This window comes from Streptomyces sp. NPDC015139, from assembly GCF_043079785.1.
In the GTDB taxonomy this organism is placed as follows: Bacteria; Actinomycetota; Actinomycetes; order Streptomycetales; family Streptomycetaceae; genus Streptomyces; species Streptomyces albidocamelliae.
The window spans coordinates 1-57,107 of the sequence record NZ_JBIBUW010000002.1 but is presented as its reverse complement, the minus strand read 5'-3'; the positions used below and the strand labels follow the sequence as shown (position 1 = coordinate 57,107).

Annotated in this window: 48 protein-coding genes, 1 tRNA gene and 1 riboswitch (1 of these 50 running past the window's edge); of the genes, 30 read left to right on the top strand and 19 right to left on the bottom strand. The window is 71.9% G+C overall.

The window, feature by feature from the left end; genetic code table 11:
• Nucleotides 1-98, top strand: the final stretch of a protein-coding gene (locus tag ACF08B_RS04730; RefSeq protein WP_392316081.1) for a hypothetical protein. 373 nt of this gene lie to the left of the window's left edge; only the last 98 of its 471 coding nucleotides appear in the window; its start codon lies beyond the left edge, outside the window; it ends in the stop codon at nucleotides 96-98.
• 7 nt (nucleotides 99-105) lie between these two features.
• On the opposite strand, the gene ACF08B_RS04725 is transcribed toward ACF08B_RS04730, so the two are convergent.
• On the bottom strand, nucleotides 106-561 hold the full coding sequence (locus ACF08B_RS04725; protein ID WP_392316677.1) for a GNAT family N-acetyltransferase: 456 nt from the start codon (nucleotides 559-561) through the stop codon (nucleotides 106-108).
• 309 nt (nucleotides 562-870) lie between these two features.
• Between ACF08B_RS04725 and ACF08B_RS04720 the strand changes: the two genes are divergently transcribed.
• Nucleotides 871-1,638, top strand: coding sequence for a response regulator transcription factor (locus ACF08B_RS04720; protein ID WP_093475506.1), 768 nt, complete (start codon nucleotides 871-873; stop codon nucleotides 1,636-1,638).
• On the opposite strand, the gene tamR is transcribed toward ACF08B_RS04720, so the two are convergent.
• Nucleotides 1,597-2,094 (bottom strand): MarR family transcriptional regulator TamR, encoded by a 498-nt coding sequence (gene tamR, locus ACF08B_RS04715; protein ID WP_073888558.1) that lies wholly within the window; start codon nucleotides 2,092-2,094, stop codon nucleotides 1,597-1,599. The two genes, ACF08B_RS04720 and tamR, sit on opposite strands and share 42 nt — an antisense overlap.
• Nucleotides 2,095-2,192: 98 nt before the next feature.
• Between tamR and ACF08B_RS04710 the strand changes: the two genes are divergently transcribed.
• Together ACF08B_RS04710 and ACF08B_RS04705 are read left to right on the top strand one after the other, a co-directional pair.
• On the top strand, nucleotides 2,193-3,023 hold the full coding sequence (locus tag ACF08B_RS04710; RefSeq protein ID WP_392316676.1) for a trans-aconitate 2-methyltransferase: 831 nt from the start codon (nucleotides 2,193-2,195) through the stop codon (nucleotides 3,021-3,023).
• A 2-nt stretch (nucleotides 3,024-3,025) separates the two neighbouring features.
• On the top strand, nucleotides 3,026-3,385 hold the full coding sequence (locus tag ACF08B_RS04705) for a VOC family protein (RefSeq protein WP_392316080.1): 360 nt from the start codon (nucleotides 3,026-3,028) through the stop codon (nucleotides 3,383-3,385).
• 160 nt (nucleotides 3,386-3,545) lie between these two features.
• Here ACF08B_RS04705 and ACF08B_RS04700 read toward each other — a convergent pair whose 3' ends face one another.
• The gene (locus tag ACF08B_RS04700) at nucleotides 3,546-4,223 is read right to left on the bottom strand and encodes a TetR family transcriptional regulator (protein ID WP_392316079.1); all 678 of its coding nucleotides are present in this window, start codon (nucleotides 4,221-4,223) and stop codon (nucleotides 3,546-3,548) included.
• Nucleotides 4,220-5,227, bottom strand: a complete 1,008-nt coding sequence (locus ACF08B_RS04695) for an acyl-CoA desaturase (protein ID WP_392316078.1) — start codon at nucleotides 5,225-5,227, stop codon at nucleotides 4,220-4,222. Before ACF08B_RS04695 ends, ACF08B_RS04700 begins: the two co-directional genes overlap by 4 nt.
• Before the next feature lie 311 nt (nucleotides 5,228-5,538).
• On the opposite strand from ACF08B_RS04695, the gene ppc reads away from it, so the two are divergent.
• Nucleotides 5,539-8,271, top strand: a complete 2,733-nt coding sequence (ppc, locus tag ACF08B_RS04690; RefSeq protein WP_392316077.1) for a phosphoenolpyruvate carboxylase — start codon at nucleotides 5,539-5,541, stop codon at nucleotides 8,269-8,271.
• 65 nt (nucleotides 8,272-8,336) lie between these two features.
• On the opposite strand, the gene ACF08B_RS04685 is transcribed toward ppc, so the two are convergent.
• The 7 genes from ACF08B_RS04685 to ACF08B_RS04655 all read right to left on the bottom strand — a co-directional run bounded on the left by ACF08B_RS04685 (nucleotide 8,337) and on the right by ACF08B_RS04655 (nucleotide 14,098).
• Nucleotides 8,337-8,849: a hypothetical protein gene (locus ACF08B_RS04685; RefSeq protein ID WP_392316675.1), complete on the bottom strand. Its 513-nt coding sequence runs from the start codon at nucleotides 8,847-8,849 to the stop codon at nucleotides 8,337-8,339.
• A gap of 90 nt (nucleotides 8,850-8,939) precedes the next feature.
• Nucleotides 8,940-9,542, bottom strand: a complete 603-nt coding sequence (pth, locus tag ACF08B_RS04680) for an aminoacyl-tRNA hydrolase (RefSeq protein ID WP_392316076.1) — start codon at nucleotides 9,540-9,542, stop codon at nucleotides 8,940-8,942.
• An 84-nt stretch (nucleotides 9,543-9,626) separates the two neighbouring features.
• A complete protein-coding gene (locus ACF08B_RS04675; RefSeq protein WP_392316075.1) occupies nucleotides 9,627-10,226 on the bottom strand; it encodes a 50S ribosomal protein L25/general stress protein Ctc in 600 nt (199 codons plus the stop codon).
• A 219-nt stretch (nucleotides 10,227-10,445) separates the two neighbouring features.
• Nucleotides 10,446-11,426, bottom strand: a complete 981-nt coding sequence (locus ACF08B_RS04670) for a ribose-phosphate diphosphokinase (protein WP_392316074.1) — start codon at nucleotides 11,424-11,426, stop codon at nucleotides 10,446-10,448.
• A 151-nt stretch (nucleotides 11,427-11,577) separates the two neighbouring features.
• Entirely contained in the window at nucleotides 11,578-13,026 is a 1,449-nt protein-coding gene (glmU, locus tag ACF08B_RS04665) for a bifunctional UDP-N-acetylglucosamine diphosphorylase/glucosamine-1-phosphate N-acetyltransferase GlmU (protein ID WP_392316073.1), read from the bottom strand.
• Between the two features lie 122 nt (nucleotides 13,027-13,148).
• Nucleotides 13,149-13,219: transfer RNA gene (locus tag ACF08B_RS04660), tRNA-Gln, on the bottom strand.
• Nucleotides 13,220-13,225: 6 nt separating this feature from the next.
• A complete protein-coding gene (locus ACF08B_RS04655; RefSeq protein WP_392316072.1) occupies nucleotides 13,226-14,098 on the bottom strand; it encodes a helix-turn-helix domain-containing protein in 873 nt (290 codons plus the stop codon).
• Between the two features lie 166 nt (nucleotides 14,099-14,264).
• Between ACF08B_RS04655 and ACF08B_RS04650 the strand changes: the two genes are divergently transcribed.
• A complete protein-coding gene (locus tag ACF08B_RS04650; RefSeq protein ID WP_392316071.1) occupies nucleotides 14,265-15,575 on the top strand; it encodes a sensor histidine kinase in 1,311 nt (436 codons plus the stop codon).
• A 33-nt stretch (nucleotides 15,576-15,608) separates the two neighbouring features.
• On the opposite strand, the gene ACF08B_RS04645 is transcribed toward ACF08B_RS04650, so the two are convergent.
• A complete protein-coding gene (locus ACF08B_RS04645) occupies nucleotides 15,609-16,100 on the bottom strand; it encodes an SUKH-3 domain-containing protein (RefSeq protein ID WP_392316070.1) in 492 nt (163 codons plus the stop codon).
• Between the two features lie 61 nt (nucleotides 16,101-16,161).
• On the bottom strand, nucleotides 16,162-16,677 hold the full coding sequence (locus ACF08B_RS04640; RefSeq protein ID WP_392316069.1) for a YwqJ-related putative deaminase: 516 nt from the start codon (nucleotides 16,675-16,677) through the stop codon (nucleotides 16,162-16,164).
• 262 nt (nucleotides 16,678-16,939) lie between these two features.
• Between ACF08B_RS04640 and ACF08B_RS04635 the strand changes: the two genes are divergently transcribed.
• The 5 genes from ACF08B_RS04635 (at nucleotide 16,940) to ACF08B_RS04615 (ending at nucleotide 23,516) form a co-directional block, all read left to right on the top strand.
• A complete protein-coding gene (locus ACF08B_RS04635; protein ID WP_392316068.1) occupies nucleotides 16,940-17,950 on the top strand; it encodes an SMI1/KNR4 family protein in 1,011 nt (336 codons plus the stop codon).
• 10 nt (nucleotides 17,951-17,960) lie between these two features.
• Nucleotides 17,961-20,786, top strand: coding sequence for an SUKH-4 family immunity protein (locus ACF08B_RS04630; RefSeq protein ID WP_392316067.1), 2,826 nt, complete (start codon nucleotides 17,961-17,963; stop codon nucleotides 20,784-20,786).
• 64 nt (nucleotides 20,787-20,850) lie between these two features.
• On the top strand, nucleotides 20,851-21,756 hold the full coding sequence (locus ACF08B_RS04625; protein WP_392316066.1) for an RNA polymerase subunit sigma-70: 906 nt from the start codon (nucleotides 20,851-20,853) through the stop codon (nucleotides 21,754-21,756).
• Nucleotides 21,757-21,942: 186 nt separating this feature from the next.
• Nucleotides 21,943-22,500, top strand: coding sequence for a dihydrofolate reductase family protein (locus ACF08B_RS04620; protein ID WP_392316065.1), 558 nt, complete (start codon nucleotides 21,943-21,945; stop codon nucleotides 22,498-22,500).
• Between the two features lie 128 nt (nucleotides 22,501-22,628).
• Nucleotides 22,629-23,516 (top strand): cellulose-binding protein, encoded by an 888-nt coding sequence (locus ACF08B_RS04615; RefSeq protein WP_392316064.1) that lies wholly within the window; start codon nucleotides 22,629-22,631, stop codon nucleotides 23,514-23,516.
• Nucleotides 23,517-23,540: 24 nt separating this feature from the next.
• Here ACF08B_RS04615 and ACF08B_RS04610 read toward each other — a convergent pair whose 3' ends face one another.
• The 3 genes from ACF08B_RS04610 to ACF08B_RS04600 form a co-directional block, all read right to left on the bottom strand.
• A complete protein-coding gene (locus tag ACF08B_RS04610) occupies nucleotides 23,541-25,181 on the bottom strand; it encodes a cation acetate symporter (protein WP_392316063.1) in 1,641 nt (546 codons plus the stop codon).
• Complete coding sequence (locus tag ACF08B_RS04605; protein WP_392316062.1) at nucleotides 25,178-25,579, bottom strand: DUF485 domain-containing protein; 402 nt, start codon at nucleotides 25,577-25,579, stop codon at nucleotides 25,178-25,180. Before ACF08B_RS04605 ends, ACF08B_RS04610 begins: the two co-directional genes overlap by 4 nt.
• 229 nt (nucleotides 25,580-25,808) lie before the next feature.
• Nucleotides 25,809-27,305 carry an MFS transporter gene (locus ACF08B_RS04600; protein WP_392316061.1) on the bottom strand — a complete coding sequence of 499 codons (1,497 nt, stop codon included), beginning with the start codon at nucleotides 27,303-27,305 and terminating at the stop codon, nucleotides 25,809-25,811.
• Between the two features lie 444 nt (nucleotides 27,306-27,749).
• Between ACF08B_RS04600 and ACF08B_RS04595 the strand changes: the two genes are divergently transcribed.
• The 3 genes from ACF08B_RS04595 (at nucleotide 27,750) to mfd (ending at nucleotide 34,919) form a co-directional block, all read left to right on the top strand.
• The gene (locus tag ACF08B_RS04595; RefSeq protein ID WP_392316060.1) at nucleotides 27,750-28,538 is read left to right on the top strand and encodes an ABC transporter ATP-binding protein; all 789 of its coding nucleotides are present in this window, start codon (nucleotides 27,750-27,752) and stop codon (nucleotides 28,536-28,538) included.
• On the top strand, nucleotides 28,535-31,117 hold the full coding sequence (locus tag ACF08B_RS04590; protein ID WP_392316059.1) for an ABC transporter permease: 2,583 nt from the start codon (nucleotides 28,535-28,537) through the stop codon (nucleotides 31,115-31,117). Before ACF08B_RS04595 ends, ACF08B_RS04590 begins: the two co-directional genes overlap by 4 nt.
• A 259-nt stretch (nucleotides 31,118-31,376) precedes the next feature.
• Nucleotides 31,377-34,919 carry a transcription-repair coupling factor gene (gene mfd, locus ACF08B_RS04585; RefSeq protein ID WP_392316058.1) on the top strand — a complete coding sequence of 1,181 codons (3,543 nt, stop codon included), beginning with the start codon at nucleotides 31,377-31,379 and terminating at the stop codon, nucleotides 34,917-34,919.
• 81 nt (nucleotides 34,920-35,000) lie between these two features.
• Here the strand turns inward: mfd and ACF08B_RS04580 are convergent, their stop codons facing one another.
• Complete coding sequence (locus ACF08B_RS04580; protein ID WP_392316057.1) at nucleotides 35,001-35,609, bottom strand: TetR/AcrR family transcriptional regulator; 609 nt, start codon at nucleotides 35,607-35,609, stop codon at nucleotides 35,001-35,003.
• Between the two features lie 115 nt (nucleotides 35,610-35,724).
• Here ACF08B_RS04580 and ACF08B_RS04575 point away from each other — a divergent pair, with 115 nt between their 5' ends.
• Both ACF08B_RS04575 and ACF08B_RS04570 read left to right on the top strand, forming a co-directional pair.
• Nucleotides 35,725-36,669 (top strand): hypothetical protein, encoded by a 945-nt coding sequence (locus ACF08B_RS04575; RefSeq protein ID WP_392316056.1) that lies wholly within the window; start codon nucleotides 35,725-35,727, stop codon nucleotides 36,667-36,669.
• Between the two features lie 184 nt (nucleotides 36,670-36,853).
• Nucleotides 36,854-37,570 carry an HNH endonuclease family protein gene (locus tag ACF08B_RS04570; protein WP_392316055.1) on the top strand — a complete coding sequence of 239 codons (717 nt, stop codon included), beginning with the start codon at nucleotides 36,854-36,856 and terminating at the stop codon, nucleotides 37,568-37,570.
• 117 nt (nucleotides 37,571-37,687) lie between these two features.
• Here the strand turns inward: ACF08B_RS04570 and ACF08B_RS04565 are convergent, their stop codons facing one another.
• Both ACF08B_RS04565 and ACF08B_RS04560 read right to left on the bottom strand, forming a co-directional pair.
• Complete coding sequence (locus ACF08B_RS04565) at nucleotides 37,688-38,443, bottom strand: hypothetical protein (protein WP_392316054.1); 756 nt, start codon at nucleotides 38,441-38,443, stop codon at nucleotides 37,688-37,690.
• A gap of 390 nt (nucleotides 38,444-38,833) precedes the next feature.
• Complete coding sequence (locus tag ACF08B_RS04560) at nucleotides 38,834-39,523, bottom strand: hypothetical protein (RefSeq protein WP_392316053.1); 690 nt, start codon at nucleotides 39,521-39,523, stop codon at nucleotides 38,834-38,836.
• 187 nt (nucleotides 39,524-39,710) lie between these two features.
• Here ACF08B_RS04560 and ACF08B_RS04555 point away from each other — a divergent pair, with 187 nt between their 5' ends.
• The 14 genes from ACF08B_RS04555 (at nucleotide 39,711) to ACF08B_RS04490 (ending at nucleotide 56,915) form a co-directional block, all read left to right on the top strand.
• Nucleotides 39,711-42,110, top strand: a complete 2,400-nt coding sequence (locus tag ACF08B_RS04555) for an N-6 DNA methylase (protein WP_392316052.1) — start codon at nucleotides 39,711-39,713, stop codon at nucleotides 42,108-42,110.
• Between the two features lie 311 nt (nucleotides 42,111-42,421).
• Nucleotides 42,422-43,084: a hypothetical protein gene (locus tag ACF08B_RS04550; protein ID WP_392316051.1), complete on the top strand. Its 663-nt coding sequence runs from the start codon at nucleotides 42,422-42,424 to the stop codon at nucleotides 43,082-43,084.
• The gene (locus tag ACF08B_RS04545) at nucleotides 43,081-44,616 is read left to right on the top strand and encodes a protein kinase (protein ID WP_392316050.1); all 1,536 of its coding nucleotides are present in this window, start codon (nucleotides 43,081-43,083) and stop codon (nucleotides 44,614-44,616) included. The genes ACF08B_RS04550 and ACF08B_RS04545 overlap by 4 nt, the downstream gene beginning before the upstream one ends.
• A gap of 142 nt (nucleotides 44,617-44,758) precedes the next feature.
• Nucleotides 44,759-45,586 carry a glycoside hydrolase domain-containing protein gene (locus ACF08B_RS04540; protein WP_392316049.1) on the top strand — a complete coding sequence of 276 codons (828 nt, stop codon included), beginning with the start codon at nucleotides 44,759-44,761 and terminating at the stop codon, nucleotides 45,584-45,586.
• A gap of 144 nt (nucleotides 45,587-45,730) precedes the next feature.
• Nucleotides 45,731-46,381 carry a SurA N-terminal domain-containing protein gene (locus ACF08B_RS04535; RefSeq protein WP_392316048.1) on the top strand — a complete coding sequence of 217 codons (651 nt, stop codon included), beginning with the start codon at nucleotides 45,731-45,733 and terminating at the stop codon, nucleotides 46,379-46,381.
• 146 nt (nucleotides 46,382-46,527) lie between these two features.
• Complete coding sequence (locus tag ACF08B_RS04530; protein ID WP_392316047.1) at nucleotides 46,528-47,562, top strand: nucleoside triphosphate pyrophosphohydrolase; 1,035 nt, start codon at nucleotides 46,528-46,530, stop codon at nucleotides 47,560-47,562.
• A 92-nt stretch (nucleotides 47,563-47,654) separates the two neighbouring features.
• On the top strand, nucleotides 47,655-48,977 hold the full coding sequence (locus ACF08B_RS04525; protein ID WP_392316046.1) for a cytochrome P450: 1,323 nt from the start codon (nucleotides 47,655-47,657) through the stop codon (nucleotides 48,975-48,977).
• Between the two features lie 157 nt (nucleotides 48,978-49,134).
• Complete coding sequence (locus ACF08B_RS04520; protein WP_392316045.1) at nucleotides 49,135-50,202, top strand: transglycosylase family protein; 1,068 nt, start codon at nucleotides 49,135-49,137, stop codon at nucleotides 50,200-50,202.
• 183 nt (nucleotides 50,203-50,385) lie between these two features.
• Nucleotides 50,386-50,558, top strand: a riboswitch (cyclic di-AMP (ydaO/yuaA leader).
• Between the two features lie 4 nt (nucleotides 50,559-50,562).
• Nucleotides 50,563-51,252 (top strand): transglycosylase family protein, encoded by a 690-nt coding sequence (locus ACF08B_RS04515; protein WP_392316044.1) that lies wholly within the window; start codon nucleotides 50,563-50,565, stop codon nucleotides 51,250-51,252.
• 364 nt (nucleotides 51,253-51,616) lie between these two features.
• Nucleotides 51,617-52,924 carry a phosphopyruvate hydratase gene (gene eno / locus ACF08B_RS04510; protein ID WP_392316043.1) on the top strand — a complete coding sequence of 436 codons (1,308 nt, stop codon included), beginning with the start codon at nucleotides 51,617-51,619 and terminating at the stop codon, nucleotides 52,922-52,924.
• 103 nt (nucleotides 52,925-53,027) lie between these two features.
• Nucleotides 53,028-53,504 carry a septum formation initiator family protein gene (locus tag ACF08B_RS04505; protein WP_392316042.1) on the top strand — a complete coding sequence of 159 codons (477 nt, stop codon included), beginning with the start codon at nucleotides 53,028-53,030 and terminating at the stop codon, nucleotides 53,502-53,504.
• Nucleotides 53,505-53,549: 45 nt separating this feature from the next.
• Nucleotides 53,550-54,149: a DUF501 domain-containing protein gene (locus ACF08B_RS04500; RefSeq protein ID WP_093697255.1), complete on the top strand. Its 600-nt coding sequence runs from the start codon at nucleotides 53,550-53,552 to the stop codon at nucleotides 54,147-54,149.
• The gene (locus tag ACF08B_RS04495; protein ID WP_392316041.1) at nucleotides 54,146-55,087 is read left to right on the top strand and encodes an exopolyphosphatase; all 942 of its coding nucleotides are present in this window, start codon (nucleotides 54,146-54,148) and stop codon (nucleotides 55,085-55,087) included. The genes ACF08B_RS04500 and ACF08B_RS04495 overlap by 4 nt, the downstream gene beginning before the upstream one ends.
• A 445-nt stretch (nucleotides 55,088-55,532) precedes the next feature.
• A complete protein-coding gene (locus tag ACF08B_RS04490; RefSeq protein WP_392316040.1) occupies nucleotides 55,533-56,915 on the top strand; it encodes an NAD(P)/FAD-dependent oxidoreductase in 1,383 nt (460 codons plus the stop codon).
• Nucleotides 56,916-57,107 lie beyond the last annotated feature (192 nt).

Genomic DNA, 57,107 nt, shown 5'->3' with positions numbered 1-57,107 from the left:
CGCAGCCACCGCCGCCGGTGGGACCGTCCGGGAGGAGGATCCCGCCGCGGCCGCCCTACCCGCCCCCGCCCCCCGCGCCGCCCGCTCCGCAGGGGTGAGCCACCGTCAGGTCAGGCGCTTCGTGAGGATGTACTCCGTGATGCCCGGCGGGTAGTCGGGGATCGTGCCCACCACCTCGTAGCCCTGCTTGCGGTAGAACTCCGGGGCCTGGAAGCTCCAGGTCTCCAGGCGGGCCGCCGTGCACGTGCGCTCGGTGCGGGCGATGCGCTCGGCCTCGGCGAGGAGACGGGAGCCGAGGCCCGTGCCGCGGTGGCGGTCGTCCACCCACAGGTAGGTGACGTGCAGCCAGGTCGTCCAGGTGTGGCCGACCAGCCCGCCCGCCAGTTCCCCGGAGTCGTCCAGCGCCCACACATGGAGCGGGACCTCGCGTTCGCCGGGCGTGCCGCGCAGCGCCGCCAGCACCGGGGACGCCGCCGTGTTGGTGTCCCACAACCGCGAGCGGAGCAGATCACGTCGTCCTTTGTCGACTTCCGCCTCAATACGAAACATGCGGCACACCATAAACGCGTCGGACGGCCAGTTCTGCAAATCCGCTTCCGCTGTCCGCCCGCATCCGTACTCTGAGGAACAGCACCGGTGGGGGCCGGTGCTGATCAGGGGGCGAGACAGGCGGGTACGACGCCCGCGGTGGGGGTAGCAGTTTCCGCGACGGCGGCGGCCGTGCGGTGGGCGTCCTTCCGCTGGGTGTCGTACCCGTGCGAGTCGTCGTTTCCCGAGCCTTTGCCGGCCCTTTCGGACCGGCCGATCGCCGGGCCCTGTCCGGACCTTGGGTATCCCCTGCTCCACGCGGAGCCTGGGGAAGGGGGTTTCGTGGTTCGTATCCGAGTCCTGGTCGTGGACGACCATCGCATCTTCGCGGAGTCGCTCGCCGCCGCACTGGCCGCCGAGCCCGACGTCGACGTCTCCGCCGCCGGCAGCGGTCCGGCCGCGCTGCGCTGCCTGGAACGCGCGGCCGGCGAGGGACGCCGCTTCGACGTGCTCCTGGTCGACGCCGACCTCGGCGGCAACCTGCCCGGCGCCCGCCCGGCCGTGCCCGTGCAGGACGGCGACGAGGAAGGCCTGGTCGACGGCATCTCGCTGGTCGCCGGCGTCCGCTCGGCCCAGCCCGCCGTACGGCTCGTCGTCCTCGCCGAGAAGGACGACCCGCGCCGCGCCGCCCTCGCCCTGCAGGCGGGCGCCTCCGGCTGGGTCGCCAAGGACTGCTCGCTGTCCCGGCTGCTGACGGTGATCCGCGGCGTGCTGCGCGACGAGACCCATCTGCCGCCCGCACTGCTCACCGGCGTGCTCAGGGAACTGACGGCCGCGCGCAAGCACCGCACCGAGAGCGAACGCCTGGTGCAGTCCCTGACCCCGCGCGAGCGGGAGGTGCTGCGCTGCATGGTCGCCGGGCTCGGCCGCAAGGCGGTCGCCGAGCGGCTGTTCCTCTCCCCGCACACCGTGCGCACCCACATGCAGAACGTCCTCGGCAAGCTGGGCGTCCACTCCACCCTCGCCGCCGTGGCGCTCGCCCGGCGGGCCGGGGTCGGCCCGGCGGACCTAGCCGGGGATGTTGTCGAACGGGGCGGTCAACTGGCGTAGCAGGCCCGCCAGTTCACCGCGCTGGGCGCGGGACAGCTCGGCGAGGATCGCCCGCTCCTGGTCCAGCAGGCCTGCCAGCGCCTGGTCCGCGCGGTCCCGGCCGGTCTCGGTCAGCCGGACCAGCACACCGCGCCGGTCGCTCGGGTCCGGCAGCCGCTCCACGAGGCCCTTCTTCGCCAGCCGGTCGATCCGGTTGGTCATCGTGCCCGACGTGACCAGGGTCTGCGTCAGCAGCTGCCCGGGGGAGAGCTGGTACGGCGTGCCCGCGCGCCGCAGCGCGGTCAGTACGTCGAACTCCCAGGGCTCCAGCTGGTGCTCGGCGAAGGCGAGCCGGCGCGCGCGGTCCAGATGCCGGGCGAGTCGGCTCACCCGGCTGAGTACTTCCAGCGGCTCCACGTCGAGGTCCGGACGCTCCCGGCGCCACGCTGCGACCAGCCGATCGACCTCGTCCTCCATGGAGATCAGTGTAGTGGTTGTGTCGACATGAAGTCTCTTGAAGTCGAGTCTCTTGACATCGAGATAAAACGCCGGGGACAGTGGAAGACATGACGAACATGACGCATCCCACCTGGGACCCCGCCCAGTACCTCCGGCACGCCGGACACCGGGCCCGTCCCTTCGCCGACCTCCTCGCCGCCGTCCCCGCCCTCCCGGCGGAACGGGAACCGTCCGCGGGCCCACCGCGCATCGCCGACCTCGGCTGCGGCCCCGGCAACGTCACCGTCCGGCTCACCGAACGCTGGCCCACCGCCCACGTCACCGGCTACGACAACTCGCCCGACATGCTCGACCGCGCCCACACCGAGCACGAGGGCCCCACGGCCGGCGGCGGCCGCCTCGACTTCGCCCACGCCGACGCCCGCACCTGGACGCCCCCGGAGCAGTACGACCTGATCGTCTCCAACGCGGTGCTCCAGTGGGTGCCCGGCCACGCCGACCGGTTCGCCGACTGGGTCGCCGCCCTTCGCCCCGGCGGCACCTTCGCCTTCCAGGTCCCCGACAACATCGACGCCCCGTTGCACGCCCTGATGCGCGAGCTCGCCGCCACCCCCCGCTGGAAGGCCCGCCTCGCCGAGGTCCTGCGCCACACCGACTCCGTCCACACCCCCGGCACCTACCTCGACCGCCTGGCCCGCCTGGGCTGCGCGACCGACGTGTGGCAGACGACGTACTTCCACGTCCTGGCGGGCGAGGACCCCGTCCTCGACTGGGTCAAGGGCACCGGCCTGCGGCCCGCCCTGACCGCCCTGGCCGACGACCCCGAGGCACGCGACGCGTTCGTCACCGAGTACCGGGACCTGCTCCGCGCGGCGTACCCGAGCGCCCCCTACGGCACCGTCCTGCCGTTCCGCCGGCTGTTCGCCGTGGCCGTCAAGGGAGCCTGAGCATGCTCGCCGCCGTCGACCACGTCCAGCTCGCGGCACCGCCCGGCTCGGAGGACCTGCTGCGGGCGTACTACGGGGACGTCCTCGGCATGACGGAGATCCCCAAACCGCCGGTGCTCGCGGCGCGCGGCGGCTGCTGGTTCCGGGCCGGCGCCGTGGAGCTGCACCTGGGCGTCGAGGACGGCTTCCGGCCCGCGACGAAGGCGCACCCCGGGCTGCGGGTCACGGACATCGAGGCGTACGCGGACCGGCTCACGGCTTGCGGCGCCCCGGTGAGCTGGGACGACAACCTCCCCGGGCACCGGCGGTTCTTCTCGCGGGACCCCGTCGGCAACCGACTGGAATTCCTCCAGCCCCGCTGACCTGTGGCCCGGCCGGCTCGCGACCCAGCGGACTCGTGGGCCGGTCGGCGCACAGCCTCGATGGCTCGCGGCCCAGCGGACTCGCCGCCCGGCCGGCGCGCGGCCCCGCCGACAAACAGCCCCGCCGACGGCCGGCCCGGCTACGGCCGGTCCCGCCGGCTCACGCCTTGCGGTGGCCTATCAGCCGCGGCTTCTGCTCCAGCCCGTCGAGCCCGTGCCACGCCAGGTTCACCAGATGCGCCGCCACCTCCGCCTTCTTCGGGCGGCGCACGTCCAGCCACCACTGGCCGGTCAGCGCGACCATGCCGACCAGCGCCTGGGCGTAGAGCGGGGCCAGCTTCGAATCGAAGCCGCGGGACTTGAACTCGCGCCCGAGAATGTCCTCCACCTGCGTGGCGATGTCGGAGATCAGCGAGGCGAACGACCCCGTCGACTGCGGGATGGGGGAGTCACGGACCAGGATCCGGAAGCCGTCCGTGTACTCCTCGATGTAGTCCAGCAACGCGAACGCGGCCTGCTCGCACAGCTCGCGGGGATGCCCCGCCGTCAGCGAGCCGGTCACCATGTCCAGCAGCCGCCGCATCTCACGGTCGACCACCACCGCGTACAGGCCCTCCTTGCCGCCGAAGTGCTCGTACACCACCGGCTTCGACACCCCGGCCTTCGCCGCGATCTCCTCCACCGAGGTGCCCTCGAAACCCTTCGCCGCGAAGAGCGTGCGACCGATCTCCAGCAGCTGCTGGCGGCGCTCCGCACCGGTCATACGGGTCCGGCGAGTCCGCCGCTGCTTGTCATTGCCGGAATTGCTGCTGGAATCGGTCGCCACGGCTTCCATCATGCCGCCTCGGCCGCCTCCTTCCGGCGCCCGGAGCCGTCTTCCCCGATGTTGCGACGCGAATCGATACGCGAGCGTGACGGCCAGCGCACGTCGTACGCCCAGCCGAGACGCTCGAAGATCCGGATGAACCGCGCCGACGAATCGATCTGCCCGCGCATCACCCCGTGCCGGGCCGACGTCGGGTCCGCGTGGTGCAGGTTGTGCCAGGACTCCCCGCACGACAGCACCGCCAGCCACCACACGTTGCCCGAACGGTCACGCGACTTGAACGGCCGCTTGCCCACCGCGTGACAGATCGAGTTGATCGACCACGTCACATGGTGCAGCAGGGCCACCCGCACGAGTGAACCCCAGAAGAACCCGGTGAACGCGCCCCACCAGGACATCGTCACCAGACCACCGATCAGCGGCGGCAGCGCCAGCGACACGACCGTCCACAGCACGAACTGGCGGGAGATCGCCCGGATCGCCCCGTCCTTGATCAGATCCGGGGCGTACTTGTCCTGCGGCGTCTGCTCCTCGTCGAACATCCAGCCGATGTGCGCCCACCACAGGCCCTTCATCAACGCCGGCAGCGTCTCCCCGAACCGCCACGGCGAATGCGGGTCGCCCTCGGCGTCGGAGAACTTGTGGTGTCTGCGATGGTCGGCCACCCAGCGCACCAGGGGGCCTTCGACGGCCATCGACCCCATGATCGCCAACGCGATCCTGAGCGGCCGCTTGGCCTTGAACGAACCGTGCGTGAAGTACCGGTGGAAACCGATCGTGATGCCGTGGCACCCCAGGAAGTAGAAGAAGACCAGCAGGCCCAGATCGAGCCAGCTCACCCCCCAGCCCCAGGCCAGCGGCACGGCCGCCACGAGTGCCACGAACGGCACGACGATGAACAGGAGCAGCGTGATCTGTTCGATCGAACGCTTCTGCTCGCCGCCCAGGGTGGCGGAGGAGGTGGAGGTGTCGTTGGCCTCACGGGCTTCGTCGATCACATCGGAACTTGAGGTCATGCGCGTCCCCTGTGGGGTCGAGGGTCGGGGGATGAGGCGGAAGCCGGGCCGCCGGGACCGGGCGGGACTCGACGGTACTTCCCTACGGCTCCGTAACCTACGGCGTCGTAAGTATGGCAGCGTGTCGTACGGCGGCAAGAGCCCCACGGCCTGCGCCTCCGCACGGCCACCTATCCTTGGTCTCGGTCGGACAGCGCGGTCCGCTGAAGTTTCTTCCCGGACGCTCCGGCCCGTAAGCGGCGCCCGCCGCCGCGTGGCTGACGCTCGGGTTCCCTCCCAGACGAGCTTCAACACTGCAAGGAGCCGCACCTGTGAGCAGTGCCGACGACCAGACCACCACGGCCGGCAGCGAGCTGCGCGCCGACATCCGCCGCCTGGGCGACCTCCTGGGCGAGACCCTCGTCCGGCAGGAAGGCCCCGAGCTCCTCGAACTGGTCGAGAAGGTCCGCCGCCTCACCCGCGAGGACGGCGAGGCCGCCGCCGAGCTGCTGCGCGGCACCGAACTGGAGACCGCGGCCAAGCTGGTCCGCGCCTTCTCCACCTACTTCCACCTCGCCAACATCACCGAGCAGGTGCACCGAGGCCGCGAACTGCGCGCCCGGCGCGCCGTCGAGGGCGGCCTCCTCGCCCGCACCGCCGACCGGCTCAAGGACGCCGACCCCGAACACCTCGCGCAGACCGTCCAGCACCTGAACGTCCGCCCCGTGTTCACCGCACACCCCACCGAGGCCGCGCGCCGGTCGGTCCTCAACAAGCTCCGGCGCATCGCAGCCCTCCTGGACACCCCCGTCCTCGACTCCGACCGCCGCCGCCAGGACGTCCGCCTCGCCGAGAACATCGACCTCGTCTGGCAGACCGACGAGCTGCGCGTCGTACGGCCGGAACCCGCCGACGAGGCCCGCAACGCCATCTACTACCTCGACGAACTCCACGCCGACGCCGTCGGCGACGTCCTCGAGGACCTCACCGCCGAACTCGAACGCGTCGGCGTCAAGCTCCCCGACGACACCCGGCCGCTCACCTTCGGCACCTGGATCGGCGGCGACCGCGACGGCAACCCCAACGTCACCCCCCAGGTCACCTGGGACGTCCTCATCCTCCAGCACGAACACGGCATCAACGACGCCCTGGAGATGGTCGACGAACTGCGCGGCCTGCTCTCCAACTCCATCCGCTACGCCGGCGCCACCGAGGAACTCCTCACCTCCCTGCACACCGACCTCGAACAACTGCCCGAGATCAGCCCCCGCTACAAGCGACTCAACGCCGAGGAGCCCTACCGGCTCAAGGCCACCTGCATCCGGCAGAAGCTCGAGAACACCAAGCAGCGCCTCGCCAACGGCACCCCCCACACCGAAGGCCGCGACTACCTCGGCACCGGCGAACTCCTCAGCGACCTGCGGATCATCCAGACCTCCCTGCGCGAGCACCGCGGCGGCCTCTTCGCGGACGGCCGCCTCGGCCGCACCATCCGCACCCTCGCCGCCTTCGGCCTCCAGCTCGCCACCATGGACGTCCGCGAACACGCCGACGCCCACCACCACGCCCTCGGCCAGCTCTTCGACCGCCTCGGCGAGGAATCCTGGCGCTACGCCGACATGCCCCGCGACTACCGGGCCCGGCTCCTCGCCAAGGAACTGCGCTCCCGGCGCCCCCTCGGCCCCACCCCGGCACCCGTCGACGCCGCCGGCGCCAAGACCCTCGGCGTCTTCGAGACCGTCAAGAAGGCCCTCAGCGTCTTCGGCCCCGAAGTCATCGAGTCCTACATCATCAGCATGTGCCAGGGCGCCGACGACGTCTTCGCCGCCGCCGTCCTCGCCCGCGAGGCCGGCCTCCTCGACCTCCACGCCGGCTGGGCGAAGATCGGCATCGTCCCCCTCCTCGAGACCACCGACGAGCTCAAGGCCGCCGACACCATCCTCGAGGACATGCTCTCCGACCCGTCCTACCGGCGCCTGGTCGCGCTGCGCGGCGACGTCCAGGAGGTCATGCTCGGCTACTCCGACTCCTCCAAGTTCGGCGGCATCACCACCAGCCAGTGGGAGATCCACCGCGCCCAGCGCCGGCTGCGCGACGTCGCCCACCGCTACGGCGTACGCCTGCGCCTCTTCCACGGCCGCGGCGGCACCGTCGGCCGCGGCGGCGGCCCCTCCCACGACGCCATCCTCGCCCAGCCCTGGGGCACCCTGGAGGGCGAGATCAAGGTCACCGAACAGGGCGAGGTCATCTCCGACAAGTACCTCATCCCCTCCCTCGCCCGGGAGAACCTGGAACTGACCGTCGCCGCCACCCTGCAGGCCTCCGCCCTGCACACCGCGCCCCGCCAGTCCGACGAGGCCCTCGCCCGCTGGGACGCCGCCATGGACGTCGTCTCCGACGCCGCCCACGCCGCCTACCGCCGCCTGGTCGAGGACCCCGACCTGCCGACGTACTTCCTCGCCTCCACGCCCGTCGACCAGCTCGCCGAGCTGCACCTGGGCTCGCGGCCCTCCCGCCGCCCCGGCTCGGGCGTCTCGCTCGACGGTCTGCGCGCCATCCCGTGGGTGTTCGGCTGGACCCAGTCCCGGCAGATCGTGCCCGGCTGGTTCGGCGTCGGCTCCGGCCTCAAGGCGCTGCGGGAAACCGGGCTGGACACCGTGCTCGGCGAGATGCACGAACAGTGGCACTTCTTCCGGAACTTCATCTCCAACGTCGAGATGACCCTCGCGAAGACCGACCTGCGCATCGCGCAGCACTACGTCGACACCCTCGTCCCCGACGAGCTCAAGCACGTCTTCGACACCATCCGCGCCGAACACGAGCTGACCGTCCGCGAGGTCCTGCGCATCACCGGCGAGACCCGCCTCCTCGACGCCCAGCCCGACCTCAGGCAGACCTTCACCGTCCGCGACGCCTACCTCGACCCGATCTCCTACCTCCAGGTCGCCCTGCTCAAGCGCCAGCGCGACGAGGCCGCGGCGGGCGCCGACCCCGACCCGCTGCTCTCCCGCGCCCTGCTCCTCACCGTCAACGGCGTGGCCGCCGGCCTGCGCAACACCGGCTGACACCCGCCCCCGCACACGACGGTGCCCCCGAGGTCCACGACCCCGGGGGCACCCTCACCTCCACGTCACCGCACGGCCACGAAGGCCACCGTCAGCAGACCCGCACCCGACAACGCCAGCCCCCACGCCACCCGCGTCAGCCGCAGACCCCCCGCGACCACCACCGAGGCCAGCAGCAACGCCCCGCCGAGCGGCACCCAGGCGTACAGAATCCCCGCCGGACCCGAACGCAGCGCGTCCGCCGTACCCGGCTTCAGCACCACGTCGTACGTCCGCCCCTTGCGCACCGCCACCGACTGCGCGATCACCACCCGCGCCCGCGCCCGCGCACCCTCCGACACCGGCCGGAACGGCCCGGAACAGCCGTCACCCGCACAGGACGTCACCTCGACCGTGCCGCGCTCACGCCCCTTGGTCAGCATCACGTGCTGCGCGGTCCCCCAGGAACCCCACACCCCGGCGAACAGGATCAGCGCGGCGACCGCACCCGTCGCCGCGACCCGCCCGAACCGCAACGCGGACACGGACGCCCGGCGGGCGCGGGCGTTACTGGCTGAGGCAGGCATGGCCGGGATCATTGGCCATACCCGCACGGCCGGTCAACTCCGCCGGGAGGCAAGGACGGACAAGTCCGCAGTTGTACGGCACACCGGCCGGCACCCGCGCAGTCAGGAGTTGTACGCGCCCTGCGCCCGCTCCAGCCCCTCCGCCAGCAGACACTCCACCGCGTCCGCCGCACGGTCCACGAACCAGTCCAGCTCCTTGCGCTCCGCCGACGAGAAGTCCTTCAGCACGAAGTCCGCCACCTGCATACGCCCCGGCGGCCGCCCGATCCCGCACCGCACCCGGTGGTAGTCCGGACCCATCGCCTTCGTCATCGACTTCAGACCGTTGTGCCCGTTGTCCCCGCCGCCCAGCTTCAGCCGCAGCGTGCCGTAGTCGATGTCCAGCTCGTCATGGACCGCCACCACGTTCGCCTGCGGCACCTTGTAGAAGTCCCGCAGCGCGTTCACCGGACCACCGGACAGGTTCATGTACGACATCGGCTTCGCCAGCACCACCCGGCGGCTCGCCGGACCCGCCGGACCGATCCGCCCTTCCAGCACCTGCGCCTGCGCCTTGCCCGCACGCTTGAACTTCCCGCCGATCCGCTCCGCGAGCAGGTCGGCCACCATGAAACCGACGTTGTGCCGGTTCATGGCGTACTCCGGACCGGGGTTACCGAGCCCGACGATGAGCCAGGGGCCACTGGCGGGGGTGGTCACGTCCATGCCTCCTTGATACGCGCCAGCCGCCGCTCCCCGCGAGGGAAGCGGCGGCTGAACAGCAAACTACCGTCGACCGTCGGCCGGCGATCAGGCCTCGGCGACCTCTTCGCCCTCGGCAGCCGCCTCCTCGCCCTCGGTCTCCTCGACCTGGGCCTGCAGCACCTGGAGGACGACCGCGTCCTCGTCGACGGCCAGGGTCACACCGCTGGGCAGCGTGATGTCCTTGGCGTGGACGGAGGCACCGGCCTCCAGGCCCTCGACGGAGACCGTGACGGCCTCGGGGATGTGGGTGGCCTCGGCGTCGACCGGCAGGGCGACCAGGACGTGCTCGAGCAGGTTGCCACCGGGGGCCAGCTCGCCCTCGGCGTGCACCGGGACCTCGACCGTGACCTTCTCGCCGCGCTTGACCAGCAGCAGGTCGACGTGCTCCAGGAAGCCCTTCAGCGGGTCGCGCTGCACGGACTTCGGGATCGCCAGCTCGTTGCTCTTGCCGTCGATGTCCAGGGAGATCAGGACGTTCGGGGTACGCAGCGCGAGCAGCAGCTCGTGGCCCGGGAGGGTCAGGTGCAGCGGGTCGGAACCGTGGCCGTACAGGACACCCGGGACCTTGTTCTCACGGCGGATGCGGCGCGCGGCACCCTTGCCGAACTCGGTGCGGGTCTCGGCGGCGAGCTTGACCTCGGACATGTGGATCACTCCTCGTAGAACTCGGATGCGGACGTGGTCACCCGGCCACGAACGGCCTGCTACGAAGAGCGCGTCGATAACGGACCGCCGCATCCCGTCCATGACGGAAAACGGCCTCCCTCGCCGAGCAACTCCAGCAGTTTACCCGGCGGGGGAGGCCGCACCAAAAGGATCTTCAGCCGGACCGGCCGGCCGACGCGCAGAAGGTCTGCAGAAACCTCACTGCTCGTCGAAGAGGCTGGTCACCGAGCCGTCCTCGAACACCTCACGCACCGCACTCGCGATCGTCGGAGCGATCGACAGCACCGTGATCTTGTCCAGATCCCGGCCCAGCTCCGCCGGCGTCGGCAGCGTGTTCGTGAACACGAACTCACTCACCCGCGAGTTCTTCAGCCGGTCCGCCGCCGGACCCGACAGCACACCGTGCGTCGCCGTCACGATGACATCCTCCGCACCGTGCGCGAACAGCGCGTCCGCGGCCGCACAGATCGTCCCACCCGTGTCGATCATGTCGTCGACGAGGACGCACACCCGGCCCTTGACCTCACCCACGACCTCGTGGACGGTCACCTGGTTCGCCACATCCTTGTCACGCCGCTTGTGCACGATCGCCAGCGGCGCGCCGAGCCGGTCGCACCACCGGTCCGCCACCCGCACACGCCCCGCGTCCGGCGACACGACCGTCAGCTTCTCCCGGTCCACCTTCCGCCCCACGTAGTCCGCCAGCAGCGGCAGCGCGAACAGGTGGTCCACCGGACCGTCGAAGAAGCCCTGGATCTGATCCGTGTGCAGATCCACCGTGAGAATCCGGTCCGCACCCGCGGTCTTCATCAGATCCGCGATCAGACGCGCCGAGATCGGTTCACGACCACGGTGCTTCTTGTCCTGCCGCGCGTAACCGTAGAACGGCACGATCACCGTGATGGAACGAGCCGACGCACGCTTCAACGCGTCGATCATGATCAACTGCTCCATGATCCACTTGTTGATCGGAGCCGTGTGGCTCTGGATCAGAAAGCAGTCCGCACCACGCGCCGACTCCTGATACCGCACATAGATCTCACCGTTGGCGAAGTCGAAGGCCTTCGTCGGGACAACCCCGACACCCAGCTGCTGGGCGACCTCCTCGGCAAGCTCGGGGTGGGCGCGGCCGGAGAAGAACATCATCTTCTTCTCGCCGGTCGTCTTGATCCCGGTCACAGCACTGTCTCCTCAGAGGTTGTCTCAACCAGCCGACCGCCGACCTCTCGGCTGGGCGCGAGAGGCCGAATCAGCTGGTAAGGGTGCGGGGGTGCACTCGTGCGGATGTGCACTTATCACGGTACGCCGTGTTTGACGCAACCGTTTCCGGTCAGTCCTCGTCACCGCCCTGCCGGGACACCGCCTCGGCCGCCTTCGCCGCCGCGCTCCCCGGACGCTTCCGAGCCACCCAGCCCTCGATATTCCGCTGCTGACCACGGGCCACGGCCAGCGAACCCGGCGGCACATCCTTCGTGATCACCGAACCGGCAGCGGTGTACGCGCCGTCCCCGACCGTGACAGGAGCCACAAACATGTTGTCCGAACCCGTCCGGCAGTGCGACCCGATCGTGGTGTGGTGCTTGTCCTGACCGTCATAGTTCACGAACACACTCGCCGCACCGATGTTCGTGTGCTCACCGATCGTCGCGTCCCCCACGTACGACAGATGCGGAACCTTCGTCCCCTCGCCGATCCGCGCGTTCTTCGTCTCGACGTACGTACCGATCTTGCCCTTCGCGCCCAGACGCGTACCCGGACGCAGATACGCGTACGGCCCCACGCTCGCCCCCGCGCCCACCACGGCACCCTCGGACACCGTGTTGTCCACCCGCGCCCCCGCGCCCACCTTCGTGTCCTTCAGCCGGCTGTTCGGACCGACCTCCGCACCCTCGGCCACATGCGTCGACCCGGTCAGCAGCGTGTTCGGATGCACCACGGAGTCCTGCCCGAACGTGACCGTCACATCCAGCCACGTCGACGCCGGATCCACCACCGTCACACCGTCCAGCATCGCCCGGGTCAGCAGCCGGTCGTTCAGGATCCGCCGCGCCTCGGCGAGCTGCACCCGGTTGTTGATCCCCGCGATCTCCCGGTGGTCACCAGCCACCGACGCCCCGACCCGGTGCCCGGCCTCCCGCAGGATCCCCAGCACGTCCGTCAGGTACTCCTCGCCCTGGCTGTTGTTCGTCCGCACCTTCTTCAGCGCGTCCGCCAGCAGCTGCCCGTCGAACGCGAACACACCGCTGTTGATCTCCCGGATCGCCCGCTGCGCGTCGGTCGCGTCCTTGTGCTCCACGATCGCCGTCACGGCACCCGTGGCCTCGTCCCGCACGATCCGGCCGTAACCGGTCGCGTCCGGCACCTCGGCGGTCAGCACGGTCACCGCGTTGCCGTCCGCGTGATGAGTACCGGCGAGCGCCTGCAGCGTCTCCGCGGTGAGCAGCGGGGTGTCACCGCACACGACGACCACGGTCCCGTCGACCGCCCCGCCCAGCTCCTCCAGGCCCATCCGCACCGCATGCCCGGTGCCGTTCTGCGTCGCCTGCACGGCCGTGCGCACGTCCGGGTCGATACCGGTCAGGTGCTCGGTTACCTGCTCGCGGGCGTGGCCCACGACGACGACCAGGGCCTGCGGGTCCAACTCGCGGGAGGCGGCGAGGACATGGCCGACCAGGGATCGGCCGCAGAGCTGATGGAGGACCTTGGGTGTGGCGGACTTCATACGGGTGCCCTCACCCGCTGCGAGAACGACGACGGCTGCCGGGCGGATGGCGCTCACGGGGTTGCCCTTCGGCTCTGGATGGGTGGGGGTGACAGCCGCAGGATACCGGGGCGGGGTTTGGGGGGTACGAGTGCGGGCCCTGACCGGTGTTGCCGGTGAGGACCCGAACTGAGCATGCGCTCCCGGGGGAGGACTCGAACCCCCATGATCAGAACCAAAATCTGACGTCTTGCCCTTAGACGACCCGGGATTACCGCTATGTCCGATTTGGGAGATCGGCCGCGGTGGCAGCCCCTACTATGCCGCACCACCAGCCTTCGATGCGACGATACAGCTCGGCTCCTTGCAGGACGCTGATCACGAGGCATCCCCGGTAGCTCTCGCCCACGTTCTTGCGCACGGTCTTCGGGTTGTGCTTCTTGAGGGTGGTGGGCTGAAATGTGGATGCGTCGACGTCGGCGAGGTTCGCCCAGTGGCGCACGGCTCCGTCGGGGTCACCGGTTTCGTGGATCATGACGCGGAAGCGGAGGCGTTCGCGCCCTACCCCGAGGAGGTCCAGCCAGGCGAGGTAGACCTTGATCACGCCAGGGTCGCTGTTGACGAACTGCACGTTCTCGCGCCGCGCGTATGGCTTGTCCTTGGAGCCCTCCGCCCAGTAGAGGGCCACTCCCGTCACGAAGAGCTCGCGGTCGGTCATGGCGCCGATCTCGTTCGTGGCGGCGGCTTTCGTCGCCCGGCGCTTCTCGTCCCGTACCGCCAGTTCGTGCTCCCAGCGCTTCCTGGCGGCCAGCTTCGCCTGTTTTGTGGGGTCGCGCCTCTCCGGCTTGGGGAGATCCCGCACCCACAACGAGATCGAACTCTTGGAGCACCCCAACTCCGCTTGGATCCGGTCGTAGGTCCAGCCCTGGAGGCGGAGTTCCCGGGCTCGGGCTCGCAGGTCGTCCTTGGCCCTCGGGCGCTTGGTCCACTCCGGCGGGGGTTCGCCCTTCACGAGCCGGTTGAGGACGTCGTTGTTGAAGATCTTCAGTTCGTCCCGGATTTGCCGGAGGCTGTGGCCGGCGCGGCGGAGGGCGACGGCCCGCTCGCGCAGGGCGTCGAGGTCGGCGTATGTGCCGGGTGAATGTGCCATGTGCATACCGTCCGGCCGGAATGCGTCCTTCCGGCGTCGAACGTGAAGGGTTCAGCAGTTCGAGGGATTCCGGTGGGTTTCGAGGTCGTTCGACTACGGAGTGTGGTGTGTGGAGGTAGGTGAAACTCACCGGAAAAGCCGCACCCGTCGCCCGTAGGCTGGACGCATGACCACGACGGGGGAAGAGCATGCCAGGGGCCGGACCGGCCCCTGGTGGTGGGCGAGGTGGCGCAGCGCGGTGCTCGACGGGAGTCTCGCGCTGGTGTCCGCCGTGGAGTGCGGTGCGGAGGGAATCCCGTTCGCCCGGGACGCGGGTGTCCCGCTGTCCGCGGGGATCGTGTTCGGGCTGATCGCCGGTTCGGTGCTGCTGGTGCGGCGGAAGTGGCCGATCGCCGTCGTGCTGGTGGCGATCGCGATCACGCCGGCCCAGATGGGTTTCCTGATGGGCATCGTGGGTCTGTACACGCTGGCGGCGTGCGAGCTGCCGCGGCGGGTCATCGCTGCGCTGGCGGGGATGTCGTTGCTGGGCACGATGATCGTGACGTTCGTGCGGGTGCGGCAGGACATGGCGCGGGGTGATCTGACGCTCGGTGACTGGTTCGTGCCGTTCGCTGCGGTCACGACGTCGCTGGGGCTGACGGCTCCGCCGGTGCTGCTGGGTCTGTACGTGGGGGCGCGGCGCCGGCTGATGGAGAGCCTGCGGGAGCGGGCGGATTCGCTGGAGCGGGAGCTGCAGCTGCTCGCGGAGCGGGCGGAGGAGCGGGCCGAGTGGGCGCGTGGCGAGGAGCGGACGCGGATCGCGCGGGAGATGCATGACGTCGTCGCGCACCGGGTGAGTCTGATGGTGGTGCACGCGGCGGCGTTGCAGGCGGTGGCGCGGAAGGATCCGGAGAAGGCGGTGCGCAACGCGTCGCTGGTGGGGGACATGGGCCGGCAGGCGTTGACCGAGTTGCGGGAGATGCTCGGGGTGCTGCGGGCCGGTGGGGACGAGGGTCGGCGTGTCGCCGTGGTGCCGTCGGTGGCGGTGGGGGAGGCGGCCGTGGTGGTTGCGCGGCTGGTGGAGGCGGAGGGTGCGGCGGAGGGGCCGTGTCTGTCGGAGCTGGAGGAGCTGATCGGGCAGTCGGCGGCCGCGGGGATGGTCGTGGAGCTGTCGGTGGAGGGGGAGGTGCGGTCGTATGCGGCGGAGCTGGAGCAGACGGCGTACCGGGTGGTGCAGGAGGCGTTGACGAACGTCCACAAGCATGCGGCGGGTGCGAAGACGCGGGTGCGGCTGGCGCATCGGGTGGCGGAGCTGGCGATGCAGGTGGAGAACGAGCCGCCGCCGGAGGCCGCTTCGGCGTCGGCGGCGGGGCTGCCGTCGGGTGGGAACGGTCTGGTGGGGATGCGGGAGCGGGTCGTCGGGCTGGGTGGTGTGTTCGTGTCGGGGCCGACGGAGGCGGGGGGGTTCCGGGTGTCGGCGGTGATTCCGGCGGTGTAGTTCCCTCGGGTCGTTCCTCCCGGGGTGCGGGGGTCAGCCGGCGGTGAGGCGGGCGGGTCCGATGCCGGTGACGAGCATGGACAGGGCGTGGTCGATGTCGGGGCCGACGTACCAGTCGCCGGTGTGGTCGAGGGTGTAGACGCGGCCTTCGGCGTCGATGGCGAGGACGGCGGCGGTGTCGGTCTCCTCGCCGAGGGGGCTGAGTTCGGTGCCGAGGGCGCGGCCGAGGTCGCCGAGGGTGCGGGCGTGGTGGAGGCCGTGGAGGGGGTCGAGGTGGAGGGTGGCGGGGGCGATCTGGCGGCCGGGTCCGTTGGGGGTGATGGTGAGGCCGCCGAATTCGGCCCAGGCTTCGACGGCCGCGGGGAAGACGGTGTGCCGGTGTCCTGCGGGTGAGGTGTGTTCGCGGAGGGTGTCGGCCCAGATCTCGGCTTGTTTTATGTCCCAGCGTCCGGGTTGCCAGCCGGCGGCGCGCAGGGCGGCGTCGACGGGTACGGGGAAGCGGGTGGTGGTGCGGTCGGGGTGCATCTGCCCTTCGTTCGTCGTGCCGGCGGGGTGGTGCGGGTGTTGCCTGTGGGGACGGGTGTGGTCAGCCGTCGGTTGCCGTGGGGTCGACGACGCGGACGCCGAAGTGGGCGCTGAGGGCGGTGCAGGCGCGGCAGGGGGTGGCGAAGCTGCCGTGGAGGGGGTCGCCGTCCTCGCGTATGCGGCGGGTGGTGAGTTTGGCGTGTTTGAGGGCTCTGCGGGCTTCGCCGTTGGTCATGGGTTTGCGGGCGGCGCGTCTGCTGCGGGTGGCGTCGGCGGCGGTGAGGTGCCGGGAGATGAGGATGGTTTCGGCGCAGCGGCCGGTGAAGCGGTCGCGTTGGGCGCTGGTGAGGGTGTCGAGGAAGTCCTGGACGAGGGGGTGCAGGGCGGGGGGTTCCTCGCCGCGGGCGGCGGTGCCGGTGAGGGTGGCGCCGCGGACGGAGAGGGCTGCGGCGACGGTGGGCAGGATGCCGTCGCGGCGGTGGCGGAGTGCGGGTGCGGGGGGTGTTTCGGTGCCGCTCCAGTCGATGCGGGGGTCGCCGGCCCGTACGTCGGTGCCTCCGGTCTGCAAGGTGCTCATGCTCGTTCTCCCCTCCCCGGGTGTCCCCCGAAGGACACAGGGTGCCAAATGCCGTGGCTGGTGCGGAAGCTGGGGCGGTGCGACACGCCCGGGGCTGTTCTGGTGGTGACGGTGCGGTGATGGCTGGTCACGGAAGCGGAGGGGTGGTGTCCGCCGGGATGAGGTGGGCCGGTGACCGGGGTTCGTGTACCGCATAGGCTGTCGCCGTCCGCGATCGACACCGCCGTTCAGGCCAGAGAGAACGCCGCAGGGGGCAACCGCCATGACGACAGGTCGGCTCGGGCAGCGAGCCGCGCCGCCGAACGCGGCCTATGCCGGGCAGGTCGTGCATTTCCCGGATCCGGTTCGGGCGGCACGTCACCCGAGAGGGGTACGGGTCGATGAGCGGGGTTACCCGGATCTTTCGCCGTACGCGCGTGTGGCGGCGGAGATCGCGGAGCCTCCGGAGGGTTTCGGGGTCGACGAGTTGCGGCTGACGGACTATGTGTCGGCGAACGCGGCTCTGGCGGCGTCGGGTCACGAGTTGTGGGACACGGTGCCGGATGTGGCGACGCCGCACGGCTGGACGTGGCATCACGTGGCGGGCTCGCGGCGGCTGGAGCTGGTTCCGGTGGAGGTGAAGGCGTTGCTGCGGCACCACGGTGGGGTGGCGACGTCGGGGGTGGACCATGCCAAGCGGGGGACGCGGCCGTTGCAGGAGACGCGTCCGGCGCATTTCGGGCTGCCGAAGTCGGGTGTGGCGGTGACGGAGGCGCAGGTGCAGGGGGTCGAGGAGGATCTCGGGTACCGGCTTCCGGGTGCGTACCGTTCGTTCTTGAAGGCGGCGGGTGGTTGTGCGCCGGTGGGTGCGGCGCTCGATGCCGAGCTGGGGTTGCTGCTGGACCAGCCGTTCTTCACAGTGCGGGACGAGGCCGCGGTCAATGACCTGGTGTATGTCAACAAGTGTCTGCGTGACCATCTGACGAAGGATTATCTGGGGGTCACGTTCGTGCAGGGTGGTCTGCTCGCGGTGAAGGTGCGTGGTGAGCGGGCGGGTTCGGTGTGGTTCTGCGCGTACGACGATGTGCGGGACGTGGATCCGTCGTGGTCGCCGGCGGAGCGGGTGGAGCGTCTGCTGCTGCCGTGCGGTGAGGACTTCGATGCCTTCCTGTCGCGGCTGGCGGGGGATCCGCCGGAGTTGGAGACGGTGGCCGATCTGATGGTGGACGGCGGGTTCGCCCGTGTCGTTCCGGTGTCCTCCGGCGCGGCGTCTTCCGGTCCGGTGGGGGAGTGAGCTGCGGGCGATGGTGACCTATGCGCAGGCGCAGGAGCGCGCCGAGGAGTGGATCAACGGGGACGTTCCCGCGTATCAGCATCGTGAGGTGCGGGTGCGGGAGTTCGAGCTCGGTTTCGTGGTGTGGGGTGAGGACCGTGCGGAGGGCCCGCGTTCGGACGCGGGTGGTCAGCGGCTGGTCATCGCCCGGGACAGCGGGGAGGCGACGCTGTGGCCGGCGTTGCCGGTGGGTGAGGTGATCCGCCGGTACGAGGAGGCGTACGGCCGTGCGGACGAGCCGCGGGACGCGGTTCCGGCGGCTGCGGCGGCGCGGGTCGATCTGAATCAGACGTCGTTCCTGCTGACTCCTCCGGAGTGGTTGCAGGAGGCGGCGGACCGGCTGGGTCTCGGAGAGGGGCGTTCGCAGGACGGGCCCGCCGACGGGTCGGGTGCCGGTGCCGGTGGCGGGGTGTCGTCCGGGGGTGCCGGGCTCGCCCAGACGCAGGCCGGGGTGCCGGTGGACGCGCCGGGGGCGTTCCCGGGGGCGCCTGCCGGTCCGGCGGTGCCCGTGTCCGGTGCCGCCGCTCCGGTGGACGTGCCGTCGGGTGCGACGCCGTGGGCGGGTACGGACACGAATGCGGACGGCGGTGAGGAGGACCGGTCGGTTCCGTTGCCGGCGACGGTGTTCGCGCCGCAGGTGAGTGATGCGGAGGCGGACGGTCCGCGGCCGCCGGCGGCCGAGCCCGATGCGAAGACGGCGTTGATGGCGGGTGGCAGTCAGCTGCCGCCGACGGCGGTGGCGCCGGCGCTGGATGCGTCGAACGTGCCGGGCGCGCAGGGTGGTTCGCCCGCGCCGGCAGGTGTGCCGCAGGGCGGTACGCCGCCGCCGGGTGGGCAGCCGTACGGCTATCCGCCCGTGCACGGCACTCCGCCTCCGGCGGGTCCGGGTGTGCCGCAGGGCGGTACGCCTGCGCCTCCGCCGCCGGGTGCGCAGCCGTACGGGTACCCGCAGGGTCCGGGTGCCGCGCAGGACGCGGAGGGGTACGGCTGTCCGCAGCCGCCGGCGGGTCCGGGCGGGCCGGGGCGGCGCCTCGCGCCGAACGCCGGTGACATCGCGGACGCCGCGACGAGCAAGGCGGCGCCGCCGCCGAGGAAGCCGCGGGGCGGCGCGGGTGCGCCGCCTCCTCCGCCGGGTGTTCCGGGCGCGCCGGGCGCGCGTCCGGGGGGTGCGGCGGTGCCGCCCGCTCCGGGTGCGCCCGCGGGTGGGTACGTGCCGACGCAGCTCGTGTCGTCGCTGGGGCCCGACGGGCCCGACGGCGGGGGTGTGCCGGCCGTTCCGGGTGGCTCGCAGGGAGGGCAGGCGCCGGGCGCGTCCACGCCGCCCGCGCCTCCGGGTGTGCCGGGCGGGGGAACTCCTCCGGGCCACGTGCACCATGCGGCCACGATGCTGGCCGATCCCGGTCGGATGGGCCCGGGCGTGCCGCAGCCGCCGGGTGTTCCGGGTGCTCCGGGCGTGCAGGGCGGTCCGGCGGCGCCGGGCATGCCGAACCCGCCTGCCGCTCCGGGTGTGCCGCCCGGCCCCGGGGCGCCGCAGCCTCCGGTGGCTCCGGGTGTCCCCGGTGCGCCGGGCGCTCCGGGTGCTCCCGGTGGTGCGCGTGGTGCCGTGCACCATGCGGAGACGGTGCTGGCGGCGCCTCCCGTGGCGGGCCCGGGCATGCCTCCGCCGCCGCCGGCCGCGGGTTCCGTGCCGCCGCCGGCCCCGGGTGCGGTGCCGCCGCCCGGTGCTCCGGGGGTGCCGCAGCCGATGCCGCCGGGTGCGATGCCGCCGCCGGGCGCGCCGGTGCCGGGGCAGCCTCCGGCGTACGGGTATCCGCAGGCGGGGCAGCCGACGGTGGGTCCCGGCTACCAGGCCGTTCTGCGCTATCGCGCGCACGACGGTTCGGAGCAGCAGCTGATCCGGCGTTCGGCGCCGGGTACGCCGCACCCGGAGTGGCAGATCTTCCACGAGCTGCGGGCGATGAACGTGCCGCCGGACCAGGTGCTGGAGCTGCACACGGAGCTGGAGTCGTGTGCGTTGCCGGGTGCCTACTGTGCGCGGATGATCCGGGAGCAGTGGCCGCAGGCGCGGATCGCGAGCATCGCGCCGTACGGCACGGATCATGCGAGCCGGCAGCAGGGCATGCAGCAGTTGCTGGCGCACCAGGGCGAGTTGCACCAGGTGGCCGACGGTCCGGCGCGTCCCGCGCCGGTGCGGGCGCCGCTGCCGCCGGTGCAGGCGGTGCAGCCGCTTCCGCCGGAGGGCGTCGCGCAGGAGCTGGCGGCGGCGTTCGGTCCGGGGGTCTTCCGGTTCGAGCAGCAGGCGGTGTCGCGGCAGGGTGTGCCGCCGGTCGTGGCGCACACGCTGGTCGTGGCCGGGTTGCCGGTGGACATGGGTCCGTTCTTCTGGGCGCAGGCGCAGCCGGGCCGTCCCGTGCCGACGCTGGCGGAGCTGGCGGCCGAGCGGGGGGTGCAGCCGGCGGCGGACGCGGGGTCGTACCTCGTGATGGGTACGGACTTCGGCAAGGCGATCTGTGTGCAGTACGGCACGGCGAACATCGTGGCCGTGCCGGTGGAGGCGGGGCCGGGCGGTGCTCCGGTGCCGCCGCAGTTCGTGAACAGCGGGCTGCTGGAGTTCGCACGCTGCCTGGCGCTGCTGGGCCGTATGTGGCGTCTGAGGTTCGGACTGAACCAGGAGCAGGCGGGCCGCTGGACGGTCGACTTCCAGGCGCAGCTGGCCTCCTTGGATCCGGCGGCGCTGGGTTCGCCGGAGAGCTGGTGGTCGGTGCTGCTGGAGCAGATGTGGGACGGGCTGCTGTAGCGGCGCCGGCCGGGTGTGAGCCCCTTCGTGCCCTTCACGCGTGCGTGAAGGGCATGATGGGCCGGTGGACTTCGAGCCGTACCGGGGCGAGCTGGTGGCGTACTGCTACCGCATGCTGGGCTCGTTCCACGAGGCCGAGGATCTGACGCAGGAGACGATGCTGCGGGCGTGGAAGGCGCGGGAGAGGTACGACCCCGGGCGCGCGTCCGTGCGGACCTGGCTGTACCGCATCGCGACGCGTGTCTGCCTGAGCGCTCTGGAGGGCCGTGCCCGGCGCCCGCTGCCGTCGGGTCTGGGGGCGCCTTCGGAGGATCCCGGGGCGCCGTTGACGCCGGCGGTGGACGTGCCCTGGCTGGAGCCGTTCCCCGAGGCGCGGTGCGAGGTGGAGGCGCGCGCGGACCTGCGGCTGGCGCTGGTGGCGGCGCTGCAGTCGCTGCCGGCGCGGCAGCGGGCCGTGCTGGTGCTGCGGGAGGTGCTGGAGTTCTCCGCCGCCGAGGTGGCCGGGCAGTTGGGCACGTCCGTGGCGGCCGTCAACAGCGCTTTGCAGCGGGCGCGTGCGGCCCTTGCGCGCGGGGGCGGCATCGATGCGGTGGGCGAGCCGGTCGATCCCGGGACGCAGGCGGTGGTGGGGCGCTATGTACGGGCCTTCGAGGCGGCCGACGTGGCGGGGCTCGTGCGGCTGCTGACCGAGGACGCGGTGCTGGAGATGCCGCCGGTGCCGCTGTGGTACCGGGGGCGGCGGGACTACGGCCGGTTCATGGAGCGGGTGTTCGCGCTGCGCGGGACGGGCTGGCGGGTGGAGCGGGTGGCGGCCAACGGGCAGCCGGCGCTGGCGGCGTACGCGCCGGAGCGCGGGGCCGGCCATCGTCTGCACAGCGTGCAGGTTCTGACGGTGGCGGGCGGCCGGGTCGCGCACAACGTGGTGTTCGCGGACCCGCGCGTGCTGGCCGCGTTCGCGCCGTCCCCGTAGGCGTCCGGCGCCCGCCGGCTCCTGGGGGCCCGCACGCGCGCGGGTGACGCGGGCGTGATCGGCCTGTTCGCCGCGCCCTGGTGCCCGGCCGCCGGAACAGGTTCGTCTTTCCGCGACGGGGAGCGATGAGTCCGGCCGGTGCCGCCGGTATGTACCGGTGAGCCATCGAGTGGAGGGACCGTCGTCATGAGTGTCGTCGTCATCGAGTTCATCACCCTGGACGGGATCGTGTCGGATCCGGACGGGTCCGCGGGTACGGCGTACGGGGGCTGGGCGTTCCGGTACGGGCCGGAGGCGGTCGCCGGGGACAAGTTCCGTCTCGGCGCCGTCCTGGACGAGGGGGTTCTGCTGCTGGGCCGTACCACCTGGGAGCTGTTCGCGCGGCTGTGGCCGGGAGGGGACGACCCGTTCGCGGCGCGGATGAACGCCGTGCCGAAGCTGGTGGTCTCGCGCGGCGCTCCGGACGTGTCCCGGTGGGCCGGTTCGCGGTTGCTGGAGGGCGATCTGCCGGCCGCCGTGCGGGCCGAGCGGCGGGACGTGGTCGTGACCGGGAGCCTGGCCGTCGTGCACGAGCTGATGGCCGCGGATCTGGTCGACGAGTACCGGCTGCTGACGTTCCCGGTGGTGCTCGGGCAGGGCCGGCCGCTGTTCCCGGCCGGAAGTCCGCCGGCCGGTTGGGAGTGTCTGTCGGCCGAACGGGTGGGCGCCGCCGTCCTCACACGCTACGGGCGGGCGGCGGGTTGACGCCGCGGTGCGGCATCACGACCCTCCGGTGACCACGGAGTGTCGCGTTATGAACACTTACGTCCGATCCATCAAGATATGCGCGAAATCATCCCGTCGTGCATGTCCGGTGGAGAGGGGTTTCCCGGATGAGCAGCGCATCGATGCCGCCGCAGGGATTCGTGACGGCCCGGGGGCGCGGCTACCGCCCCGAGCAGGTCGACGCCCGCCTCACGGCGCTGTGGCGTGAGCGGGACGCCGCGTGGGATCGTGCCGCGCGGCTGACCGTGCTCGCCAAGGACATGGAGACAAAGGCCGCGCGGCTGCGGGAGACGGTCTCCGGGCTCGCGCCGCAGGACTACGAGACGCTCGGCGCGAGCGCGCGGCGGTTGTTCCGGCTCGCGCTGGAGGAGGAGCGCGACATCGGGGAGCGCGCCCGGCGTGCGGCCCACGAGTGCGTCGCGCGGGCGGAGGCCGACGCGGAGAAAATGCTCCGCGCGGCGCGCAAGGCGGCCGACACGCTCCGTGCCGAGGCCGACGAGCACGCCCGTCGCCGTCTGCTCACCGCGCGCGCCGAGGCCGACGGGCTGCGCGTCGGCGCCCGGCGCGAGGTGCGGAAGGGACGCGGGGAGGCGCTCGCTGCGGTGCGTGAGGTGCGCCGGCGCACCAGCGGCCTGCTCGACGGGCAGTCCCGGGAGCACACCGGGCACTGGGCCGGGGCCGAGCGCGAGGAGAACGACCGGGCGGCCGGCCTGGAGGCGCGGTACGCCGAGCGGATCAGCCGTGCCGAGGCCGTGCTGTCCGAGGCCGGGCGGGCACTCGCCGACGCCGAGGCGTCCGCGCGGCGCGTCCAGGAGGAGGCACACGCGCGTGCCGCCGGGATCGTCGCCGACGCACGCGCGCGCGAGGAGGGCATCGTCCGCCGTACCGAGCAGGTGCTGCGCGAGCACGGCGAGGCCTGGGACGGCGTACGGGCGCACATGGACGAGGCGCGCAGCGACCTGACCTCGCTGACGGGCCCGGCAGCCGCGGAGTAGCGGCGGCCCGGCCCGCAGGGCGGGTCATCTGCGGACCGCGCCGGCCAGGATCCACCCCTCCACGGCCTCGTACTGGCGGCGCTGCTGCTCCGCCTTGGCGCGGCCGGAGACCACCGTGCCCAGCCAGCCGAAGAAGAAGCCGGCCGGGATGGAGACGATGCCGGTCGTGGTGAACGGGAACCAGTTGAAGTCGGCGTGCGGGAACGCGGAGACCGGTGACCCGGAGACGAGGTTGGTGCCCGGCATGAGCAGCAGCACCGTCAGCGAGCCCCCGATCAGGGTGCACAGCAGCCCGGCGCGGGTGTAGCGCCGCCAGAACAGGCCGTAGACCAGGGCCGGTGCCAGGGCGGACGCGCCCAGGCAGAAGGAGAGCGTCACCAGGGGCTGCAGGCTGTAGTGCTGCACCAGGGTGGCCAGCAGAATGGTCGGGATGCCTATGGCGAGCGCCGACAGGCGGGCCAGGCCCATCTCGCGGGTGGCCGGCATCTCCCGCACCCGGGCGGCGAAGACGTCGTGGGCGAGGGAGTTGGCGCAGGCGAGGATCATCCCGGCCACCGAGGCGAGCAGGGTCAGGAAGAGCGCGGTGGTGACCAGGGTGAACAGGAAGGTCTCCGCCGTCGTCACGTCCGCCCCGAACACCGCGCGCGAGCCCAGCAGGTAGGCCGTGTTGCCCTGGGGGTCGGCCGCAGAGATCACCGTGCGTCCCACCAGTGCCGTGGCGCCGAACCCCACCACCGTCATGACCAGCACGAACAGGGCGACGATGGACACCGCCCAGGACATCGAGCGGCGTACCTGGCGGGCGCTGGAGGCGGTGTACATGCGCATGGTGATGTGCGGCAGGCAGGCGCCGCCGAGCACCACGGTCAGCTCCGAGGCGATCATGTCGAGGCGGGAGCGGCCCCCTGACCCGAACTGGAGCCCGGAGTGCAGGAAGGCCGGTCCGGCCCCGCTCTGCCGCGAGGCCGCGGTGAACAGGGCGCCGGGGTCCCAGTCGAAGCGGCGCAGGATCAGCAGGGCGATCACGGCGCCGGATCCGACCAGCATCACGATCTTGAAGATCTGGATGAGCGCGGTGCCCTTCATGCCGCCGATCGCGGCGTAGGCGATCATCAGGGCGCCGAGGCCCACCACGCAGCCGGTCTTCAGGGACTCGTTGGTGAACCCCAGGATGAACGCCATCAGCTGCCCGGTGCCGGCCAGTTGGACCAGCATCAGCGGCAGCAGCGCGGCGATCGTCACGGCGCACACCGTGATGCGCACACTGCGGCCGGGCAGCCGGCGGGCCAGGGCGTCGCCCATGGTGAACCGGCCCGCGTTGCGCAGCGGTTCGGCCAGCAGGAACATCAGCAGCATCAGCGACAGGGCCGTGCTGAGGGCGAGGACGACCCCGTCGTACCCGCACAGGGCGATCACTCCGCCGGTGCCGAGGACGGTGGCGGCGGAGATGTAGTCGCCGGCGATGGCGAGGCCGTTGCGCAGCGGGGACAGGGATCCGTAGCCGGTGTAGAACTCGTCGAGGTCGTCGCGGTCGGGGCCGGTCATCACGCACAGCAGCAGGGTCATCGTGGCGACGGTGGAGAAGGCCACCAGGGACATGGCCTGGGCGGAGCCGCTGAAACCGGTGAAACCCGGGCCGGCGGGGGAGCCTGCGGCGATGGTCATCGCATTCCTCCTCGCCGTGCGTCCAGTTCGGCCTGCTTGCGGATGCGGTCCGCGAGCGGGTCGACCTGCCGGCGTGCCGTGTGCTCGTACAGGGCGATCGCCAGCCAGGTGACGGGGAGTTGGAGGAGGGCGAGCAGAAGGCCGGCCGGAATGCCGTCGGCGACCGTGCTCGTCATGACGCCGGGCGCGCAGGCGGACAGGACCAGGAACAGGGTGAAGTAGCCGAGCGCGGTGAGCGTGGCGGTGCGCCGCTGCCAGCGGTAGGCGCTGCGCAGCAGGCGCAGATCACTGTGGTGGCCGAGGGGTTCGCGGGCCGGCCGGCGGGCGGGGCGGGGCGGTTCGGGCGGGGCGGGCTGCCAGGGGTAGGTGTACGACGGGTGCGGCGGGTCGTAGGACATCCCGGGGCTCCTTGCATGGCTCGGGTCCGTGGCGGCGGACCGCAGGGAGGTGGGGAGCGGAGCCACGCACGCTACTCGCGAGGCGCGCATCGCGCGGCGTTTTCGCCAAACTGGCCAGTCGGTATGCGCTTACTGCACGAACTCGGGTGCGGGACAGAGGTGTTACCACCGTTAACCTGCGGGAACGCCCGTCGCCTCGGTGGCACCGGTCGCCTCGGCCGCCCCGGACTCAGTCGTCCAGGACCGGGAATCTGCGCGGGGCCACCAGCAGCAGCACCAGGAACGCCAGCACCGCCGCGCAGGCCGCGCCGAGGTACACCGCGTGCACCGCCTCGGCGATGGCCCGCCGGGTCGCCTCCGGTGCCGTTCCGGCGTCCCACGCGCGCGTGACGGAGTCCAGGTCCCCCGCGCCGCCGAGCCGCGCGGCCAGCACCCCGTTGGCGACGGCGCCGAACAGGGACGCGCCCACGGTCTGCCCGGTCTGCCGGCAGAACAGCACCGACGCGGTCGTGGTGCCCCGCTCCGACCAGCCGACCGTCGACTGCACCCCGACGATCAGCGGCAGCTGGAACAGTCCCAGCGCCCCGCCCAGCAGCAGCATCAGCAGCGTCGGCTGCCACCACGACCCCGGATACGGCAGGAACGGGAACGCGCACAGGATCAGCGCCGCGAGTCCGATGCCGGTCAGTGCGGTGTCCCGGAAGCCGATGCGCCGGTAGACGTGCTGGCTGAGCGCCGCCGACAGCGGCCAGCTGAGCGTCCACACTGACAGCACGAACCCGGCCGCCACCGGCGCGAGTCCGAGCACCGACTGCGCGTACGTCGGCAGGAACACCGCCGGCGCCACCATCAGCAGCCCCAGCGCGCCGAGCGCCAGATTGACGGCGGCGATCGTCCGCCGCCGCCACACCCACCCCGGGATGATCGGCTCGGCGGCCCGCCGCTCCACCGCCACCACGACGCCGGCCAGCGCCAGGCCCGCCCCGAACAACGCCAGCGGCGGAGCGGACAGCCACGGCCACGCGACCCCGCCCTGCACCAGCGCGGTCAGCAGCACCCCGCCGCACGCGAACACGGCCAGCGCGCCCGACCAGTCCACGCGCGCGCGGGGCGCCCGCCGCCGTTCCGGCTCGTGCAGATGACGCACGACCAGCCACAGCGCGGCCGCGCCGATCGGCAGGTTGACCAGGAAGATCCAGCGCCAGTCGGCGTACGCCGCGAGCACCCCGCCGAGCCCGGGCCCGGCGACCGCGGACACCGCCCACACCGTGGACAGCCTGGACTGGATCTTCGGGCGTTCCGCCAGCGGATACAGATCGGCGGCCAGCGTCTGCACGGTGCCCTGCAGCGCCCCGCCGCCCAGACCCTGCACGATCCGGAACGCGATCAGCGCCCCCATGTTCCAGGCCGCCGCGCACAGCAGCGAACCCAGCAGGAACACCGCCGCGCCCACCACCAGCACCGGCTTGCGGCCGAAGGTGTCGGACAGCTTGCCGTATACGGGGAGCGAGACGGTCACCGCCAGCAGATAGCCGGAGAACAGCCAGGAGAAGACGGAGAAGCCGCCGAGATCGCCGACGATCTGCGGTACCGCCGTGGAGACGACGGTCGAGTCGAGCGCCGCCAGTGCCATCGCCAGCATCAGCGCGGCGACGACCGCTCCACGCCGCCGGGTGTCCGGCCGCCGGGCCGCGCCGCCGCGTATCGCGGGTGTCGTGCTCCCCACCGTGTCCCCCCTGCCCGCCCGCGGGGCCGAGTCGCGTGCCCCTTGCATCCGTTTCCGGTACGACAGCTTCCCACGCGGCCCGCGAGTTGACCCTGACGCGACGGGAGGGTGGAGGCTTGCCGCGCCGAAGGGTGGAGACGACCCCGAGTCCGCCTCCACCCGGCGGTGGAGGACCCCTAGGGGCACCTCCTTACTACGGCTCGGGGAGGGTTCGTCCCGGCGGAGGACGAGCCGGTGCGGGTGCGGTCCTTAACCTGGCTTTACGCCGCAGGGGGGCGGTCGGCCGTACCGGTGGGGGTGGGGTTTTCCCCCCGGAAAGAGGGGGCTCCGCACCAGCGCGCGGCACCCCCGCAGGCCGAGAGACTCATCGACGTACCCAGGACGACGCTTCGGCACACCGGAGCACCGAGCCACGCACCTGCCATTCGACATAGGAGACTTACCGTGACATCGGCTGTGACCATTCCCAGGCACGGGGGCACTGGAGGGCGTACGGCCGTTGCCGCACGGGCGCGGCAGGTCGTGAAGGCGTACGGGTCCGGCGAGACCCGTGTCGTCGCCCTGGACCACGTGGACGTGGACATCGCCCGCGGCCAGTTCACCGCGATCATGGGCCCCTCGGGGTCCGGCAAGTCCACCCTGATGCACTGCCTCGCCGGCCTCGACACCGTGACGAGCGGTCAGATCCACCTGGACGAGACCGAGATCACCGGCCTGAAGGACAAGAAGCTCACGCAGCTGCGCCGGGACCGGATCGGGTTCATCTTCCAGGCGTTCAACCTGCTGCCCACGCTGAACGCGCTGGAGAACATCACGCTGCCCATGGACATCGCCGGCCGCAAGCCGGACCGGGCCTGGCTGGACCGGGTCGTGGAGACGGTCGGGCTCGCCGGACGGCTCAAGCACCGGCCCACCCAGCTCTCCGGCGGCCAGCAGCAGCGCGTCGCCGTGGCCCGCGCCCTCGCCGCCCGGCCGGAGATCATCTTCGGTGACGAGCCGACCGGAAACCTCGACTCGCGCGCCGGCGCCGAGGTGCTGGGCTTCCTGCGCCGCTCCGTGGACGAACTCGGCCAGACCATCGTGATGGTCACCCACGACCCCGTGGCCGCCTCCTACGCCGACCGTGTGCTCTACCTCGCCGACGGCCGCATCGTCGACGAGATGTACCAGCCGACGGCCGAACAGGTCCTCGACCGCATGAAGGACTTCGACGCCCGGGGGCGTACGTCATGACCGTCCTGAAGACCTCGATGCGCAACTTCTTCGCGCACAAGGGCCGCATGGCGCTGTCGGCGGTCGCCGTGCTGCTCTCGGTGGCCTTCGTCTGCGGCACCCTCGTGTTCACCGACACGATGAACACCACCTTCGACAAGCTGTTCCAGGCCACCGCCTCGGACGTGACGGTCAGCGCCAAGGGCTCCTCCGACACCGGCCAGACCACCTCCCGCACCGGCAAGCCGCCGGTGATCCCGGCCTCCGTGATCGGCACGATCCGCGGCGCCCACGGCGTGAAGTCCGCCGAAGGCACCGTGTTCTCCACCTCCGTCACCGTCGTGGACGGCGACAAGGACAAGCTGTCGCCCAGCAGCGGCGCGCCCACCATCGTCGGCAGCTGGAACGGCAACGACGCCCGCACCATGAAGATCACCACCGGAGCGGCGCCCAAGGGTCCGGACGAGGTGATGGTCGACGCCGACACCGCCGACAAGCACCACCTGAAGCTCGGCGACGACATCGGCCTGATCTCGGCCGTCGGCACCCGGCACGCGCGCGTGTCCGGCATCGCCGCCTTCAAGGTCACCAACCCCGGCGCGGCCATCTTCTACCTGGACACCAAGACCGCCCAGCGGGCCCTCGTCGGCGAGAGCGGCGTCTACACCAACGTCAACGTCACCGCCGCCCAGGGCGTGAGCGACGCGCAGCTGAAGAAGGACGTGCTCGCCGCCCTCGGCCACGCCTACAAGGTGCAGACCGCCAAGGAGGTCGCCGACGCCAACCAGAAGAGCGTCCAGAGCTTCCTGAACGTCATGAAGTACGCGATGCTCGGCTTCGCCGGTATCGCCTTCCTGGTCGGCATCTTCCTGATCATCAACACGTTCTCCATGCTGGTCGCCCAGCGCACCCGGGAGATCGGCCTGATGCGCGCCATCGGCTCCTCCCGCAAACAGGTCAACCGCTCCGTGCTGCTCGAGGCCCTGCTCCTCGGCGTGATCGGCTCCGCCCTCGGCGTCGCCGCCGGCGTCGGCATCGCGGTCGGCCTCATGAAGCTCATGGGCCAGATGGGCATGCACCTGTCCACCGATGACCTGACGGTGGCCTGGACGACCCCGGCCCTCGGCCTGCTCCTCGGCGTGGTCGTCACCGTCCTCGCCGCCTACCTGCCCGCCCGCCGCGCCGGCAAGATCTCCCCGATGGCCGCCCTGCGCGACGCCGGCACCCCCGCCGACGCCAAGGCCGGCATCGTCCGCGCGGTCGTCGGACTGGTCCTCACCGGCGCCGGTGGCTTCAGCCTGTACGTCGCCGCCACCGCGGACAAGGCCACGACCGGCTCGGGCTGGCTGGGCCTCGGCGTGGTGCTGACACTGATCGGCTTCGTCGTCATCGGACCGGTCCTCGCCGGCGGCCTGGTGCGCGTCCTCGGCGTGGTCATCCTGCGGATCTTCGGCCCCGTCGGACGGATGGCCGAGCGCAACGCCCTGCGCAACCCGCGCCGCACCGGCGCGACCGGCGCCGCCCTCATGATCGGCCTGGCCCTGGTGGCCTGCCTGTCCGTCGTCGGCTCCTCCATGGTGGCCTCCGCCACCGACCAGCTCGACAAGACCGTCGGCACCGACTTCATCATCTCGCCCGACAACGAGCAGCTGATCAAGGCGGACGAGGTCGCGGCCGTCAAGTCCGTCCCGGGCCTCGCGCGGGTCACCGAGTACCGGCCGACCAGCGCCGCCTTCACCACTCCGGACGGCAAGACCCTGGAGAAGACCGACATCACGGGGGCGGACCCGTCCTACGCGACCGACCTGCGGACCAAGACGGTCGCCGGCGACCTCAAGGACGCCTACCTGCCCGACTCGATGTCGGTCCACGAGAAGTTCGCCGAGGACCACGGCATCCACCTCGGCTCCCGGATCACCGTCGCCTTCCAGAACGGCACGAAGGCCGCCCACCTGACGGTGCGCGCGATCACCAGCGACGACACCGTCATCGACAAGGGCGCGATGTACACCTCCGTCGCCACCATGGCCAAGTACGTCCCCGCCGGCCGGATGCCGCTCAACCAGCTGCTCTTCGCCTCCGCCGAGGACGGGCAGCAGGCCACCGTCTACAAGGCGCTCAAGACCGCGCTGCACGACTACCCCGAGCTGACCGTCCGCGACCAGACCGACTACAAGAAGGCGCTGAAGGACCAGATCGGCCAGCTGCTCAACATGATCTACGGCCTGCTGGCGCTCGCGATCATCGTCGCGGTCCTCGGTGTCGTGAACACCCTGGCCCTCTCGGTCGTCGAGCGGACCCGGGAGATCGGCCTCATGCGGGCCATCGGCCTCTCCCGCCGCCAGCTGCGCCGCATGATCCGCCTGGAGTCCGTCGTGATCGCCGTCTTCGGCGCCCTGCTCGGCCTCGGTCTGGGCATGGGCTGGGGTGCGACCGCGCAGAAGCTCCTGGCCCTCCAGGGCCTGAAGGTCCTGGAGATCCCGTGGCCGACGATCATCGCCGTCTTCGTCGGCTCGGCCTTCGTGGGACTGTTCGCCGCGCTGATCCCGGCCTTCCGGGCGGGCCGGATGAACGTGCTGAACGCGATCGCGACGGAGTAGCCGCGCGGGAAGACGACCACCGCACACGGGGGTTGCGGGGGAGTGCCCGGTGCCGGGAAGTCCAGCCAGGACTTCCCGGCACCGGGTTTTCGGCCGTCGTGGGGCCTTCGTCCACACGGCCGGGCACCCGCCACCCGACGGCGGAGTTGTCCACAGGCTCCGACGGCAACGCCGACGGAGTCGTACGCTGGACAACCCCGGCCGTCACACGTGTCGGGTCGTTCGTGTTGCCCACCCATCGGGACGGAAAAAACCCTCCATGAGTCTGCACGGTCTGCTCGACGCCGTCGTCAAGGACACCGCTCTCGCGGAAGCGATCAAGGCCGCCGCGGACGGCAACCGCATGCACGTCGACCTCGTCGGCCCCCCGGCGGCCCGCCCCTTCGCGATCGCCGCCCTGGCCCGCGAGGCCGGCCGCCCGGTGCTGGCCGTGACGGCGACGGGCCGGGAGGCCGAGGACCTCGCGGCGGCCCTGCGCTCGCTGCTGCCCCCCGAGGGCGTCGCGGAGTACCCCTCCTGGGAGACCCTCCCGCACGAGCGGCTCAGCCCCCGCAGCGACACCGTGGGCCGCCGCCTCGCCGTGCTGCGCCGCCTCGCCCACCCCCGCCCCGACGACCCCGAGACCGGCCCGGTCTCCGTGGTCGTGGCGCCCGTGCGCTCCGTCCTCCAGCCGCAGGTCAAGGGCCTCGGCGACCTGGAACCGGTATCCCTGCGCACCGGACAGAACGCCGACCTGAACGACGTCGTCGAAGCCCTCGCGGCCGCCGCCTACGCACGCGTGGAGCTCGTCGAGAAGCGCGGCGAGTTCGCCGTGCGCGGCGGCATCCTCGACGTGTTCCCGCCCACCGAGGAACACCCCCTGCGCATCGAGTTCTGGGGCGACGACGTCGAGGAGATCCGCTACTTCAAGGTCGCCGACCAGCGCTCCCTCGAAGTCGCCGAGCACGGCCTGTGGGCCCCGCCCTGCCGCGAACTGCTGCTGACCGAGGACGTCCGGGCACGCGCGCGTGCCCTCGCCGAGGAGCACCCCGAGCTCGGCGAACTGCTGAACAAGATCGCCGAGGGCATCGCCGTCGAGGGCATGGAGTCCCTCGCCCCCGTCCTCGTCGACGACATGGAGCTGCTGCTCGACGTCCTGCCCAAGGGCGCCATGGCCGTCGTCTGCGACCCGGAGCGGGTCCGCACGCGCGCCGCCGACCTGGTCGCCACCTCCCAGGAGTTCCTGCAGGCCTCCTGGGCGGCCACCGCGGGCGGCGGCGAGGCACCCATCGACGTCGGCGCGGCCTCCCTGTGGTCCATCGCCGACGTCCGCGACCGCGCGCGCGACCTGGACATGATGTGGTGGTCGGTGTCGCCGTTCGCGGCGGACCTCGAACCGGACGCCCTCGACGGGGACACCCTCAGACTCGGCATGCACGCCCCCGAGACCTACCGCGGCGACACCGCGCGGGCCCTCGCCGACACCAAGGGCTGGCTCGCCGACGGCTGGCGCACGGTCTTCGTCACCGAGGGCCACGGCCCCGCCGCCCGCACCGTGGAGGTCCTCGGCGGCGAGGGCATCGCCGCCCGCCTGGACGCCGACCTCGCCGCCCTGAGCCCCTCCGTGGTGCACGTCTCCTGCGGCTGCGTCGAGTACGGCTTCGTGGACCCGGCGCTCAAGCTCGCCGTGCTCACCGAGACCGACCTGTCCGGGCAGCGCACCGCCAGCAAGGACGGCGCCCGCATGCCGGCCCGCCGCCGCAAGACCATCGACCCGCTCACCCTGGAGCCGGGCGACTACATCGTCCACGAACAGCACGGAGTCGGCCGCTACATCGAGATGGTGCAGCGCACCGTGCAGGGCGCCACCCGCGAGTACCTGGTCGTCGAGTACGCGCCCGCCAAGCGCGGCCAGCCCGGCGACCGCCTCTACATCCCCACCGACCAGCTGGAGCAGATCACCAAGTACGTCGGCGGCGAGGCCCCCACCCTGCACCGCCTGGGCGGCGCGGACTGGACCAAGACCAAGGCCCGTGCGAAGAAGGCCGTCAAGGAGATCGCCGCCGACCTGATCAAGCTGTACAGCGCGCGGATGGCCGCCCCCGGCCACGCCTTCGGCGGCGACACACCGTGGCAGCGCGAGCTGGAGGACGCCTTCCCCTACGCGGAGACCCCCGACCAGCTCACCACCATCGCCGAGGTCAAGGAGGACATGGAGAAGTCCGTCCCCATGGACCGCCTGATCTGCGGCGACGTCGGCTACGGCAAGACCGAGATCGCCGTACGGGCCGCCTTCAAGGCCGTGCAGGACGGCAAGCAGGTCGCCGTCCTCGTGCCCACCACCCTGCTGGTGCAGCAGCACTTCGGCACCTTCTCCGAGCGGTACGGGCAGTTCCCCGTGAACGTGAAGGCCCTCTCCCGCTTCCAGACCGACACCGAGGCCAAGGGCGTCCTGGAGGGCCTGAAGGACGGCGCGGTCGACGTCGTCATCGGCACCCACCGGCTGTTCTCCTCCGAGACCAAGTTCAAGGACCTGGGCCTGGTCATCGTCGACGAGGAACAGCGCTTCGGCGTCGAGCACAAGGAGCAGCTGAAGAAGCTCCGCGCCAACGTCGACGTGCTGACCATGTCGGCCACGCCCATCCCGCGCACCCTGGAGATGGCGGTCACCGGCATCCGCGAGATGTCCACGATCACCACGCCCCCCGAGGAGCGGCACCCGGTGCTGACCTTCGTCGGGCCGTACGAGGAGAGGCAGATCGGCGCCGCCATCCGCCGTGAACTGCTGCGCGAGGGCCAGGTCTTCTACATCCACAACCGGGTCGAGTCCATCGACCGCGCGGCGGCGCGCCTGCGCGAGATCGTCCCCGAGGCGCGCATCGCGACCGCCCACGGCCAGATGTCGGAGTCCGCGCTGGAGCAGGTGGTCGTCGACTTCTGGGAGAAGAAGTTCGACGTCCTGGTGTCCACCACGATCGTCGAGTCCGGCATCGACATCTCCAACGCCAACACCCTGATCGTGGAGCGCGGCGACAACTTCGGCCTGTCCCAGCTGCACCAGCTGCGCGGTCGCGTCGGCCGGGGCCGGGAGCGCGGTTACGCCTACTTCCTCTACCCGCCGGAGAAGCCGCTCACCGAGACCGCGCACGAACGCCTCGCGACCATCGCCCAGCACACGGAGATGGGCGCGGGCATGTACGTCGCGATGAAGGACCTGGAGATCCGCGGCGCCGGAAACCTGCTCGGCGGCGAGCAGTCCGGGCACATCGCGGGCGTCGGCTTCGACCTGTACGTCCGCATGGTCGGCGAGGCCGTCGCCGACTACCGGCGCCAGCTGGAGACCGGCGAGGCCGAGGAGGAGGCACCGCTCGAGGTCAAGATCGAGCTGCCCGTCGACGCGCACGTCCCGCACGACTACGCCCCCGGCGAGCGGCTGCGACTGCAGGCATACCGGGCCATCGCCTCCGCGAACTCCGAGGAGGACATCAAGGCCGTCCGCGAGGAACTCACCGACCGCTACGGCAAGCTGCCCGAACCGGTGGAGAACCTGCTGCTGGTGGCCGGGCTGCGGATGCTCGCGCGCGCGTGCGGTGTCGGCGAGATCGTCCTCCAGGGCACGAACATCCGCTTCGCGCCGGTGGAGTTGCGCGAGTCGCAGGAACTGCGGCTCAAGCGGCTCTACCCGGGCACGGTCATCAAACCGACCGCGCACCAGGTGCTGGTGCCGCGCCCGAAGACCGCGAAGGTCGGCGGCAAACCGCTGGTCGGACGCGACCTGCTCGGCTGGGTCGGGGAGTTCCTGGCCTCCGTGCTGGGGTCGTAGGGAGGCGGCCGGAGGGCGGGACCGTACCGTCCTCCGGCCGGGGCCGGCCCACGCCGGCGTCAAGGCCCGGGCGCCGGCCGGTCAGTCCTGAGGCCGGTCCGGGCCGGCCGAGTGGAACAGCATGCCCGCCAGCGTGTGGAACACCTCTTCGGGGTCCCGGTCGCCGACGGCCGTGTCCAGATTGCGGCCGAGCAGCAGCGTGGCGAAGCCATGGGCCAGGGACCAGGCGGCCACCCCGGCCAGGCCGGCGTCCTGGCCGCGGTCGCCGGGATCGACCGAGGAGACCGCCGTGCGCAGGGCGTCCGCGGCCAGCGCCCGGGCGGTGGAGAGCTCCAGGTCGTCCCCGCGCAGCAGCCCAGGAGTGAACATCACCTCGAAGTGCGCCGGGTGCTCGCGGGCGAAGCGCACGTAGCGCACGCCCGCCTCCCGAAGGTCGCGGGCGTCCGCGAGCGCCTGTGCCAGAAGGCCGTAGCCCTCGGCGGCGATCGCGGTGAGGAGCCCGGCGCGGTCCTTGAAGTGGTGCGCGGGCGCCGCGTGCGACACCCCAGCCCGGCGCGCCAGATCGCGCAGGCTCAGGGCCGAGGGGCCGTCGGCCGCGATGACCTCCAGCGCGGCCGTGAGTACGGCTCGGCGCAGATCACCGTGGTGGTACGACCGCTGCGACGCGGCCGGGGACTTCGCGGGACTCATGGCAAGCAGCGTACGCCGAATCTAGGCATTGACAAGTTCGACCCGGCCCGGCAATCTAGTCAGTGTCAAGTTCAGGTGCGGTCGAACGGGCCGCGCACGGGGGAGGAGACGCGTCATGTCCGAGCGGACCGGCAAGGGGACGGCTACGGGGGCGACGGCCGCGGGTGCGGCCGAGAGCGCGGCTGTGAGCGCGGAGGCGGTGCCGGTGGCGCGGGCCCGCCAGTTGTGGCACCTGCTGGAGCCGCTGCACGCGCTGCTGTACTACGCGCCCGAGGTCTTCGAGGAGTCGGCCGCACTGGGCTACGACCCGACCGACCGCTGGCCGAGCTACTTCCCCCTGCGTGCGGCCCCGTTGGGCGCGGCCGGACCGGAGCGGGTGACCTCCGCCTTCTACAGCTTCGCGCCGCACATGGTCGCCGAGCACATCGAACCCGCCTGGGACGTCGCCAGTCCGGAGCAGGTGCTGGACGCGCGCCTGCGCGGCATCGACCGGGCCTACCGCGCGATCCTGGGCGACCGGATCGACCGCCCCGAACTGGCCGAGGCCGCCGCCCTCGCCCGGCGCGCGGCCGAGGCGGCCGGTACGGCGGGCCGCCCGCTCGCCGCGGCCAACGCCGCACTGCCCTGGCCCGAGGCCCCGCACCTGCAGTTGTGGCACGCCGCCACGATCCTGCGCGAACACCGGGGCGACGGCCATCTCGCCGCCCTGCTCCTCGCGGACCTCGACCCCGTCGAGTCCCTGGTCTCCTTCGCCGCGATCGGCGCCGCCTCCGCCGAGCGGTTCGAGAGCCGCGGCTGGCGTCCCGAGCAGTGGTCGGCCGCCGGTACGCGCCTGGCCGGCCGCGGCCTCCTCACCTCGGACGGTACGGCCACGGAGGAGGGCCTCGCCCTGCGCCGACGCGTGGAGGAGGACACCGACCGTCTTGCCGCCGCCCCCTGGCAGACCCTCGGCAGGACCGGCGTCGACCGCCTCACCGAACTCCTCGGCGACTACTGGGTCGCCGTCCTGTCCACCGGCCTGCTCCCCTCGGAATCCACCCTCGGCATAGGCAAGGTGTGAGCGGGCGCACGCAGCCGGCAGCCGTGCCCCCCTGTCGTGACGTCAAGTAACCCCACTCGGGCCCGCCTTGCCCGCCAATCACCCCATTGCGCCCCATCCTGCGGCAACGGAAGGGCGGTTACCGTGGGACGGAACGATCCGCCGCCGGCCGAGGGGCGGACAGGGCGAGCAAGGAGGGCGCACCGTGACGCGTCTGAGGGGCGGGGCGGTCACAGCCGTGGCCGTGCTGGTCGCCGTGACCGGCTGCAAGGTCGAGCAGACCGGTGGGGCGTCCGGCCCCGAGGAGACGGGCGGCAAAGGAGCGGCCCTGAAGGCCGCCGACTCACTCGCCGTCAAGGGGCGTGCGCCGAAGACCGGTTACGACCGCGAGCGGTTCGGCACCGCCTGGGCGGACACCGACTCCAACTCCTGCGACACCCGCGACGACATCCTCAAGCGCGACCTGAAGGAGGTGAGGTACACCGGCGGCACCTGCAAGGTCACCTACGGCCAGCTCGACCCGGACCCGTACTCCGGCAAGGAGATCACCTACCGGCGCGGCCGCAGCCAGGTCGACATCGACCACGTCGTCGCCCTCTCGGACGCCTGGCAGAAGGGGGCCAAGTACTGGGCCCCCAGCAAGCGCATAGCCATCGCCAACGACCCCCTCAACCTCATCGCCGTCGACGCGAGCACCAACCGCGGCAAGGGAGACGGCGACACGGCCACCTGGCTCCCGCCGAACAAGACCTACCGCTGCACCTACGTCGCCGCCCAGGTGGCGGTCAAGAAGAAGTACGGCCTGTGGGTCACCGCCGCCGAGAAGACCGCCATGAAGAAGGTCCTCGACACCTGCCCGAACCAGAAGCTCCCCTCGGGCGGCAACCCGACCGAGGCACCGAAGCGCTTCCGGGCGCACTGAGAACGCCCGGCGCGCCGGTCCGGTCCGCTGCGAGCCGTAGTGCGTGCGGGCATGCCGCCTGCGTCGAGCCCGGCGCAGGGCCACCCGTTGTGACCCTGCGCCGGGCGGGGCCGGGCGTCAGCCGCCCAGCGCGTCCAGGTCGATGACGTCACCGGCGGGCTTCCGCGCCGGGACCGGCTTGCCGTAGTCGGTGAAGGACAGGTGCTGCGGCCCGTCGGAGCCGGAGGTCTTGTCGATACGCACCAGGTACGGCTTGCCCTCGGTCGCCACGTACGCGGTGTACCGGTCCTTGCCGTCCTTCTCGTGCAGCGTGATCACCGGCGTCCCGTCGGACTCGGTGGTCTTCCCGCGGGCGGTGGTGCCGTTGCCGGTGTCGTTCATCCCGCCGAGCACCGAGTCCAGGTCGCACAGGCTCGCCATGTCCTTGGCGTCCTGCCCCTTCAGGGACATCTTGGACCACTTGCCCGCCAGCATCGCCACCGCGGCGTCCGTGCCGGCCTTGGACTCGCCCTTGCTCTGGGCGCGCAGGAACGCCTCGTCGTACTTCATGTAGACGGTGTCGCCCGTCTTGATCAGATCGGCCTTGCCCTGGCCGCCCATGCTCATCGTGCCGGCGCACTCGCCCTTCTTGTCGAGCGCCAGGTCGATCTTGATGGTGCCCTTGCTCTCGTCGTCGGTGACCTCGCCCTTCATTCGCAGCGAGGGGGCTGCCTTGGTGGCCTTGACGGCCCGATCGGCGATCTGGCCGCCGCTCAGCCCGGCGAACGGGCCCTTCGGCTTGCTGTCCGCCGAGTCCTGCCCCGGCAGACAGCCGGTGAGTCCCGCGGTGGCCGCGGCGGCGAGACAGAGGGCGGCAAGTGCGGTACGGCGCATGGCAATTCCTTGTGGAGAGAAGTGATGAGCGGTTGAGCGGTGCCGCCACCGTGCGTGCGGTGGCGAGCGACCCGGTGGCCGGGGAGTGCGAGCCCCCCGGCGTGGCGGTGTGAGTGGTGCGGTGAGCGGAGGCCCGGGTGATGGAGCGTGTGGTGGAGCCTGCGGTGGATCGGGCGGTGCGGTGGGCCGGGCAGCGGGTGGTGCGGACGGCGGTGCGGCGGGTGGTGCCTCGGTCGGTGGAGCGAGCGCCGCGGCCGGTGCGGTGGGACCGGGCTGGCGGCATGCGCGAGGCGGGATGCGCGAGGCGGGATGCGCGAGGCGGCGGGGCGGGCCGGGGCGCCCGGCGCGGGGGCCGGGCGCCTCACCGTGTCCCGACGGTGGCCTGCGCGGTCAGGCCTTCTTCCAGTCGCCGCAGCCGGCCGACTTGAAGTAGGCGTCCGTCGCGCTGATGGTCACGACGGCGCTGCCGGTCACGTTGTTGTTCGCGATGATCGAGTTCAGCCCGTGCTCGGCGTCCTTCGTGCGCTCCCAGTAGCAGGAGTCGTCGGCATTGCCGGTGGACCGGTAGGTGCCCGGCGTGATGTCCGTGCCGACCCTGAACATGCCCCCGTCGCCGTCCATCGAGGAGGCGGGCTTGCCCTTCGCCTTCGGGTCGACGGCCTCCCAGTCCGCGCAGCCGCTGGACTTGAACAGCTTGTCGGTGGCCTTGATGGTCACGTAACTCGTGCCGCTGACGTTGTCGTTGGCCAGTAGCGAGTCCATCTCGCCCTTGGCGTCCTTGGCGCGCTCCCAGTAGCACATGTCGTCGGTGTTGCCGGTCGTGCGGTACGTGCCCGGCTTCACGTCGGAACCGACCTGGTACTCCCCGTCGCCGTCGAAGGCGGCCTTCTTCTTCTCGGCCTCCTTCGCGCCCCCCGAGACCTTCTTGCCGTCGGTGTGCTGCCCGGCGGAGGCCGAAGAGCCCGAGCCGCTGCCGCCGGAACCGCCGTCCTTGCCGTCGCTGCCGGCGTTCGCGGACACGGCACCGATGACGACGATCCCCACGACGGCGCCCAGCGCGACCTTGGCCTTCATGCCCATGGCGAATACCTCCCCAAAGCGGCGGCCGCCCCCTCCGGTGACCGCTCGTTCGCTGGGTCAATAAGAGCAGAGCCTGTGAACCGAGTCAACACGATTCACACAATCCAGTGTGTACACGGCCGTGAATGCAGGGATCACAAGTACGCCGGTATGCTCGGCGCACACAGGGACGAGGGGAGCGGGGCCGGTGCAGGACAACGCGACAGAGGTGACCGCGGCCGGGATCGCGCGGCTCGCCGGAGTGGGCCGTGCCGCCGTCAGCAACTGGCGCCGTCGGCACGCCGACTTCCCCAAGCCCGTCGGAGGTACGGAGACCAGCCCCTCCTTCGCACTGGCCGAGGTCGAGGCATGGCTGCGCAAGCAGGGCAAGCTCGCCGAGGTCCCGCTGCGGGAACGCGTCTGGCAGCAGCTCGTCGGTCATCCCGAAGGCCCGTTGACGGCCCTGGTGCACGCCGGCTGCGTACTGCTGCTGATCCATGAGCGGCCCACCGTCTGGCTCGACGCCGTCGCCGGCTCCGACGAACGGCTGGCCGCGATCCTGCCCGGCGCGCTGGACCAGGTGCTGACGCCGCGTTTCGGTGACGCAGCAGGCCGCGCGGTTCACGGCGGCCGTCCCGCGAGCACCTCCTCGGCCGTGAACGCCGTCGACGCCCCACAGGTTGTGAACAGCGCGCCGGACACACGTGCTGTGAACGCACCACACTCGGTGCCGACTGTGAACACGCCGTCCACCGCGCCCGCTGTGAACGCGGCCCCCCCGAGCGCGGACGTGAACTCCTCACCGGCAGGCCGAGCGGCGAACACGCAGACGCCCACGCCAACCGTGAACACCCCCGCTCCCACGCAGCCCGGGAGCGCTCCGGCAGCCGCGCCCGCCGTGAACGCCCGCGCATCCGCGCCCGCCGTGAACGCCCCCGCAGCGCCACAGCCTGTGAACGCCCCCACGGCCACACCCGCCGTGAACGCCCTGCGCACCCCCACCGGCCCCCAGCTCCTCCCCTCCGTCCCCCTCCTGCGCGGTGCCGCCGAGCTGGCCGCCGATCTGGGGGCGCGGCAGGCGTTCGAGTTCCTGCTGGGCCGGCACCTGGACGCCAACCCCCGCCAGTACACGCTCACCCCGGCCGACCTCGCCGGGCTCATGGCCGACCTCGCCGGACCGGCCCGCAGCGTCCTGGACCCCGCCTGCGGCACCGGCGCCCTGCTGCGCGCGGTCGACCCCCGCCCCGGGCAGGAGCTGTACGCGCAGGACGGCGCCCCCGACCTCGCCGCGCTCACCGCACTGCGGCTGGCGCTGCACTCGCGGGCCGACGTACGCGCGGCCGTCGGCGACTCCCTGCGTGCCGACGCCCGGCCGGGCCTGCGCGCCGACGCGGTCCTGTGCCATCCGCCGTTCAACGAGCGCAACTGGGGCCACGACGAACTCGCCTACGACCCCCGCTGGGAGTACGGCTTCCCCGCACGCACCGAGTCCGAGCTGGCCTGGGTGCAGCACGCGCTCGCCCGGCTGACCGACGGCGGCACCGCCGTCCTGCTCATGCCGCCGGCCGCCGCCTCCCGGCGTTCCGGGCGCCGCATCCGCGCCGACCTGCTGCGCCGGGGCACGCTCCGGGCCGTGGTCGCGCTGCCGGTCGGCGCGGCACCGCCGTACAACATCCCGCTGCACGTGTGGGTGCTGCGCCGGCCCGACCGGACGCCGGCGACGCCCGAGGTGCTGCTCGTCGACAGCGGGAGGTTCGCCGCCGAGGGCCGGGGCGGCCCGGACTGGGCGGCGGTGAGGGACGCGGTCCTGGACGCCTGGCGTGCCTTCGCGCGCGCGGGCCGGCTGGACGAGCGGCCGGGGCTCGCCCGTTCCGTGCCCGTCATCGAACTCCTCGACGACGACGTGGACCTGGCCCCCGCCCGGCATCTGCCGCCGCCGGCCGTAGCCGACGGCGCGGAACAGCTGACCGCGGTGCGTGAGCGTCTCGGCGCGACCCTGCGGCTGACCGCCGACCTCACCCCGCCCCCCGCCGACCCGGCACCGGCCGCGCGCTGGCCCCTCACCACCGTCGGCGAACTCGCGCGCGGGGGCGCCCTGGTGATGCGCACCGGCGGGAACGGCGGCCACGCGCGCGTGCCCGTCCTCACCGACCATGACGTCCTCGCCGGCTCGGCACCCTCGGGCACGCTTCCGGAGAGCGAGGAGGAGGCCGTACTGACCGAGCCGGGCGACGTCGTCGTACCCGTGCTCGGCGGCGGTTCGGTGGCGCGTGTGATCGACGACGCCACGGCGGGCGCGGCCCTCGGGCGCAACCTCGTGCTCCTGCGTCCCGACGGCACGGCGCTCGACCCCTGGTTCCTCGCCGGCTTCCTGCGCGGCACCGCCAACAACCGGCAGGCCAGCAGCTACGCCTCCACCGCCACCCGGCTGGACGTGCGCCGACTGCAACTGCCCCGGCTGCCGCTGGACGAACAGCGGCGCTACGGCGCGCGGTTCCGCGCGCTCGACGAGTTCGAGCGGGCGCTGCGCCACGCGAGCCGGCTCGGGGAACAGCTCGTGCGCGGCATGTACGACGGGCTGACGGACGGGACGGTGGCACCGGACTGACACCGGCGGCCCCACCGGGATCCCCGCCGGTATCGCCACCGGGGGCTCCAGCCCCCGACCGGCCCTCGCCCGCCCTCGCCCGCCCCCACCGGCCCCCACCGGCCCGGGGGCGGTCGCCGTCCGGAGGACTCCCCTCCGCCCGCGGCCGCCCGCACGCGCGCGATCCCGTCGTGGTCCCGCGAAGTGATCGGTACGACAACGGTTCGGTGCAACCCGTGACCGCTCTCACGCGTCGGCCTATACGCTCGAACTCCGACATCAACCGTCGCTCGCTCGTCCGTCCCATCGGCATCACCGGTCCAGGAGCAGTCATGTACGGCCACGGCGCGCCGCCGCCCACCCGCAGCGCGAGTACCGTCATCACCCTGCGCGTGCTCTTCGCCGCCGCCGGTTTCCTCTCGTGCGGCCTGCTCGCGTGCGTGCCGCTGTTCCGGGTGGCCTTCCTGCGCGGCCGGTGGTTCAACTGGACGGCGGCCTGGGCGAGCCTGCCGCTGGCCATCGTGTGCTTCGCCGTGGTCGGCTCGGTGAAGGAGTCCGACCACCGGGGCGACGCCGCCCTCGCCGTGGTCCTGCTGCTCGGCGCCGTCTCCAGCGCCTACTTCCTGATCATGGACATACGTGCGGGCAACCAGGGCGGGCCGTACGCCGGTTACGCGCCCCCCGGAGCGGCGACCGTGCCGGGCGCCTCGTACGGCTACCCGCAGGCGCCGTCCCCGTACGCGGTCACCCAGCCCGCGCCGCAGCCCTTCGTGCCCCAGCCGCCGGCACACCGCCCCCCCACGCAGCACACCCCCACGCACCAGACGCCTCTCCACCAGACGCCGGTGCCGCAGAACCCCGTACCGCCGCACCAGACTCCGCAGCAGCCGCCGCAGCGCCCCGCGCCCGCCCGCATCGACCAGGTCCGCGCCGAACTCGACGAGCTCAGCGACTACCTGCGCCGGCAGGACGGCAACCACGAGGACGGCAGGTGACCGTGGCGGCGGGACGTGTCGTCGCCGGCCGGTACGAACTCTCCACCCTCATCGGCCAGGGTGGCATGGGCCAGGTCTGGACGGCCTACGACAAACGGCTCGACCGGCGTGTGGCGGTGAAGCTGCTGCGCCCCGACAAGGTGGCCGGGCAGGAGGCCGACGAACTGCGCCGACGGTTCGCGCGCGAGTGCCGGGTGACCGCGCAGGTCGACCACCCCGGCCTGGTCACGGTGCACGACGCGGGCAGTGAGGGCGAGGAGTTGTTCCTCGTCATGCAGTACGTGGACGGCGCCGACCTGTCCGACCATCTGGCCGAGCACGACCCGTACCCGTGGCAGTGGGCGGTCGCGGTGGCCGCGCAACTGTGCGCGGTGCTGAGCGCCGTGCACGCCGTGCCGATCGTCCACCGCGATCTCAAGCCGCGCAATGTGATGGTGAAGCAGGACGGCACGGTCACCGTCCTCGACCTGGGCGTGGCCTCGGTCATGGACACCGACACCACCCGCCTCACCCACACCGGCTCGCCGATCGGCTCGCCCGCCTACATGGCGCCCGAGCAGGCGATGGGTGGTGCGGTCGGCCCGTACACCGACCTGTACGCGCTCGGTGTGCTGCTGCACGAACTGCTCAGCGGGGACGTGCCGTTCGCGGGCTCGACGGCGCTCGGCGTGCTGCACCGGCACCTGTACGAGCCCCCGCTGCCGGTGCGCCGGATCCGCCCCGAGGTCCCGGAGACGCTGGAGACCCTGGTCCTGCGGCTGCTCGCGAAGGATCCGCAGCACCGGCCGGCGTCCGCGCAGGAGGTCTACGAGGACCTGGCGCTGCTCCTGCCCGCCCGCGGGATACCCACCGGGGCGCCGCTGGACCCGACGCGCCCCTTCCTGCGCCCGCACGCCCCTTGGCCGGACCGGGCGCGGACCCCCGCGCCGCAGCCCGCCCCCGTCGTGCCGGCGCCGCCGGTCGCCGAGAAGCCGGATGTGGCCGCGGCCGTGGACGAGGTCAAGCGTCTGCTGGGGGAGGGGCGCATCACCCAGGCCGTCGACATCCTCGGCACGATCCTGCCCGCCGCCGCCGAACAGCACGGTGAGCACTCCCCGGTCGTGCGCACGCTGCGCAAGCAGTACGCGGCCACGCTCATGGACGACGGGCAGTACCGGCGCGCCCTGCCCGAACTGCGCCGGCTGGCCGACGAACGCGCCGCCGAGGCCGGCCAGGCCGACCCCCAGTCCCTGCGCTTCCGCTACGAGGCCGCGCAGTGCCTGGAACAGCTGGGGGAACCGGCCGCGGCGCTCGCCGAGTACCGCGCGCTGCTGCCGTACTACGAGAACCAGTACGTCTCCGGCGACCCGCAGCTCGCGCACGAGGTGCGCCGGCGCATCGGCCATCTGCTGCTCGCCCTGGGCGACCGGCCGGCCGCGCACGACACGCTCGCGCGGCTGCTGATGGACGTGGAGCGGCTGCACGGACCCGGCCACCCGATGGCCGTGGAGATCCGGCGCACCCTGCAATGGCTGGGACAGGTGCGCGGCTAGATTTTGCCGTTCCCTGGGTGATTCTTGTGCCCTACAAGGGCTTGGGTTTTCCGAAGTCCGGTGCCGCGCTCGATACTTTGCGCTTCGTTTCGGACAAGCGCACGCGCGCGTGAGGCGCCGTGCAAGGACAGGGGTGGGACGCATGGCCGGCCATCGGCAGTCGAAGAAGCGCAGGTTCCTCACGTGGGCGGTGGCCGGTGCGGCCGTCGTCGCCGGGGCGGGCATCGCGGCGCAGACCTCCATGGCCGCCACGGCCTGGCCCGCGCAGAAGACCTTCACGGGCCGCGCGTTCGACACCTGCACCGCGCCCTCGGTGTCGGCGATGAAGGCGTGGCACACCGGCTTCTACGGCGCCGCCGCCGTCTACGTGGGCGGCAGGAACCGCGGCTGCAACCAGCCCAACCTCACCGCCTCCTGGGTGAAGTCGGTCAGCGGACAGGGCTGGAAGCTCATCCCCCTCTACGTCGGCGCCCAGCCGCCGTGCCAGTCCGGCGCCAACCCGGAGAAGCTGACCGCCTCCACAGCGGCCTCCCTGGGCGCGAAGGACGCCGTCGACGCCGTGGCCAAGGCCTCCGCGCTCGGCATGAAGGCGGGCAGCGCGATCTACCTCGACATGGAGGCGTACGACACCACGAACACGTCGTGCAACGACGCCGTGCTGACGTACGTGCGCGCCTTCGGCAAGGGCCTGCGCGCCAAGACGTACCGGTTCGGCTACTACGGCTTCAGCAGTTCCAGCGCCAAGGCGATCGCCACCGCCAAGGACAGGACGGACCTGCCGGGCAACCTCTGGTACGCGCTGTGGGACAAGAAGAACACGACGACCACCGACTGGCCGTGGGGCGCCGCCCAGTTCACCGGTCACAGCCGCGGCCACCAGTACATGGTCAACAGCAAGGAGTCGCACGGCGGGGTCACGCTCACCGTCGACCGTGACGCCTGGGACGCCCCGGTGGCCATCACCGGCTGACCGGGACGTCTTCCGCGGGGCGCGGCGGTGCCCGAAGCGCGCGCGAATCGTTGGTCGAATGGGTTGGCCACAGCCCGCCCACTGCCTACCATCGATCACCGCAAGACTTTGTGCACCGTCGCACAATCTCCTCAGGAGGTCTCCTTGCACCGCCGCCGTCGCACCGCGCTCGTCCTCACCGCCGCGATCGCCGCCGCGGCCCCCCTGCTCACCGCGTGCGGCAACGGCGCGCACCCGGGGGCGGCGGCCGTCGTCGGAGGGCAGCGGATCACCGTCTCCCAGCTGGAGAACCGGGTCAACGAGGTGCGCAGCGCGCAGCGCGCCGCGGTTCCGGACGACGCCCAGTACGAGCAGGTGGTCGCCTCCACCAGCAGCCTCACCCGGGACACCCTGCACAACATGGTGCTCGACCGGGTGCTGCACCGCGCCGCGCAGGACGAGGGCATCTCGGTCACCCGCAAGGAGATCCAGCGGATGCGCGCCGGCCTGGAGCAGCAGGCGGGCGGCGCCAAGGGGCTGGAGTCGGCGTGGCTGCAGAAGTACGGCATCGCCCCCGCGCGCCTCGACGACAACCTGCGTCTCCAGCTGGAGGCGCAGAAGCTCGCCTCCCGGCTCGGCACCGACACCACCCAGCCGGCCTTCTGGAAGGCCCTGTCCAAGGCGTCCGAGGAACTGCACGTGGACCTCAACCCGCGCTACGGCTCCTGGGACGTGCAGAAGAGCAGCCGCGTGGACGCCAAGACGCCGTGGGTGCGGGAGGTCTCCACGGCGGGCGGCCAGCCGCTGACCGCCTGACGCGCCCCTCGCCCCGCCGGAACGGCACGGTGGCGCGGTACGACGGCACGGTACGACGACAGGCCTTCGGTCGTACGATCGCATGATCCCCTCGGCCCTGTGGACAACGGAATCCGTCCCGGGCCGCGGTGGGTTACGTTCGGATCGTGAACGCATCCCGCCCCGAACCCTCCGCCCCCGGCCCCACGGGCCACGAGCCCGCCCACGGCCGCATCGTCCTGCTCACCACGAGCCACCGCGTCGCCCCCGGCCTGCTGTCCTGGCCCGCCTGGCAGGCCCTGCGCAGCGCCGACCTCGTGCTGTGCGCGGACGGCGCGCACCCGCAGCTGCCGTATCTGCGGGAGGCCGGGACGGCGGTGCGGGAGGCGTCGCCCACCGCCGAGGAGCTGGTCGACGCCTGCGCCGGCGGGCGGACGGTGGTCGTCGTGGCCACCGGCGAGGGCGAGCCCGCGCTCACCGACGGTCTGGCCCGGCTGGCCGGTTCCGGGCGCGTCTCCATGCCGGAGCTGGAGCTGCTCCCCGCCTCCTACGACCTGCCCGGCGCCCGCCTCCTGGACCTGGTGCAGGTCATGGACCGCATCCGTGTCGAGTGCCCCTGGTCCTCCCGGCAGACCCACCTGGGCCTGGCCAAGTACGGCATCGAGGAGGCGTACGAACTGGTCGAGGCGATCGAGGCCGGCGACCGCGAGGAGCTGCGCGAGGAACTGGGCGACGTGCTGCTCCAGGTGGTCTTCCACTCCCGCATCGCCGAGGAGGACCCGGAGGCGCCCTTCTCCGTCGACGACGTGGCCGCCGGCATCGTCACCAAACTCATCCACCGTCACCCGCACGTCTTCGGCGAGGAGAAGGCCGAGACGCCGGAGGACGTCAAGGAGCACTGGCTGCGCACCAAGGCCGAGGAGAAACAGCGCACCTCGGTCACCGAGGGCGTCCCCCTCGGCCAGCCCGGCCTCGCCCTCGCCGCCAAGCTCGCCTCCCGCGCCCGCACGGCGGACCTGGACGTCCCGCTGCCGCAGGGGGAGGGCGTCGGCTACGAGCTGCTCGCGCTGGCGGTCCGCGCCGAGGCGTCCGGCGTCGACCCGGAAGCGGCGCTGCGCGCGGCGGCACGGGTCTACCGGGACGCGATACGCGCGGCGGAGGGCACGGGCGGGGCGGACGGCCCGGCGCCGCAGGAGGAGTAGCGGGGCCGGGGCGGCCCGAGGGTACGGAACCCGGCGGCGCGGGGCACGACACCGCGGGCGGGACGGCGGGCCCGTCCGGATACCGTCGAGGGGTGACCGACCAGCCCCGCCCCTCGACCGCCCCCGCTTCCGCGCCCGAGCTCTTCACCTGGGAGTTCGCCACCGACCCGTATCCCGCCTACGCCTGGCTGCGCGAGCACGCGCCGGTGCACCGCACCCGCTTGCCCAGCGGTGTCGAGGCCTGGCTGGTCACCCGCTACGCCGACGCCAAGCAGGCCCTGGCCGACCAGCGGCTGAGCAAGAACCCGGCGCATCACGACGAGCCCGCGCACGCCAAGGGGAAGACCGGCATCCCCGGTGAGCGCAAGGCCGAGCTGATGACGCACCTGCTGAACATCGACCCGCCCGACCACACCCGGCTGCGCCGGCTCGTCAGCAAGGCGTTCACCCCGCGCCGGGTCGCCGAGTTCGCGCACCGCGTGCAGGAGCTCACCGACCATCTCATCGACCGGTTCGCCGAGCGTGGCTCCGCCGACCTCATCCACGAGTTCGCCTTCCCGCTGCCCATCTACGCCATCTGCGACCTCCTCGGCGTCCCGCGCGAGGACCAGGACGACTTCCGGGACTGGGCCGGGATGATGATCCGGCACGGCGGCGGACCGCGGGGCGGGGTCGCGCGGTCGGTGAAGAAGATGCGCGGCTACCTGGCCGAGCTGATCCACAAGAAGCGGGCGGCCCTGCCCGCCGAGCCGGACCCCGGCGAGGACCTCATCTCGGGCCTCATCCGCGCCTCCGACCACGGGGAGCACCTCACCGAGAACGAGGCCGCCGCCATGGCCTTCATCCTCCTGTTCGCCGGCTTCGAGACCACGGTCAACCTCATCGGCAACGGCACCTACGCCCTGCTCACCCACCCCGAACAGCGCCGGCGGCTGCAGGAGTCCCTGGCGAGGGGGGAGCGGGACCTCCTGGAGACCGGGGTGGAGGAACTGCTGCGCTTCGACGGGCCGGTGGAGCTGGCCACCTGGCGGTTCGCCACCGAGCCGCTCACCGTCGGCGGGCAGGACATCGCGCCGGGCGACCCGGTGCTGGTCGTGCTGGCGGCGGCCGACCGGGACCCCGCGCGGTTCGCCGACCCGGACGTGCTGGACCTCGCCCGCCGCGACAACCAGCACCTCGGCTACGGCCACGGCATCCATTACTGCCTCGGCGCGCCGCTCGCCCGCCTGGAGGGCCAGACCGCGCTCGCCACTCTCCTCACCCGCCTGCCCGACCTCCGGCTCGCCGCCGACCCGGCCGAACTGCGCTGGCGCGGCGGACTCATCATGCGCGGCCTGCGCACCCTGCCCGTGGAGTTCGCTCCGGCCACCCCGGCCACCGGGGGAACCGGCGAGGGACCGGCCCGGAGTTCGTAGAACCGTCAACACGACAGGCGTTCAACTCTGTGATCTTCACGTGATCTGCGCGGCATGAACTTGTGACAAGTGATCGTCTGCCGATACGTTCCTCCCTCAGCGTGGCGACGAGCACCATCCGCCGCGTCGGTCCTGCTGTCGCACGAAAGGCTTCCGCATGCTCTCCGGGAACGGCCGCCATCGTCGCCCCCGTCAGGCTCCAGCTCTCCTCGTCGCGGCCGGAGTGACCGGCTCCGCCATCGCCATCCCGCTGCTCGGCGCGGCGAGCGCCAACGCGGCCGACGGCACCACGTGGGACAAGGTGGCCGAGTGCGAGAGCGGCGGTTCATGGAGCGCCGACACCGGCAACGGCTACTACGGCGGACTCCAGATATCGCAGGAGGACTGGGACAAGTACGGCGGCGGGCAGTACGCCTACAGCGCCGACGAGGCCAGCCGCTCGCAGCAGATCTCCGTCGCCGAGAAGATCCTGGCCGACCGGGGCACCACCCCGTGGGCCACCTGCGCCCTGCTCTCCGGGCTGACCCAGAACTCCGGCTCCCTGGACGTGGACACGGGCGTCGACGAGTCCGGGAACGCGCAGGATTCGGGCGACTCGTCCGGATCGGGTGACACCTCCCCGTCGTCCGGTCTGCCGGATTCGTCGAAGTCCGACGACTCCTCCGCCTCCGACTCCACCGGCTCCTCCGGCTCCAAGGCCGACTCGGACTCCTCCGGTGACGCGCACGGGAAGTCCACCTCCCACCCGGACAAGGGCGGCAAGGGGCACGGCACCGAGGGCGACTCGACCGGTACCAACGCCCCCAAGTCGGACAAGTCCACCTCCCCTGACACCGGTGACGCCGGAAGCTCGCAGGAGGGCGGCGGCTCGCCCACGGCCGTTCCGGATGCCGGCAACTCGGACAATTCCCAGCAGAACGCCGGATCCTGGAGCCTGGTCGACACCGGCGCGCTCAGCAGTGGCGGACGTCACCGCGGCGAGAGCGCGGACGAAAACGTGACAAACGGTCAGGACTCCACCTCGACCGGCCGTCACGCCTCCCGTGGGGAGGACGACTACACCGTGCGTCAGGGCGACTCGCTCGCCTCCATCGCCGAGTCCCTTGCGGTCGAGGGCGGGTGGCGCGCCCTCTATGCCGACAACAAGAAGGAGATCGGGTCCGACCCGAACCGCATCACTGCCGGTCAGACCCTGGAAATCGGTACCGAAACGGACGCCGGATAGCGGGAGTTGGCGCCCCACTTGCGGCGCTAATGTCCGGTTTGGTGAAAGTGTGGGATGAGTCTCAGAAGCCCTGATCGTCTTTGAAATTCCGCGGATCGCGTGTCTACGGTCAAGGCCGCTCGTCACCACGAGCCCCGGCAGTCGCAACGCCGAATCCTGCCAGCGGTTGCCCGGGAACAGTCGTCGCGTCATGCGCCGTAGGCAGGAGCGGGGGACCCAAGGTAAGTGCCGTTGCCGGCAGTTGAGCCGGCACCGGCTTGGGGTGAAGCCGCACTCCGCGCAAGCGGGAGTGCGGCCGGGCAACTCAACCGGCCCGAACCCGACAGCTCACCTCGCAGGCGTCGGTGAGGGGATCGATCCATGCTGTTCTCCAGCAAGGGCAAGCACCGTCGTCCGTCCAAGGCCGTCCGCGCCGTCGCGCTCGCCGGTGTCACCGGTGCCGCCGTCGCCGCTCCGCTGATGGCGGCCGGCAACGCCTCCGCCGCCACCGCCTCCCAGTGGGACGCGGTCGCCCAGTGCGAGTCCGGCGGCAACTGGTCCATCAACACCGGAAACGGCTACTACGGCGGTCTGCAGTTCTCCGCCTCCACCTGGGCCGCGTACGGCGGCACCGCCTACGCCCCGCAGGCCAACCAGGCCGGCAAGGCGCAGCAGATAGCCGTCGCCGAGAAGGTCCTCGCCGCCCAGGGCAAGGGCGCCTGGCCGGTCTGCGGCACGGGTCTGTCGAGCACCCCCTACAACGGCTCGACCGGCTCCACCTCGACGACCGGCTCCTCGTCGAAGACGACCACCACCACCCGCTCCACCGACACGCAGGCCGCCTCCCGGTCCGCCGAGCGTCCGGCCGCGAGCAAGACCGTCACCACCCCGACCGGCAAGAAGGTCAAGAAGGGCGACGGCGAGTACAAGGTCGTCAAGGGCGACACCCTCAGCACCATCGCCACGAAGCACCACGTCCAGGGCGGCTGGAAGAAGCTCTTCGAGCTGAACAAGGACATCGTCGAGGACGCCGACATGATCTTCCCCGGTCAGCAGCTGCACCTGAAGTGACACCCGGCTCCCGGCCGGACCACAGCGCCCTCACATCCCCGGTGCGCACCCTGGAGGTGCCCACCCCGAAGACCCCGTGAGGGTCACCCCCGTCCCCACGGGCTCCCCGCCCCGGCGCGTCTTTCCCCCGTACGCGCCGGGGCGGGGTTTTTCGTCTCCCGGTCCGCTTCCGGCCCTTTCCCTGTTCTTCATCGCTCCCCCCTTTGTTCCGACGGTGAACAATGGGTACCGTCTGCGTGTCCCGCCCTGTCCACGGGGCGGTCGGTCGGTGGCCGACGGCCCGTGGACGGATAGGCTCTAGGCGCAAGGCCCGGAGCCGTGAGGCACCCAGCCCCGCACTTCCAGCGTCACATCCAAGAAGGAGATGCTCGTGCCGTCCATCGACGTCGTCGTAGCCCGGGAAATCCTGGACTCCCGAGGCAACCCCACGGTCGAGGTCGAGGTCGGCCTCGACGACGGCAGCACGGGTCGTGCCGCCGTCCCGTCCGGCGCCTCCACGGGTGCCTTCGAGGCCATCGAGCTGCGCGACGGTGACCCGAACCGCTACCAGGGCAAGGGTGTCGAGAAGGCCGTCCTCGCCGTCATCGAGCAGATCGGCCCGGAGCTGGTCGGCTACGACGCCACCGAGCAGCGCCTGATCGACCAGGCCATGTTCGACCTGGACGCCACCGACAACAAGGGCTCGCTCGGCGCCAACGCCATCCTCGGCGTCTCCCTGGCCGTCGCGCACGCCGCCTCCGAGGCCTCGGACCTCCCCCTCTTCCGCTACCTGGGCGGCCCGAACGCGCACCTGCTGCCGGTGCCGATGATGAACATCCTGAACGGCGGCTCGCACGCCGACTCCAACGTGGACATCCAGGAGTTCATGATCGCCCCGATCGGCGCGGAGTCCTTCTCCGAGGCGCTGCGCTGGGGCACCGAGGTCTACCACACGCTGAAGAAGGTCCTGAAGAGCAAGGGCCTGTCCACCGGCCTCGGCGACGAGGGCGGCTTCGCCCCGAACCTGGACTCCAACCGCGCCGCCCTGGACCTCATCCTCGAAGCGATCAAGGAAGCCGGTTACGTCGCCGGCGAGCAGATCGCCCTCGCGCTCGACGTGGCCGCCTCCGAGTTCTACAAGGACGGCAAGTACCTCTTCGAGGGCAAGGAGCGCTCCGCCGCCGAGATGACGGAGTACTACGAGGAGCTCGTCGCGGCCTACCCCCTCGTCTCCATCGAGGACCCGCTGTTCGAGGACGACTGGTCCGGCTGGAAGGTCATCACCGACCGTCTCGGCGACAAGGTCCAGCTGGTCGGCGACGACCTGTTCGTCACCAACCCCGAGCGCCTCGCCCGCGGCATCGAGGACGGCGCGGCCAACGCCCTGCTGGTCAAGGTGAACCAGATCGGCTCGCTCACCGAGACCCTGGACGCCGTCGAGCTGGCCCAGCGCAACGGCTTCAAGTGCATGATGTCCCACCGCTCCGGCGAGACCGAGGACGTCACCATCGCCGACCTCGCCGTCGCCACCAACTGCGGCCAGATCAAGACCGGCGCCCCGGCCCGCTCCGAGCGCGTCGCCAAGTACAACCAGCTGCTGCGCATCGAGGAGATCCTCGACGACGCCGCGGTGTACGCCGGCCGCAGCGCCTTCCCGCGCTTCCGCGGCCACCACGAGGTCTCCAAGGGCTGACCTCCACCGGGCTAAGTCTTAGCCAGTCGTACGTACGTCCCCGTCCCCGGTCCCGTACCGTGTCCGGGGACGTACGCACGTGAAAGGGGAGGCGGAGGACCAGATGGCCGTGAAGGACCGGGACCGTTTCTCCACCGCGACCAGGCTGCGGCTGCTCGGCGAGCAGACGGCGGCCCGCGTCTACCGCTCCCAGACCAAGCGCCAGGCGCGCCGCTCGCGGCTCACCGGCCGCGCGGCCCTGCTCGCGCTGGTGCTGTGCTCGATGATCGTCGCCCTCGCCTACCCGATGCGGCAGTACGTCTCCCAGCGCGCGGAGATCGCCGACCTGCAGCACCGCCAGGAACAGGCCCGCCGGCGCGTCGAGCAGCTGCGGGACCTCAAGGCGCGCTGGCAGGACGACGCCTACGCCGAGCAGCAGATCCGGCACCGGCTGCACTACGTGAAGCCCGGCGAGACCGGGTACGTGGTGGTGGACCCGGGATCCGCCAAGCAGTCCCGCACCGATCTCCGGGCCGCGCACCGGCCCTGGTACGCGAACGTCTGGGACGGCGTCGACAAGTCCGACGCCTCCGACCAGTAGCCGGCCCCGGCCGGTCACCGACAGAAAGCCACCCTGAAAGCAGTCATGGAAACGCCTCCGCCGCCCACTCCGCACACCGAGCCCACCGACGCGGACGTCGAGGCCTTCAAGCAGCAGCTCGGCCGCCCGCCGCGGGGCCTGCGGGCCATCGCGCACCGCTGCCCCTGCGGCCAGCCGGACGTCGTGGAGACGGCGCCGCGCCTGCCCGACGGCACGCCCTTCCCGACGACGTACTACCTGACGTGCCCGCGCGCCGCCTCGGCGATCGGCACGCTGGAGGCGAACGGCGTCATGAAGGAGATGACCGAGCGGCTGGGCACCGACCCCGAGCTGGCCGCCGCCTACCGGGCCGCGCACGAGGACTACATCCGGCGCCGCGACGAGATCGAGGTCCTGGCCGGCTTCCCCAGCGCGGGCGGCATGCCGGACCGGGTGAAGTGCCTGCACGTACTCGTGGCGCACTCGCTGGCCGCGGGGCCGGGCGTGAACCCGCTCGGCGACGAGGCGATCGCCATGCTGCCGGAGTGGTGGAGCAAGGGGCCGTGCGTGACGCCGTCCGGGCCCCCGTGCGGTGAGGAGTGGCAGGTGGACGCCACTGAGGACGGCTTCTTCGCCGCCAGGCCCGTCGAGGAGGACGGCAAGTGACCCGGGTCGCCGCCATCGACTGCGGTACGAACTCCATCCGTCTGCTGGTCGCCGACGCGGACCCGGCCACCGGCGAACTCGTCGACCTGGACCGGCGCATGACGATCGTCCGGCTCGGCCAGGGAGTCGACCGCACCGGCCGGCTCGCCCCCGAGGCGCTGGAGCGGACCTTCGCCGTCTGCCGCGAGTACGCGGAGATCATCAAGGAGCACGGCGCCGAGAAGCTCCGCTTCGTCGCCACCTCGGCCTCCCGCGACGCGGAGAACCGGGACGAGTTCGTCCGCGGTGTCGTGGACATCCTCGGTGTGGAGCCGGAGGTCATCACCGGGGACCAGGAGGCCGAGTTCTCCTTCACCGGCGCCACCAGGGAACTGACGGGGCGTGACGACCTCACCAGGCCCTTCCTCGTCGTGGACATCGGCGGCGGCTCCACCGAGTTCGTCGTCGGCGGGGACCACGTCGCGGCCGCGCGCTCCGTGGACGTCGGCTGCGTGCGGATGACGGAACGTCACCTGGTGCGCGACGGCAAGGTGAGCGACCCGCCCACCGAGGAGCGGATCGCCGCCATGCGGGCCGACATCGAGGCCGCTCTCGACCTCGCCGAGCGGACGGTTCCGCTGCGCGAGGCGCACACCCTGGTGGGCCTCGCGGGCTCGGTCACCACCGTGTCCGCGATCGCCCAGGACCTGCCGGAGTACGACTCCGCGCGCATCCACCACTCCCGCATCTCCCACGACCGCGTACGCGAGATCACCGGACGGCTGCTGCGTTCCACGCACGCCGAGCGCGCCGCGATCCCGTCGATGCACCCCGGCCGGGTCGACGTCATCGGAGCCGGGGCCCTCGTGCTGCTGTCGATCATGGAACGGATCGGCGCCGAGGAGGTCGTCGTCAGCGAGCACGACATCCTCGACGGCATCGCGTGGTCGGTGGCGTAGCTCTCTTCGGTTACTGACCGGTAGCCGTCGGCTGAGCAGGTCGGATAACGTCTGAGCGGGGCTGAGGGGCCCTTTCGGGGCCCCTCGGTGACGGCCGGTCGGGAAAGTTCGTGAAGTTCTTCACAAGAGATTCCGTCCCGCAGGGCCGTGGAAGGGGGCCGATCGGCCCTTCCGGGGGTTCCCGGGGTGTTTGAACATGTTCAGTAGGTAGGTGCGCGAGGGCCCGTGAGGGGGGTGCTCCGGGGGCGTTGCGAAGTGCTCACGACGACCCGCCGGACGAAGAGAGGCAGCTCACGCGGCCTTGACAACGGGTCAGACCGCCCAGCGGTTCCCCCCGGGTGACATGACCTGCGTCACGCGGGCCGCGGAGTTTAGCACAGCACCTGCCGAAGCTTGTGAAGGGGCGCACGAGCACCCCTGTCGAGGCGGGTGGATACTCGATGGCATGAGCACCACGGAGCGTCCCAGGATCCTCGTAGTAGGCGGTGGGTACGTAGGCCTGTACGCAGCTCGGCGCATTCTCAAGAAGATGCGCTACGGCGAGGCGACCGTCACGGTCGTCGACCCCCGGTCGTACATGACCTACCAGCCCTTCCTCCCCGAAGCCGCCGCCGGCAGCATCTCCCCTCGCCACGTCGTCGTCCCGCTGCGACGCGTGCTGCCGAAGGCGGAGGTCCTCACCGGTCGGGTCACCACCATCGACCAGGACCGCAAGGTCGCCACGATCGCCCCGCTCGTGGGCGAGGCGTACGAGCTGCCCTTCGACTACCTCGTCATCGCGATGGGCGCGGTCTCCCGCACCTTCCCGATCCCCGGCCTCGCCGAGCAGGGCATCGGCATGAAGGGCATCGAGGAGTCCATCGGCCTGCGCAACCACGTCCTGGAGCAGCTGGACAAGGCCGACTCCACGAACGACGAGGACATTCGCCGCAAGGCGCTCACCTTCGTCTTCATCGGCGGTGGCTTCGCGGGTGCGGAGACCATCGGCGAGGTCGAGGACATGGCCCGGGACGCGGCCAAGTACTACAAGAACGTCTCCCGCGAGGACATGCGCTTCGTCCTCGTCGACGCCGCGGACAAGATCCTTCCCGAGGTCGGCCCGAAGCTCGGCCAGTACGGCAAGGAGCACCTGGAGAGCCGGGGCGTGGAGATCTACCTCTCCACCTCCATGGACTCCTGCGTCGACGGCCACGTCGTGCTGAAGAACGGCCTCGAGGTCGACTCCAACACGATCGTCTGGACGGCCGGCGTCAAGCCGAACCCGGCCCTCGCCCGCTTCGGTCTGCCCCTCGGCCCCCGCGGCCACGTGGACTGCGAGCCGACCCTCCAGGTCAAGGGCACGGACTACATCTGGGCCGCCGGTGACAACGCGCAGGTCCCGGACCTCGTCGGCCGCAAGGCGGGCAACGAGAACGCCTGGTGCCCGCCGAACGCCCAGCACGCGCTGCGCCAGGCCCGTGCCCTCGGCGACAACGTGATCTCCGGCATGCGGGGCTTCCCGCAGAAGGAGTACGAGCACGCCAACAAGGGTGCGGTCGCCGGTCTCGGCCTGCACAAGGGCGTGGCGATGATCGTCATGGGCAAGATGAAGATCAAGCTCAAGGGCCGTCTCGCCTGGTACATGCACCGTGGCTACCACGGTCTGGCGATGCCGACCTGGAACCGCAAGATCCGCATCTTCGCCGACTGGACCCTCGGCATGTTCCTCAAGCGCGAGGTCGTCTCCCTGGGCGCCATGGAGAACCCCCGCGAGGAGTTCTACGAGGCCGCCAAGCCGGCTCCGGTCGCCGCCGCGAGCAAGACCGAGGAGAAGGCCAAGGCCTCCTGACCTCAGGTCCCCCGGTCACACCCGAAGGGGCCGCCCGCCATCCGTGGTGCGGGCGGCCCCTTCGGCGTCCTCAGGGACTCCTTCGCCGTCGGCCGGACGGCCGGACGGCCCGGGAGGATCAGGCGGGCCGCGAGGAGTCGCCGGACCGCGCGGCGTGGTCGCCCGGCACCCGGACGCTGTCCAGGACCTGCC

Bases quoted from the DNA above. Each gene is read 5' to 3' on its own strand.
- ACF08B_RS04640 (WP_392316069.1), bottom strand. From the start codon at position 16,677: ATGAGCACCTTGCAGACCGGAGGCACCGACGTACGGGCCGGCGACCCC.
- ACF08B_RS04590 (WP_392316059.1), top strand. From the start codon at position 28,535: ATGACCGTCCTGAAGACCTCGATGCGCAACTTCTTCGCGCACAAGGGC.
- eno (WP_392316043.1), top strand. From the start codon at position 51,617: ATGCTCGTGCCGTCCATCGACGTCGTCGTAGCCCGGGAAATCCTGGAC.
- ACF08B_RS04725 (WP_392316677.1), bottom strand. From the start codon at position 561: ATGGTGTGCCGCATGTTTCGTATTGAGGCGGAAGTCGACAAAGGACGA.
- ACF08B_RS04490 (WP_392316040.1), top strand. From the start codon at position 55,533: ATGAGCACCACGGAGCGTCCCAGGATCCTCGTAGTAGGCGGTGGGTAC.
- ACF08B_RS04695 (WP_392316078.1), bottom strand. From the start codon at position 5,227: ATGACCTCAAGTTCCGATGTGATCGACGAAGCCCGTGAGGCCAACGAC.
- ACF08B_RS04560 (WP_392316053.1), bottom strand. From the start codon at position 39,523: ATGGGCATGAAGGCCAAGGTCGCGCTGGGCGCCGTCGTGGGGATCGTC.
- ACF08B_RS04635 (WP_392316068.1), top strand. From the start codon at position 16,940: ATGACGACAGGTCGGCTCGGGCAGCGAGCCGCGCCGCCGAACGCGGCC.
- ACF08B_RS04500 (WP_093697255.1), top strand. From the start codon at position 53,550: ATGGAAACGCCTCCGCCGCCCACTCCGCACACCGAGCCCACCGACGCG.
- ACF08B_RS04605 (WP_392316062.1), bottom strand. From the start codon at position 25,579: ATGTCCTACGACCCGCCGCACCCGTCGTACACCTACCCCTGGCAGCCC.
- tamR (WP_073888558.1), bottom strand. From the start codon at position 2,094: ATGGAGGACGAGGTCGATCGGCTGGTCGCAGCGTGGCGCCGGGAGCGT.
- ACF08B_RS04675 (WP_392316075.1), bottom strand. From the start codon at position 10,226: ATGTCCGAGGTCAAGCTCGCCGCCGAGACCCGCACCGAGTTCGGCAAG.
- ACF08B_RS04580 (WP_392316057.1), bottom strand. From the start codon at position 35,609: ATGAGTCCCGCGAAGTCCCCGGCCGCGTCGCAGCGGTCGTACCACCAC.
- ACF08B_RS04700 (WP_392316079.1), bottom strand. From the start codon at position 4,223: ATGATGGAAGCCGTGGCGACCGATTCCAGCAGCAATTCCGGCAATGAC.
- ACF08B_RS04620 (WP_392316065.1), top strand. From the start codon at position 21,943: ATGAGTGTCGTCGTCATCGAGTTCATCACCCTGGACGGGATCGTGTCG.
- pth (WP_392316076.1), bottom strand. From the start codon at position 9,542: ATGGACGTGACCACCCCCGCCAGTGGCCCCTGGCTCATCGTCGGGCTC.
- ACF08B_RS04565 (WP_392316054.1), bottom strand. From the start codon at position 38,443: ATGCGCCGTACCGCACTTGCCGCCCTCTGTCTCGCCGCCGCGGCCACC.
- ACF08B_RS04655 (WP_392316072.1), bottom strand. From the start codon at position 14,098: ATGGCACATTCACCCGGCACATACGCCGACCTCGACGCCCTGCGCGAG.
- ACF08B_RS04705 (WP_392316080.1), top strand. From the start codon at position 3,026: ATGCTCGCCGCCGTCGACCACGTCCAGCTCGCGGCACCGCCCGGCTCG.
- ACF08B_RS04630 (WP_392316067.1), top strand. From the start codon at position 17,961: ATGGTGACCTATGCGCAGGCGCAGGAGCGCGCCGAGGAGTGGATCAAC.
- ACF08B_RS04520 (WP_392316045.1), top strand. From the start codon at position 49,135: ATGCTCTCCGGGAACGGCCGCCATCGTCGCCCCCGTCAGGCTCCAGCT.
- ACF08B_RS04505 (WP_392316042.1), top strand. From the start codon at position 53,028: ATGGCCGTGAAGGACCGGGACCGTTTCTCCACCGCGACCAGGCTGCGG.
- ACF08B_RS04540 (WP_392316049.1), top strand. From the start codon at position 44,759: ATGGCCGGCCATCGGCAGTCGAAGAAGCGCAGGTTCCTCACGTGGGCG.
- ACF08B_RS04575 (WP_392316056.1), top strand. From the start codon at position 35,725: ATGTCCGAGCGGACCGGCAAGGGGACGGCTACGGGGGCGACGGCCGCG.
- ACF08B_RS04615 (WP_392316064.1), top strand. From the start codon at position 22,629: ATGAGCAGCGCATCGATGCCGCCGCAGGGATTCGTGACGGCCCGGGGG.
- ACF08B_RS04550 (WP_392316051.1), top strand. From the start codon at position 42,422: ATGTACGGCCACGGCGCGCCGCCGCCCACCCGCAGCGCGAGTACCGTC.
- ACF08B_RS04515 (WP_392316044.1), top strand. From the start codon at position 50,563: ATGCTGTTCTCCAGCAAGGGCAAGCACCGTCGTCCGTCCAAGGCCGTC.
- ACF08B_RS04710 (WP_392316676.1), top strand. From the start codon at position 2,193: ATGACGCATCCCACCTGGGACCCCGCCCAGTACCTCCGGCACGCCGGA.
- ACF08B_RS04685 (WP_392316675.1), bottom strand. From the start codon at position 8,849: ATGATCCCGGCCATGCCTGCCTCAGCCAGTAACGCCCGCGCCCGCCGG.
- ACF08B_RS04610 (WP_392316063.1), bottom strand. From the start codon at position 25,181: ATGACCATCGCCGCAGGCTCCCCCGCCGGCCCGGGTTTCACCGGTTTC.
- mfd (WP_392316058.1), top strand. From the start codon at position 31,377: ATGAGTCTGCACGGTCTGCTCGACGCCGTCGTCAAGGACACCGCTCTC.
- ACF08B_RS04645 (WP_392316070.1), bottom strand. From the start codon at position 16,100: ATGCACCCCGACCGCACCACCACCCGCTTCCCCGTACCCGTCGACGCC.
- ACF08B_RS04650 (WP_392316071.1), top strand. From the start codon at position 14,265: ATGACCACGACGGGGGAAGAGCATGCCAGGGGCCGGACCGGCCCCTGG.